The organism is Planococcus sp. TJ-302, from assembly GCF_058268455.1.
The window spans coordinates 1-57,671 of the sequence record NZ_JBZDOI010000002.1; the positions used below are offsets into that span (position 1 = coordinate 1).

Below are 57,671 nucleotides of genomic sequence, written 5' to 3' on the forward strand. Positions count from 1 at the left end.
CGCCCCAGGAGGGGCAAAAAACTATTCGGTATTAGCACCGGTTTCCCGGAGTTATCCCGATCTGCAGGGCAGGTTGCCCACGTGTTACTCACCCGTCCGCCGCTAAACGTTGGGAGCAAGCTCCCAACGTTCCGCTCGACTTGCATGTATTAGGCATGCCGCCAGCGTTCGTCCTGAGCCAGGATCAAACTCTCCATTATAGAGTAGTGTTGATTGCTCAATACTGCTGGCGATCGCCGTCCAAAGACGCACGATTCGCTTTTGATCTGCATGATGCTGATCAGTAGTTTGTGCGCGGGCCGTTTTGCGCGGCCGTTGCGTGTTGTTGACGTTTTGCTGTTCAGTTTTCAAGGTTCATTGTGTGCCGTTCTTAACAGCAACTTTATTAATATACCTCATCGCATTTCAGATGTCAACACTCTTCTTAATTGCTTTATCTGTTTGTTTGAGGACAGTTACTAATATATCAAGTTACTCGTATTAAGTCAATACATTTCGAGAAAAAAATAGAACAGAATAAAATACTATTAAATTATCCACATTTTTATTATAACCGAATTTTCAATTAAATCAATAGCAAAGTTTGTTACATTTTTGAAAGGAAAGTTTTCCTTTACATTCTAACATCTGGTTGACGGATCACCTCTCCCTTATCAGCTACCAGCACATCCAGTGGATAGCTTCCGAATTGACTTTCTTCTATATATAAAACGCATTCTTTCTAACACGCATTTTGATTGCTGTCATAGGAAGGTGAGCTCCCCGCTACGCGAGGCAGCCAACTGAACTCCCCCCTCCCCTTATTGAAATCCTTAATGCGCTAAACAGCAAAAAAATCCCACCAAAACCATTGGCGGGATTTTTCTATTTAAACCAAGAAGATGAAATACAATATGAAGATCACGAATAATCCGTACATGATTGGATGAACTTGCTTTCCTTTGCCCGCAGCAATCATTGTAATCGGATAGAAGATAAAGCCGATCGCGATTCCTGTTGCGATGCTGTAGCCAAGAGGCATAGCAATCATCGTCAGAAATGCTGGAACTGCAATTTCGAAATTCGTCCAATCAATTTTGCCAAGTGCGGAAACCATCAGCACGCCGACAATGATCAAAGCCGGCGCCGTCACCGCACTTGTGATGACTTCCAATAAAGGATAGAACAAAATTGAAACCAGGAACAATATTCCTGTCACTACAGAAGCGAAGCCAGACCGTGCGCCTGCTGCTACCCCTGAAGTGGATTCAATGTAAGAAGTCGTTGTAGAAGTACCGAAAATTGCTCCAGCTACAGTTGCCACCGCATCAGCCAAAAGCGCTTTTCCTGCGCGCGGTAATTTATTGTCTTTCGTCATCAATCCCGCTTGGTTAGCTACCGCTACCAAAGTACCCGCTGTATCGAAGAAATCCACGAACAAGAACGTCAGGACGACAACCAGGAATTGAATTGTCATCAATGAGCCCGGATCATTGATGATCGGCTCCAAAGCTACACCGAATGTCGGCGCCATGCTTGGCACCTGGCCAATGATTGCAGACGGCAGTTCGACGATGCTGAAGATCATGCCAACTACTGCTGCAATCAGCATGCCGAAAAAGATTCCGCCTTTAATGCCTCGGACCATGAAGATTACTGTGACCACCAAACCGAAAATCGCCAGCAGTGTCGAGGAGTTCGTCAAGTCGCCAAGCCCGACCATCGTATCCGGATCGCCGACGATGATGCCGGCATTTTGAAGACCGATGAACGTGATGTACAACCCGATCCCCGCTCCAACCGCAAATTTTAGTTCAGCGGGGATCGCGTTGATGATGCGTTCACGCAAACCAGACAACGAAAGGATGATAAAGAATAATCCAGAAAATAATACGCCGGTCAAAGCTGTCTGCCAAGGAATGCCGTAAGTCAAGATGACTGTGTAAGCGAAGAATGCATTCAGCCCCATGCCCGGAGCAAGCGCAATCGGATACCTCGCTACAAACCCCATCATCAAGCTTCCTACTGCCGCAGCTAATGCGGTAGCCATGAATACCGCGCCATAATCCATACGCAATGCATCTGGCAGATCTGTTACCGAGCTGAGTGTCAGCGTCAGCGGGTTTACCACTAAAATATAGGCCATCGCTAAAAATGTCGTTAAACCGCCAATGATTTCCCGGCGATAATTCGTGCCCAATTCTTCAAACTGAAAATACTTCTTCAATGTAATTTCCTCCGCGTGTCGCCGCAATAATGCTGGAAAACAGAAAAACGCATACAGCAATGTGCCGTATGCGTTCGATTTACCCCTCCAAAGTAAATAAATCCAGAGAGGGTCCGGCTTCCTGCAGCCGGACAAAAATCGTAGTCGAGTCATTTACGGTAACTCGGTAGAAACTTTCGGGCCATATCCCCGACATTATACGACAACGTTATTTAATTTCTATCGTAGAATAACACGTTTCTTTTTAATTAACAAGCCTAAACACGAACATTAATCGTTTTTTTTATTTTATAGTTCGTGAAATATTCAAAAAGCTGGAACACCTTTTAAAGGTGCTCCAGCTTATGCTTTATTCCCACTCGATCGTTGCAGGTGGCTTGCTCGTAATGTCGTACAATACGCGGTTAATATGGTCTACTTCATTGACGAGGCGGACACTGATTTTCTCCAGTACGTCCCAAGGGATGCGCGCCCAGTCGGAAGTCATGCCATCAATTGATGTAACGGCTCGGATGCCGATTGCGTAATCGTACGTGCGGGCATCGCCCATCACGCCGACGCTGCGGATATCCGGAAGGACAGTAAAGTATTGCCAGATGTCCCGGTCCAATCCTGCTTTGCTGATTTCATCACGGAGAATCCAATCCGACTCCCGGACGATTTTAAGCTTCTCTTCTGTAACTGCTCCCATGATGCGGATTCCCAATCCCGGACCTGGGAATGGCTGGCGCCAAACGATTTCATCTGGCATGCCAAGCTCTGTGCCTAGCGCACGGACTTCGTCTTTGAACAATGTATTCAATGGCTCGATCAGTTTAAACTGCATGTCATCGGGCAAACCGCCTACATTATGATGCGATTTAATGGTTTGTGCCGTTGTCGTACCGCTTTCGATAATGTCTGTATAAAGCGTTCCTTGAGCAAGGAAATCCATGCCTTCAAGTTTCGACGCTTCATCGTCGAATACGTAGATGAACTCGTTGCCGATGATTTTGCGTTTTGTTTCAGGGTCTGACACGCCTGCCAGTTTGTTCATGAAACGATCTTGTGCATCGATTTTGATGACATTCATATTAAAGCCGTCCGCGAAAGTCTTCATAACGCTTTCCGCTTCACCTTTGCGAAGCAAGCCGTGGTCGACAAACATGCATGTCAACTGGTCGCCGATCGCTCTATGGATCAATACCGCCACTACAGAAGAATCAACACCGCCGCTGAGTGCACAAAGCACTTTCTTGTCGCCGACTTCTTCGCGAATTTTTTCGATTTCAAGCTCAATAAAGTTTTCCATTGACCATTCATCTGCCATGCCGCAAACGTCATAGACGAACTGGCGCAGAACTTCATTTCCATAAATGGAATGGCGCACTTCAGGGTGGAATTGCACACCGTAGAATCCGCGCGACTCATCCGACATTGCAGCAATTGGGCATCCTGCGCTTGTGCCTGTCACTTCGAATCCAGGTGGCGCTGCAGTTACCAGGTCCCCGTGGCTCATCCAAACAATCTGTTCTTTTGGAAGATCTTTAAAAATAGTGCTTTCTTTTACAAGTTGAAGTTCAGCTTTGCCGTATTCACGGTTTTGGGCTTTTTCAACATTGCCTTTCAAATGCAGAGCCATCAGTTGCATGCCGTAGCAAATTCCCAAAATCGGAAGTCCCATTTCAAAAATAGCAGGATCGATTGAAAACGCATTTTTATCATAAACCGAATTCGGTCCGCCTGAGAAAATGATGCCGGAAGCATTCATTTCTTTAATTTCTTCTGCAGTAATCGTATGCGGATGCAACTCGCTATAAACTCCGATTTCACGAATACGCCGTGTAATCAATTGGTTGTACTGGCTTCCAAAATCCAAAACCACTACTTTCTTCTGTTCTTTCAACATTGGGCTGACTGGCACACTCTTCACCTCTTCTATTCAATTCAAGGCCTCAAAATAGCAAAAGAACGCGAAATATAGTCCTCGCGTTCTTCTGCTCTACATCAAAAAGGCGAATGCACATGTCTAAACGCATGCGTCATCCGCCTTCATAGTCAAGTCATTTCCGGGGACTTGGTAGAGACATCCGGTCCATATCACCAGACATATATGAGGGCACCTGTAACTTATAATTTTCTCAATTGTACAAGGTCGCACTCCCAAAATCAACCGCTTGTCTGTTTGATTAAATTTTCCCAACTTTCTTTCAGCTTTTGCCATTGGACGGTTTCATCTTTGCCGCCATAGACAGACCTTTCATACGCCTGCGTCAATTTCGTCATATCATGGGTCCCGAAGAACGAATCGATATACGAAGCGTACGACTTCAACGTCTGCCCTTCTCGCCTTTTAATACCGTATAAATCCAATTGCTTCAACAAGCGCAAATACGCTTTTTCGAAAGTTGATGCATTATTCCTGCGTGTACGATAATACGGAATGAGCACTGCAGGCAGCCATTTTTGCCGCATTTTGAACAGTATCAAAGCTGCTGCTGTAATCCCCGCCAAAGACCAAAGGATCGCTTTTCTATGTGCATCTGTATACTGTTCGAATCGGCTCCATAGCGATGGGCCACTGTCTGCAGCATCAGCTGCTACTTCTTCATCTTCAGCTGCCAGCGGGTCAGGGCGCTCTGGCATGACGGGATCTTCTAATTCTTCCGTTTCTGTTTCAACGTCGAAATCGACTGCCGATGCGCCTGTAAAACCGATTGTCGGTTCAAAAAGCATCCACCCGACTCCAGGCATGTAAGCTTCAACCCATGAATGGGCATTGTTATTGGTGACCTGGTAAGTTTCCTCTTCACCATTCTGATCTACTAATTCACCTTCATTGAAACCCTTAACCCAGCGCGCAGGGATATCAAGTGAACGGAGCATGACGACCATTGATGTCGAAAAATTATCGCAATAACCCGTCTTTGTGTCGAATAAAAATTGATCAACATAATCTTGATCTCCCTCAGGAACCGGAATATCCTCTTGGCTGTATTCAAAGCCTGCTGTGCTGAAATAGCGTTCAATAGCACGCGTTTTTGCATACACATTGTCACCATCCGCCGTTATTTCAGCCGCGAGGTCCCGCACGCGCTGGGGCAATTCCGCCGGCAACTGTTTAAAGCGGTCAAACTCGGCAGGAAGCTCAGCCAAATCTTCAACGCTAGCTGCCTGCAGCGCGGTCAAGCTATATAATGGTTCACTATAGGCAACCTCATATACTTCAGGTTCAATTTCAGTGCCATCGATATACGTTTCAATGCGCTGGTCTGCCGAATCGTATTGATAATCGACGTTTTGATCCATTAAAATTGATTCAGTGCCGTAAGGATAAAGCACGAATGGGAAAGATTGTTCCATTGACACCAAGGCATCGTCCCGCAAAGCAGGTTCACCCGGTTCGAAATCTGTGGAAATAAACTCTCCATTGCCGTATAAGAAGGAATCGCCGACGTTTTCGGTCAACTCCCACCCTTTTGTTGTATAGATATCTTTGGATTCAACTTTCCAATACTGGCCATTCGCGACAGTTGCTCTGAAAACAGGCGTATCGTCACCTATAAAAGAACCGCCGAGTTGGGAATCATCCACGCCATAACCGATGCGCCCGACTTCTCCTCCCGGGCCACTTCCGGCCTGCTCAGAAAAAGAAGTGATGTATGGCACGGGGTCCGGCCAAATCGGACCGGATTTCGGCAAATAAAGGGCAAATGCGGCTGCCGCCGAAACCATCAGCACCAACGGAATTATATACGCCGCGATTTTATTGCCGCTGAGTTCGATATGATGGCGCTCAAGCCATCGTGCTAAATGGAGCAGACCGGCCAATAGAAGGCCGATGACCATGATTCGGATGATGGCCGTATTTCCGGTGTAAGGGCTAAACGTATCCAATACCGCGATAAAGACCACCGTTAGCAAATAGAACAGGAAAATGCTAAGCCGGTAGCTGACCCAGTAATGAATAAGGTAGACTGCCATCCATAACAAAGCGAAAAAAAGTACGGTCCTGAAAATATCTGTTGTGCCGACCCAATCCTGAGCCAACACTGCCGAAAAGTCTTTTGTAAAATTATCCCACAAAAATCGAATTGCATCTCCTGTGAAAAAAACTTTGCCGGTATAGACGTAAACCGTGAACCACAGGACATACAGCGTTTTGACCGTACCTGAAATCCACCATGGCACTTGCAGCAAGGCCATAATCAGCGACATGCCGATAAAAATCAGGAACAGGTTTTTATGCCCTGTTTCGGTCAATGCAATTACAGGAGCCAGCCATTCTGCCAACAGGAAAAAGACCAAAATATACAAGCCTGCCATGAACCATTTGTTTTTTCGGATTGAAGTCATTTATCCTTCACCTCCATAAAGACTGAGGAAAAGTTTTCAGGCGCCACCCATTTGACAGCGAAGCCTTTAGAGCGCGCGAATTGAAATGCTTGTTCATCTTCGCGCGATGGCCGCTCCCCTTTTTTCATGACCACCAGGCACATACAGGCATTCAAGTTTTTAACGTTGCGTTGGATGACTTTAACCATATCCATCGTCAGCTTGCTTGTTACATACAGTAAACTTGATGATTGGATTTTCAGGAGATCACGCCCAACTGCTTCTTCTGCGGGATTTTCAAGGTCCGGCTGCACTTTCGCCAGGAAATACATGACCCGGTGAAGATGTTCTTCTGTCTGGATGATTGGAAACGAATTGCGGGTCGCGCCTACAGACAAATAGGCGACGCTCGATTTCGAATCTACAATCGATTGAAGTATAGACGCCACCAATTCTACTTGGAGTTCGAATTTATCCGTCTTCCGCCGGTCATCCAACAAGAACAAATCTTGTGACTGGCGGTCTTCGAATTCTTTCGTCTGCATTGTCTGGGTCCGCGCGAATGATTTCCAGTGGATCCATGAAACGCGGTCGCCCGGACGGTAGTCGCGGACACCTGTCGCCATTGTTGTATCTTTCACGAGCGTGAAAGGCGCGGCCATGGCTCCTTGGTCGTACCTCGATTCCATCGGGCGGTAAACGATTTCAGTCGTATTTGGATATACCAGGACTTTCTGCTGAAGCGGTATCAGTTTCGACTTCCGCACCCATCCGAAGAAATCCGAAACTTCCACCTGCACCCCTTCCAGCACATGCTCACCGCGAGGCATATCCTGGATTTCATAACTCCAAGACATGCCGGTAGAAAAACCGGGTACCAGCATTTTCTGATTGCCGCCCGCGGTTCTGGCATTCAGTGCAGGGGAATGCGTTTGTTCCATCAGTACGGTATACAGCAGCGGAAACCGCATATTCCGCTGTACTTTGATAGTTGCTAAGAATGGCGAACCTTTGCGCACCTGCGGGGTGTGGATTTCCCGGCTCAACTCCATATCCTGGAGCGGATAGACGGCGAGCAGCAGGGAATAAAGCGCAAATGGCAGTGCCATATAAAAAATGAACCAGCTGACAAAGCCGCCTTGGAACATGGCGAAAGCGAAAGTGAAAATCAGGATAAACAGCACAAACAGGAGCCGCCCCCATAGATTCACGAATGAGGCCGTTTTTTTCATTGGCCTACAAGCCTTTGGACTGGCACCCGCGTTTTCGCCAAAATACGATCCGTGATTTCATCAGTAGTGATTCCGTCATAGCGCGCTTCCGAGCGCAGCATGATGCGGTGCCCGAACACGAATTTCGCCAAATATTGCACATCGTCCGGCGTTACATAATCGCGCCCCTTCAACATGGCGTATGCCTGGGATGCTTTCATCAAAGCGATTGAACCGCGAGGGCTTACTCCCAAATAGACATATGGGTCGTTCCGCGTCTGCCTGGTCAGTTCGACGATATAACTCCTGATCGTTTCATCAACATTGATCTTTTTCACTTCTTCTTGCAGCGCCAAGACTTCTTGGAGTGAAATAACTTCTTCTAAATCTTCGATTGGTGCAGAAAGCTGCGCGCGGCTGAGCACTTCCATTTCTTCTTTCGGCGATGGATAGCCCATTTTAACTTTCAATAGAAACCGGTCTAGCTGTGCTTCTGGAAGCGGATAAGTGCCTTCATATTCAATCGGGTTCTGGGTGGCCATAACAAAGAAAGGCTTTGGAATAGGCATGGTTACACCATCAATGGTCACAGAAGCTTCTTCCATCGCTTCAAGAAGTGAGGATTGCGTTTTTGGGGATGTTCGGTTGATTTCATCGGCCAAAATGATATTGCCCATGATCGGGCCTGGCCTAAAATGAAATTCCATATCTTTCGGATTGTAGATGGAAACGCCAATCACATCGGACGGGAGCAAGTCAGGAGTAAATTGGATCCTTTTAAATTCGGCGCCTACTGATTTTGCGAGTGCTCTTACCAGCATCGTCTTACCTACGCCCGGCACATCTTCGAGCAGGACATGGCCATGGGATAGCATTGCCACCATGCTCAATTCAGCAATATCGCGCTTTCCGATAATCACTTTTTCTATATTATCAATTACTGCATTTAAACGATCTTTTGACTTCATCCTGATTCCCCCAATATAAAGTGCGTGAAATTTTTTAAATTGTCCAAAACTTATTTCAAGCATAACGAATTCACCGGAATTTCTCAACTTTCCGTAACTTTAGCATTGTTATTATCCATAGAAATGAACGTCCCATGGCAAGCCACTGCTTACGGACTCTTTCCGTCGAATCAAAAACAGGACAAGGAGCGGAATCCGCATCTTGTCCTGTCTCTGTCCAGTTCATTTCCAAAAATCATCAAAGACCGTAATCGGCAAATGGCGTTTATGCTGTGTACGCAGGTAATAGCCTTCCAGTTTTTCTTGCGCATCCCCTGGAATTTTCTTGCCTTCAAGGTAGTCGTCAATCATGTCGTAGGTGATGCCTAATGCCACTTCATCCGGAATCGCCGGACGATCTTCTTCCAGGTCAGCAGTAGGAATCTTCATATACAGGTGCTCCGGACTGCCAAGTTCTTTCAGCATGGCGCGGCCTTGGCGCTTGTTCAATCGGAACAAGGGCGTGAGATCGGCTGCCCCATCTCCGAATTTCGTATAAAATCCCGTAATCGCCTCAGCTGCATGGTCAGTGCCGAGCACGACCGCTTGATTGGACCCCGCAATTGCAAATTGCACTTTCATCCGCTCACGCGCCTTCTCATTGCCTTTGATAAAGTCAGTCAATTCGATGCCCACTTTTTCCAACGCGTTATCGCTCGCATCCACCGCTTCCTTGATGTTCACCGTATAAGTCTTCGTCGGCTTGATAAAATCAATCGCGTCTTGGGCGTCATGTTCATCAAATTGCGTACCATACGGCAGCCGTACGGCATTGAATGCATAGTTGCCGGCTTCTTCCGCGTTCAATTCATCAACGGCCATTTGAGCAAGCTTACCCGCAAGTGTCGAATCCTGCCCGCCGGAAATTCCCAGCACAAAGCCGGTCAGGAACGGATGCTTGATCAAGTATTGCTTTAAGAAATCAATTGTCCGGCGCACTTCTTCCTGCGGATCGATGGTCGGCTTCACTTTCATTTCTCTAATGATCTGCTGCTGCAAATTTGACATGAATCTTCCTCCTTATTATTTCCCAGCCATTTGCTGGATGGCATCTTTCACTTCTTGGATATTGCGTATTTTATTGTCCCAACACTTCTGGCTCAAATCGACCGGATATTCTTCCGGATTCAGTGAACGTTTGTATTCATCCCATAAAAGATTAAGGCTACTGGAAGCGTATGCCTGAATTTGCGGCAAAGAGGGATTTTCATAAACCACTTCCCCAGCCTTAATCACTTGCTGATGAAGATTGACAGCCTCAAAATTCGACACGAACTTCGAGACATATGTATGGACCGGATGGAACATTTTCAAATGGTCTTCTTTAGCCGGATCCTCATCAGACATAGTGATATAATCACCTTCTGATTTCCCATTTTCCCTATCTATAATGCGGTAAACGTTTTTAAGGCCCGGCGTCGTCACTTTTTCAGCATTGCCCGAAATCTTGATAGTGTCTTCCATTTTTCCCTCGTCGTTTTCAATCGCTACAAGTTTATAGACTGCACCAAGAGCCGGCTGGTCATATGCGGTGATCAGCTTTGTGCCGATACCCCATGAATCCACACGAGCTCCCTGTGCTTTCAAGTTGAGGATGGTGTATTCATCCAAATCGTTAGATACAACGATTTCAGTGTCCGGGAATCCGGCCTCATCCAGCATTTTCCGCGCTTCTTTCGACAGAAATGCGATATCACCACTGTCCAGCCGGATACCGATAAAATTGATTTTATCTCCTAATTCTTTCGCGACTCGAATGGCCGTTGGCACGCCTGATTTAATCGTGTCATAAGTATCAACCAGGAAGACGCAGTCTTTATGGCGTTTTGCGTAGGAATGAAACGCTTCGTACTCATCTTTATATGCCTGTACCATCGAATGGGCATGCGTTCCGGCAACCGGAATCCCGAATTTCTTGCCGGCTCTAACATTGCTGGTCGCTTCTAAACCGCCAATATAAGCTGCGCGGGTCCCCCAGATTGCCGCATCCATTTCCTGCGCGCGTCTGCTGCCGAATTCCATTACCCGTTCCTTTTTCACGATCTGCTTGATGCGGCTCGCTTTAGTGGCTATCAAGGTTTGAAAATTGACGATATTCAAAAGCGCCGTTTCAATAAGCTGCGCTTCCACCAATGGTGCTTCGATCCGCAACAGCGGTTCATTTTGAAAAACGGTCTCTCCTTCGACGACTGAATAGACATCTCCCGTAAAACGCACCGTTCTCAAGTAATCAAGAAAATCATCCTTGAAGCCGACTTCTTCTTTCAAATAAGCCAAGTCACTTTCCGAAAACTTGAACTCCCTTAAATAATCAAGCACTCGCTCCAGTCCCGCGAAAACCGCGTAGCCATTGCCAAATGGCAATTTTCTAAAAAACAACTCGAATACTGCTTTCCGTTCATGCATGCCATCCGCCCAATAGGCTTCTGTCATATTAATCTGGTACAAATCCGTATGTAAGGCCAAGCTGTCGTCTGCATATGTATTGCGCATTATAAAATCTCCTTCTTCCACATTAAATAATTTCTCTAATTATACCCTAAAGAAAACAATTCAAAAACGAAATGCCCAGGAAAGAAAGAAGTTGACATGAAATGCGTTTTATGCAATAATAATCTAGTTAACATATAGGTAACTGGTAATTTTGATAATCTGGCATTCTACGATAATGTTTTTGAGAATACTTATTCACACTGGCGCGATTAAAGGATCGCAAGGACGTAAAAGAAGGTAGGGTTTACGTTGCTTAAGTTAGAAAGCCCCAGTGGAACAATGACCGCGGCACAGAAAGTTAAACCTTTCAATGGAAATGATTCCCCGTTTTTAACGGGTTGAAAAATTGAGTCAAAACTTATAGATGTTACCTTAAACAAACAAAGGGCAGCCCTCACATCGAGGGCTGCCCTTTTCCAATTGTTTCAGCTTTTTAAAGCGAGTGTTTCTTCCGGCGCTGTCTGTTCACGGTTCAAATAATCAGTTACCGCCCCTTTTGAAGAGCAGGAAACATTGTGTGCGTATTTGCCGAGCACCCCTTTTTTATAAAGCGGCGGTGCTGTCCATTCCTTGCGTCGCTGTTCCAGTTCTTCCGCCGGTACAGCCATAGAGATTTCCTGCAATACTGAATCGATCGTGACGATGTCGCCTTCTTTAAGAAGCGCAATCGGTCCGCCGGTCTGTGCTTCAGGCGCAATATGCCCCACCACTAAACCATGTGTGCCTCCGGAGAAGCGGCCATCTGTCAGCAATGCCACTTTTTCATCCATTCCTTTGCCGACCAAAATTGCCGAAATGGACAGCATTTCTGGCATCCCTGGACCGCCTTTTGGCCCTACGTAGCGGATGACCAGTACATCGCCATCGTTTATTTCGTTGGCCATGACGGCAGCTGTCGCCTCTTTCTCTGTGTTATAGACTCGTGCAGGGCCGCTGTGGCGCGTAACTTTGACGCCAGACATTTTCGCAACAGCGCCGCTCGGCGATAAATTCCCTTTCAGAACGATTAATGGCCCGTCTTTGCGTTTCGGGTTGTCGAAAGGCATGATAACCACTTGCCCTTCCAGCAAATCCGGTGCCTCTTCCAAATTCTCTGCCAAGGTTTTCCCGGTAACCGTCATACAGCCGCCGTGAAGATAGCCTGCTTTCCATAGTACCTTCATCACCGCCTGCACTCCGCCTACGCGGTGCAGATCCTGCATGACGTATTTTCCACTTGGCTTCAAGTCCGCAATATGCGGAACTGTTTTCTGGATGCGGTCAAAATCATCCATCGTCAAATCGATTTCCGCTGCATGAGCGATTGCCAACAAATGCAAAATCGCATTGGTTGAACCGCCAAGTGCCTGCACGACGGTTATAGCATTTTCAAACGCTTCTTTCGTCATGATGTCTTTTGGATAAATTCCTTTTTCGAGCAGATTATAGACGGCTGCCCCTGCCGCTTTGCAATCCGCTTGTTTGACGCTTGATTCTGCGGGGTTCGAAGAACTGCCTGGCAAACTCATCCCCATTGCTTCTGCAGCAGAAGCCATCGTGTTCGCCGTGTACATGCCTCCGCAAGAACCTGCTCCGGGACATGCCCCACATTCGATTTTGCGCAATGACTCGTCGGTGATGTCGCCGTTATTATGCTGGCCGACTCCTTCAAATACAGAAACGATATCGATATCCTGGCCGTTGTAATTACCCGGAGCAATCGTTCCCCCGTATGCGAAAACAGCTGGCACAGCAGAATTTGCAATCGCAATCAAGCAGCCTGGTATGTTTTTGTCACAGCCGCCGATTGCCACTAGCCCATCCAAACTTTCAGCCCCGACAACCGTCTCAATAGAATCCGCGATCAAATCCCGGCTCGGCAATGAATAGCGCATGCCTTCCGTTCCCATCGAAATCCCATCCGACACCGTAATCGTATTGAATACTAGCGGAACTCCTCCTGCTTCTCTCGCTCCACTTTTCGCGCTCACCGCCAATTCGTGGATATGTATATTGCAGGGCGTCACTTCGCTCCATGTGCTGGCTACTCCGATCATCGGTTTCTTGAAATCTTCATCCGTCACACCGACTGCTCTGAGCATTGCGCGGTTCGGCGCTTTCATCGCTCCGTCGAATACTTTACTGTTTATGCGCAAATCTTTTTTCATCAGGCATCTTTCCTTTCTTTTGTATCATTATAGAGAAATATTTACTCAATTCAATGAATTTTAAATATTTTATCTAATATTTTTTTAAATAATTCGAAAACTGGTCACATATTTGGGTTGTGAGAAAGCTTTGATTTTCTTCTCATTCCGCTTCAGCGCACTTTCATCTCTCTAAGCTAGCGCAGCGATGCAACGGTCTTTCATGTCCCGAAGCTAGCGCAGCGATGCAACGCACCTTCATGTCTCGAAGCTAGCGCAGCGATGCAGAGACAGAGACAGGGACAGGAGCATATGTCTTAACAGGGCTGTTTTACGGAATATCGGATAAAAAGGAGTATATTTTTCTTACCCTTCCATTTATCTCACTTGCTTTACACTTAATATTTTTGTCTTTAATAGTCGGATGTTATACTTGCAGTACATCAAATTTCCTCCTTTTCTAGTGATGTTTAGTGAGAAGAAAACGGATTACAGAGCTGAATAAATTTCGAAGGAATCGGAGATGGTTTGGATGCAGATCCGGGAAGCGCACGAAGATGAATACGAATTCATAAAATGGCAGAGGCTGGCTTCTTATAGCCCCTTTGAACAGATGATTCCTGCTCCGCATTGGGAGTTGCTAAAAAAAACCTTATTGTCGGATACTTTTAAAGGTCCTGGAGTGCGCGTTTTTATTGCGGAAGTCAACGGCGCTATCGCCGGCAGCATCGTGCTGTTCCCTGCCGAATCGAAAGCTTATGAATGGGATGAAAGAGCGCTGCAGCATCCTGAAATCCGCATGCTTGCAGTAGGCCCAGCCCAGCGTTCCCAAGGCGTGGGCAAGGCACTCGTCAGCCATTGCATCCAGCAAGCGAAAGCGGACGGTGCTCCTTTTGTCGGGCTGCATACGGCAGACTTTATGGCAAACGCCATGCACCTATACACAAGCTTCGGTTTCGAGCGGGTTCAGGCATTGGACTTCATGCCGCTTGATGATGGAATCATTATCAAAGCTTTTAAGCTGAACTTATAGAGAAAAGGGAAAAGGTTTCGGCTAAACGCCGAAACCTTTTCCCTTTTCTTATCGCTGTGTGCTCCACTCTTTTTCTTGCTGCCAGGTTTTTTCAAATTGCTCCGGCAAAGCGGGTTTGCTGAAATAATAGCCTTGTCCTGTCACATTGAATGACTTTAGCAATTCCATCTGTTCTTTGGTTTCGATGCCTTCCGCAATCACTTCAGTTTGGAGGTTTTTGCCTACCTGGATGATGGCGGTAAGGATAGCCAAGTTGCGATGGTTGCCAATGATGTCGTCAATCAGCGATTTATCGATTTTAAGTGTATCAATGCTGATGTTCTTGATGACAGTCAACGACGAGAAGCCTGCGCCAAAATCATCTATCGCTATTTTCACACCCAGTTTTCTGAGCTCTTCCATTAATTTTGACGCTTCTTCAACGTCAAACATGACGCTTTCGGTGATTTCAATTTCGAAGTAGCGTGTATCCACCTGATGCTTTTTCAAAATGCTGTCCACTTTCTGGCTGAAGTTCGGGTCCCGAAACTGGCGGGCGGATGCATTGACAGACACTTTAACTATAGGGAATCCGAGTCGCTCCCATTCTTTTAGCTGCCTGCACGCTTCATCAAGTACCCATTCGCCGATTGGCAGAATGAGCCCGGTCTCTTCAGCTATCGGAATGAACTCGTTCGGCTGGACCATGCCGAACGGCGATTGCCAGCGCAACAGCGCCTCCAGGCCGACCAGACGATTTGATTGCAAATCGATTTGCGGCTGGTAATACAATAAGAATTCCCCGTTGTCGATCGCTTTTCTCAAAGCATTTTCAATTTGGAATTTCCTTGTCGCTTTTTCATTCAAATCATCTGTGTAGAATTGGTAATTGTTCTTGCCCTTTTCTTTCGCTGAATACAGCGCAAAGTCCGCTTGGCGGATTAGCGTCCCAGCATCCCAGCTGGAGCTTGAATGGAGGCTGATGCCAATACTGATGGTAACCACCAAGTCATGATCCATGAGCAAGACCGGCCGGTTCATCTCTTTAATGATTTTTCGGCTGAGGCGCTCCAAGTAATCCTCATCTGCGTCTTCGAGCACAACGATGAATTCGTCCCCTCCATGCCGTGATAGGCGATCTGAAGGGCGCAAACAATTTTTGATGCGCTCTGACACGTGTTGCAAAAAGAGGTCGCCGCCGTGATGGCCTAATAAATCATTGACGCCTTTAAAATCATCAAAATCAATAATTACTACGGCAATCGAGCGATGATGCTGCTTGGCGCGCTCGGCTACCTTAGCCAGATTGGCGTAGAACCAGTGCCTGTTTGGCAAGCCGGTTAATTGATCTGTAAATGCCAAATCGTTCACTTTTTTCTCAATTCGTTTCTTTTCTGTAACATCTCTCGCAATCGAAAACGCTCCTTCAACTTTTCCTTGGCGCTTTATGGGCACGACGTTGACATCTACTTCAATTTCCTTGCCGAATTTATCAATCATCTTTTGCTCTGATCGGAGAGACTTGCCGTGTTTCGCCAATGTGAACGTGCGCTGTACTTCCTGAAGGTCTTCAGCAATGAGCGCAGGAAAAGCCATCGCGTGCAATTCTTGTTTATTATAGCCGGTGAGTTCTTCCGCATTGTGGTTGACGTTTGTAAAATTCCCGTCCATGTCCAGTTCAAATACGGCATCCAGATTCTGCTCAAACAACGAACGGTATTTCTCTTCGTTTTCTTCCAAAAGCCGGATCGCTTTCTTTTCTTTCGAGATGTTTTTCGCGATTCCGAAAACGCCGATGATTTCATTGTCGACGATTATCGGCAGGTTTGTAATATGGAACGGCACGCCAGCTCCAGTGCGGTGAATCCCAACAAGCTCGTAATTTCGCGGCGTGCCTTTTAAAGCAAGCTCGAAGTTTCGGATCGTATCCGGCAGGAACTCAGCCTCCACAATTTTATGGAAAGTCATGCTGCCGAACTCAGCTCTCGAGTAGCCGAGCATTTCCATCAACGCCTGATTGACATCCAGCATCTTCCCTTGGGCATCCATTGAATAGACGCCTTCGGGGTTATGCAAGAAAAGCGATTGGTAGCGCTGTTCGCTTTCTTCCAATTTACGCCGTACTCTTTTCTGTTCTGTGATATCACGCAAAATTAGCTGGATAGAGGGGTTCCCTTCAAATTCCATCCGCGCTCCCTTTATTTCAACTTCCAGCGTTTTGCCTCCAGAAATGACAAGTTCCTGTTCAATCGGCGCCTCATCCTCACCTGACACCATCCTGATAACGCGCTGTTTAACCGCTTCGTGGTGTTCGGGCGCCACAAAACTGAGAACGCTTTTCCCGACCAGTTCATGCTCTGCCCGCGCATTTACCATGTTTAAGCAGGCTTGATTGACAAAAGTAATGTCGCCACCGCTCTGGACAACAATCGGTTCGGGTGATAACTCTACCAATCTACGGAATCGTGCCTCATTTTCTTTCAGCGTCTCCTGCAATTGTTTTTCATTGGCAAGTGACCGATAGTCCAGCACGGCAAAAAACACGGCTAAAAAGATCATGAATAAAATCATTGTCAGGACGAACAATAATAGGGAATAATCCGCGTAATTCAATGCCCTGCCCTCAGGATGAAGCTCCATTGATCCACTAGCGGAACTATAATGCATCACCGCGACTGAAAGTCCCAGAATCACTGCACTGATCGATTTTCGCGCAATCGATTTTTTACCGTAAGCTGCCATGGTGAAAAGCCTTGTGGCCAATGATGAAAAAACGAAAGCCATCAGCAAGGAAAACGCTGAATTAAAAAGGCTGAACTGGAAATCCATCTGTACTTTGACAGCAAGCACTGCAATATAATGGCCAAGAAAAATACCGGCGCCCAGCAGCAGGCTGCTGAAAACACTTTTCCATTTACCGTCATTTTTAAAATAAAGAATGTGGAAGGCACCGTAAGAGCCAAAAATTGAAGCCGCCAGCGACCCAGCTAATATGAGCGGATTATAGCTTATTCTGACATCTGAATGGGAAGCTGCCATTCCAGTGAAATGCATGGTGAAAATCCCTGTTCCGACCGCACATGCCGCAAAGGTGGCCAACGTCCTTTTTTGCATGCGACTTGCACTACTAATTTTTTCTGTTAAAACTAAGGCTATATAAGATGAAATGATGGCAGTAAAAACAGATAAAATCACTAAAAATGGACTGAAAAATTCAAACAATACTGATTTCATCTCCTACTTTGTATTTATTAATATAGATTATTATACCTTAAACTCAATGCCGAAGAACAAAGTATTATTGTACAGGCAGAATTAGTGCTGCATGAATAGAGAAATACAACTTTTACAGCATTTCCGGCTTGAAAGGATTTTTCCATTCCATCAATGCCGCATAATTCAAAGAGTTTGCGTCTTCCAAGTAATCACTGATAACGCAAACAGGCGTCCTGCCGCAGCGCAGCAAAAAGGACACGACCGGGTCTTTGAGTTTACCTAATACTACACCTTCTAAGTACGCTTCAGGTGAAAGTTCAGATGAATGCTTGAAATACCCTGGCATCCTGCCGCCGCCAAGGACGCGTTCGAGCCCGGCATGGACGGCTCGCTCATAATATGATTGCATCAACAATCTTCCAAGATCCATTTTCCGGAAAGCAGGGCTGACGCAGATATCAGCGATGTATAGCGTCTTGCCATTCGGATTGTGATTCGTTATAAAGCCGTCAGCTGTTGCCTCGCTCCAGCTATGGTGCGGAGAGTCGCCATCAAAATCTGTCAGCAGACCTGTAATAGATCCAGCCATTTTCCCTTCCACCTCTACACATAATGCACCTTCAGGATAATACTTTACGTGGTTCGCCAATTGATCTTTGCCCCACCACAATTCTTCAGGAAATGGCGGCGGGAAACTTGCGCGCTGGATGCCGATTAACTCATCAAAGTCTCGCTCTGTATAAGGGCGCACTGTCGCCTTAAACGGTTTACCGTTTTTAATAACGTATTGCTCTTTGCGGTACATATTCATTCCTCCCAGCTATTCTGCCTTCCTCTATTATATAGAAACCAATAAAAAACCTCCCGGCTGATTTCACTGGGAGGTTTTTTATTGGTTTCCTTATAAAGGAGGCAAGATGACCGGTACTGCCATTGGCTTAGCTTCAGCCTGGGATGCAGTTGCCACTTTAACTTCTGGTTCTTCCAATTGCCCGATCGCGCCTGCCAAAACTGCAGTGAAGACTGCAACGGCAGCAATTTTTTTGCCCATTTTCATAAAAGTTCTCCTCCATTGCGGTTATAGTATGAGCGGTAGAAATTCGCTTTTTCCCACTCTTTTTGCTGCTGGTAATTGTTTACTAAATCAGCAGCAATTTTCTTGCTTTCTTTTATATAACCATTTTTTCTGAAAAATGGAAACATAATCGTTTCACAATAGGACATTAGGTCTGGTTGGGAAAAGTTTCGTTTTTCGAAGTAGTTGCTGTATATCTCTACTTGTTCGTCGGGGCTTTGCTGCAGCAAGGTCCGAACTTCCCCGATCAAATGGGAGGCATCGATCCCTAATTCAATAGCCGCTTCAATCTTGCTCAATAACACAGCTTTATAAAAATACGAATCCTCTGGCAGGCTGTTCTTCAAGTCGCGCAGAAAGTCGTAGGCTTTTCCATATTCGCCTGTTTCTTTCAACAATTCAATATAATTATAAGAAGTTTGGTGGAATAGCTCTGTCTGTCCGGTAAGGCGCGCATTGCGCTTCAACACTTCGTAAAGGCCATTTGCCTGGACATGCAGATTGCGCCGCGTGTAATTGATGGCCAATAGCAGCTGTGCATGCATGAGCCGGATGTAATTATGGTGGAGCTGATAAAACTGGACGGCCAGTTCTGCGTAATAAGCCGACACTTCGAAACGATCCAGCACGATCATCAGCCGCGCTTTCTGGTAATAATACTCCCCTTCGAATTTTTGCGGGATGCTTTGGATGCCTTGGTCAAGCATCTCGAGGCAGTCCAGAGATTGTTCCGTTTTATTGAGCATTGAGTAATAGACCGATAAGAAGAATTTATACAGCCATTTTTCCGGTGCCGAAAAAGAACCCGTCAGCCGCTCCAGCATGTTCTTCTGCCGCTCTGCTTGCGGCTGGTCGATTTCATAAATATAATAACGGAATTTATACAGCTCATATTGGTTGACCAATTCAGTGGATTGGATATAATCGTTCTCCAATTTCAATTGATGATAAAGTTTTCGCATATTCTCCAAGTCGTAATGCAGCGACGAATCGATAAATTCGCCAAGCTGCCTTTGAAGCCTCTTATGCCGCTCCACTTCTTTTTGCCAGTGCACGCCCATCTTCGCCAACAATGCTTCGATCGTCGATTCATGCGGCACGTACGCATTCGATTCAATTTTACTCAAATGGGAAATTGAACAGATCCCATCCGCTAACTTCAATTGCGTCATGCTATTTTTCGTGCGGTAATACTTGATGACGGATCCGATATTCATACGCTCACCCTTTTAATCCGAATAGTTAAAATTTTACCATAAAAAAACAGTTCCAGCATAATACTGGAACTGTTCAGGGCGTTCTATTCCTTAGCGCAAACGTGCAAAACCGAATCCTGAAGCATAGTCATCGCCGTATCCTGCGCCTGATCCTGAAAGGATGTCGTAATTATAAGCGCGATTCTGCAAATCATTGCGGATAGTCGTGTGGCTGACTGTCGGGTTTGCTGCCCAAACTTTCGCCGCTAGTCCTGCGATATGCGGTGAAGCCATGGATGTTCCGCTGATGGTCGAGTAACCGCCTGTGTACCAAGTTGAGTAGATGGCAGCGCCTGGTGCAGAAACTTCCACATCGCCTTTTTGGATAACGTAGTCGCCGTCTGTCGAGCTATAGCCGCGTGAAGAGAAATCCGCTACGCGGTACGTGCCATTTTGGATGACATTTTCAAGAGCTGCTACAGCGACTGCATTCTGCAATGCGCCAGGATAGCCGATTGATCCTTGATAAGGGCCTGAATTGCCGGCAGCTGCAATGATCAACACGCCTTTGCCATATGCGTAGTTCACTGCATTCGTGATTAAGCTGCTTTCAGCTGATGAACCTAATGACATATTGATGACAACTTTTGTATTTAAAGAAGTTGCCTGATCGGCAACGTGGCGGATGGCATTCGCGATATCATCCGAATAGCCTGAGCCGTCATCGCCCAACACTTTATACGCCCACAGGTCAGCAGCTGGTGCTACGCCGTATACGCCTGAACCTGAACCGCCATCAGCCAACGCTGAACCGGCAACGTGTGTCCCGTGCCCTTGTCTGTCTACGCAAGATCCATTGACGATGCTAGTTCCGACAGTGAAATCTTTACATTGTTCAACGTTGTTCACTAGATCCGCATGAGTTTTGTTGACGCCTGTATCAAGCACGGCAATGTTGATGCCTGCTCCACCTGAAGTCTTGGTCAATGCGCTGTCGTTATAGATTGCTTTGATGCCCCATGGGGTGGATTGCGATGCTGCCATTGCTGCGTAAGCCGCTTCCGGTTTTGAAGAAGTTTCTTCAATAGAGAATTCCGGCACTTTTTCAACAGTCAGGTTTTTATTTTTTTGCAAAGCTTCGAATTGCTTAGCATTCATATTAGTAGTAAATCCTTCAGCCTGGAAATCCCAGTGGACGCCGTAATGCTCTTTAGCGTTCTTCAACTCTGTTTGGTTTGCAGAATCGACCAATACCCGGAATTTCTCATTCGTATTCTGTGTAGAGAAGTCCCCATTTGCACTAACGCCCATCGCCGGTACAAGCAATGTCGCCGCCAGCATAACTGATGTCACAAACTTTGCCGATCTTTTCATCGTCCAATCCCCTTTTCCATCAAATAGTCGGCAATCAAAGCCATGGCGGCGTCCCGCACAACGCTTCCGTATCTCCATCTATGGGAGAACCTTGCCTCACAACTAACATTATCAGATATGAATATTTTCCGTAATTGGGAAAATTCTGTATCATTTTTTAATAATGGCCGGACATTGAGACATTATAACCACTCCTCAAGACCTAAGTAAGATTTCATAGCTAAACTTCACTGAATATGCCATGTTTTATTATTATTTATACGCTTTTCTTACAAAGCGATTTTAAGCAATTAAAAATAATTAACAGAATAGTTCCTCAAATAGACATTTTAGTTTTATAATTGTATGGACTGGATTTAATGGTTTTGTTTCAGGGTGGATGGATAAATCGGAAGATAAGAAGAACGGAGGCTGGCTATGGAAAGTTTGCATTACACGCTGCTCGATGTATTTACGGCAAAGCGGTTCGGTGGAAACCAATTGGCGGTTTTTTACGGAGAAGAGAATTTAACCGCTGAAACGATGCAGCAAATCGCCCGTGAATTGAATTTGTCGGAAACGGTCTTTATCTGTCCCCCCAAAGATTTGGGACATGAAAAGAGCCTGCGCATTTTCACCCCGACAGTCGAATTGCCGATTGCAGGGCATCCAACTGTTGGGGCTGCATTTGTCATGGCCGATAGGCAACTCGTCAAAACCCATGAAGGCAAGAATGAGTGGGTGCTCGAAGAATTGGTCGGCGCAGTGCCGGTGACAGTTTTTGTTGAAGCCGGGAAAGCGGCAAAAGTGGAAATGACCCAGCCGCTCCCTGAGTTCGGCGAAAAATTCTCCAAAGCCGGTTTGGTCGCCGATCTGCTTTCCTTAACTTCAAAAGACCTCGACAGCCGTTTTCCGGCTCAAACGGTTTCTTCCGGCCTTCCTTTCCTTTTTATACCGGTACGCTCACTCGACGCCATTCGCAGGATCAATTTTAGGACGGACATCTGGGAACGGCATTTCAGCATGCATCCGGACACCCAAAATATTTTCGTTTTCACGACTGAAACACAGGAAAGACAATCTACGGTTCATAGCCGTATGTTCGCCCCAGCAATGGGCATCGCGGAAGATCCCGCCACTGGAGCGGCAGGCGGGCCTTTGGGCGCTTATTTGGTAGCCTACGGAGCAGTGCCACATAATTCCAGCGGCATTTATCAGATTCGCAATGAACAAGGCTTCGAGATGAAACGCCCGAGTTTCATTGACATTACGGTCACTGAATCGGCCGGAACATTCAAACAAGTGAAAATCGGTGGCATTTCCGTACTCATGGGCCAAGGCGAAATCCTTTTGCCGGATTAATGTACAATAAAAAAAAACGCCTCGCAGCGAATAACTGCGAGGCATTTTTTGCGTTTATTTACCTGGAATCGACTTCCAAGTATCTTCTAGCCAGCGGTCGAAGTCTTCACCTTTGTCACCTTTATAAGTGTCATAGATGTCGACGCGCATTTTCTGAAGCTTCACTTTAAAATCTTCATAGCTATGGTCGCGCGGCAAACTTTTCTTGATACGCACCAATACTTTCGACGTGTCTTTGATCAAATCGAATTTTCTGCGCGGCGGCAATTGGACATCTTCGCCAAGGTCGATCAATTTCTCGTATGCAGCTTCCTGCACGTGGTAAACTGGATCGTTTTCCAGACGGTGCAGCAAGACGTCGATTGTCTGCTTGTGCTTGTAATTGCCAAGCTCTTCGACTGCAGCCAAACGTTCTTTCCAGTTCGCTGTGCGGTTTGCGGCTCTTTTCAATTCGGCGTAGTTTTCAGGCAGTTTCGTGTTAAATTGTTGACTCAAAAAATTCAATCTCCTTTTGTTCATTTCCGTTGCGGAAAAGCTTATTAATGTATTGTACCACCATCTGGCCTAAAAAGAAGGCTCTGTTCGTGCTCGCAGCCGATTTTTCTTCAGGCTTCCAAGAGCGCCTTAAAGAGCCCTTGTCATTTCGCTCTAGGCTGACGCGTTCCGCAGGCCTTTCTTCAGTCTCCTTTCCGCTATCAAAAACAGCTGCTCCGGCATCGCTGCGCTAGCTTCGAGACATAAAAGTGCGTTGCAGTGCTTCGTCGCAAAGGTATTACCTCAATTCTTGGGTCAATACCTTTGCAGCTGTTTTGCGGAATACCGGCTTAGGTATGGAAAAGCCCAAAAAAGAAAAACTTCTGGATATCCAGAAGCTTTACATAACGATGGAATAATCATGGATCATGTGTTCAATCGCCTCAGCGGCTGTTTCTATGTCCGTGTAAATCGTGGCTTCCTGCGTCGCGATGCATGTGACTGCAATGGAAGTGGAATCGCCAGCAGATTTAGCGATTAAATAATCTTCCCCATCTTTTGCGAATGTCTGGGTGATACTGACGGTGTTATAAAAACTGATAGTCTTCAAAAGTTCCAGGATAGCGTCGAATTTCATAGGGAATCCCTGCTTTCTTTTGGAAATTGACTAAAGAAAGTCTCGTAGAATCCATTATTTCGATGTATACATATTATAACATGGCTGTTTAATCTTATCAAAAATCGGTTCCGAGGGCTAAAAGAATGATATTCCTGTTAAAGAGCCGCCACTGCGCTAATTAATCTGTTCACTTCTTCTTCGGTATTATAAGGTGCCAGCCCTGCTCGAATCCAGCCTCCGGATTTGTTGATGTCGAGTCGCTCCGCCAGCGTTGACGCGTAGAAATGGCCCGATGCCAAAAAGATGCTATGCTGTTCGGCCATAATTTTACACACATCCGCAGGATCAGTGCCCGTCACTTGAAATGCGATAGTCGGAGTTTTTGAAACTTCCGGCGCCGCCTCAAACAAAGTTACTTTATCCAATTCTCTCAAGCCATCGCGCAGACGCTTTGCCAAACTGTTTTCGTAGGCTTCGAGATGCGTCATGCCATTCACTATTCGGCTGCGGCGCGTTTCTCCTTCACCGAAGCTTGCAAAAAACTCGATGGCTGGACGGATGCCCGCAATCCCTTCGTGGTTTTGCGTGCCCGTTTCCAGGTTGTCCGGATAATAATCTGGTGACGGGACAAGTTTATACGGCTTCAAGCCTTTGAAAATGCTTTCGCGGATAACTGCAATGCCGACATGCGGCCCGAAGAATTTATAGGCCGAGCACAAAAGGATATCAATGCCCTGCTGCTCCCGGTCAAGCACCATATGGGGTGCTGCATGGACAGCATCCGCTGCCACCAAGGCACCAACTTCTTTTGCACGCTGGACTATGGGCTCAATGTCGACGATTGTTCCGACAGCGTTTGACGCCAGTCCGACTGCTACGAGTTTGGTCTTTTCGTTGATCAATTCGTCCAAGTCCTGCAGGTCAAGCGTTAAAGCATCGGTATCCACAGGGATCCAGCGGACATTCAATCCCCGGTCTTGCGCCATCATCAGCCATGGATCGACATTTGCGCGATGGTCCATTTCCGTGACGACAATCTCATCTCCCGCTTTAAATTGCTTGCCGAGCGCATTCGCGATGGCGATTGTCAACGTTGTCATGTTAGCGCCGAAAGCGACTTCATTGGGCTGCACATTCAAAAAGTCCGCAACTGCCCCTTTTGAACCAGCAATCATTTCTTCCGTTTCCCAGCTTGATGGGAAAGAGCCGTGGAGATTCGCACCTCCGCGCTCCATATAGCTGGCAATGGCATCGATAGCCGATTTGACGACCTGTGAGCCGCCAGGCCCATCGAAATACGCCACATTTTTTCCGTGGTATGTACGTTTCAGTGCTGGGAATTGCTCCCGCACAGCTTGGATTGGAAATTCAGTTTCAGTCATTTTCATTAGTTCGCTCCCCTTTGATTATCAATTTTCACATTAGCCATACCTTCTCTCTACTAAACCATTTTTGGGCAGCAAGTGTCTAATGGAAAGAGCTATTTTCAGAAAATTAATTCATTAAAGAAATTGGCGCATAAGCAAGAAACAGTGGTCCGCTCCCCCGTCTTCTGGATTAACCACTTCTATTAAGGGTAAAGACCTTTATCGACAACGAAAGGAAGAAGCCAAATGCCTTATTTCATCTCAGACGGCTTGGAGTTGTATTACGAAGATATCGGCGAAGGACCGCCATTGCTTCTTTTGCACGGCCTGACCAGCAACCACGCCATGTTCTACCGGGAAATGAATTTCTTTAAAAAGAAATTCCGTGTTATTGCATTGGATGCGCGCGGCCATGGCAAATCTGCCAAGCCGCCGCAGTATACACTCGACGACCACATCGACGATGCAGCTGCCCTTATCCGCTTTTTGAAACTCGAGTCGCTTTCTGTAATTGGCGTATCGATGGGCAGCTACATCGCTCAAGGCATTGCCATCGAATTGCCGGAACGGATTGAAAAGCTTGTACTCGTAGCCACTAAATCACACGGTGAACAATCTTCGATGGACGAGCTGTTCGAACGATATGAAGAGGAATTCAAAGGGCTCAACACGATTGAAAAGCTACAAAAATCTTCTGAATTCATGTTTCATGACCAGGAAAAAGTCAACCGCTGGCTTGAGAAAACGGCCGAAAACAGCGATGGGCTGACAGGACGTGAACAAAGCATCGCCTCAGCAGCGATTACCAGCTTCGATTTCCGCCCGAAACTTTCTGCTGTGCAAGCGGAAACGCTGGTCATCAGCGGTTCGTACGACGGATTGAATCCTCCGCCAAAAGGCCGCGAGACCGCTAAATTTATTCCAGACGCGCTCTTCATGGAATTCAAGCATTCGGGCCATGCGCCCAACGTCGAACAAGCACGGCTGTTCCTTGGTATCACAGATAATTTTCTTGACTAAAAAACCCGTCAGGCAATTGCCTGGCGGGTTCGTCTTTGTTTATTGAGCTGTGTAGCCGCCATCAAGAACGACAGCCTGCCCTGTGACGCCTGATGCTTTGTCGCTCGACAAGAACATCGTGTAATCTGAAATTTCCTGTACCGATAGGAGGCGTTTTTGCGGTACCAATGGATAGATGACTTCTTCAAGCACTTTATCCAGAGAGACATTGCGCGTTTTCGCCAAATCGCTTAACTGATTGCGCACAAGCGGTGTATCAACATAGCCTGGGCACATGGCATTAACTGTAATGCCATGCTCCGCACCTTCAAGAGCAGCAACTTTCGTCAAGCCGATGACACCATGCTTCGCGCTGTTATAAGCCGCTTTGCCTGCGAACCCGACAAGGCCGTTAATCGAAGCCATATTGATAATGCGGCCTTTCCCTTGTTTTTTCATGATCGGGAAAGCGTGTTTTGTTGCAACGAACGGTGCAACAAGCATGATTTTCACCAATAACTCGAATTTTTCAGTCGGAAATTCTTCAATCGGTGAAACGAATTGCATGCCTGCATTGTTGATCAGAACGTCCAACGACCCGTAAGTTTCAACCGTTTTCTTGATCGCCCCTTCAAGTTCTGTTTCGCTTGTGACGTCAACTTTCAGGCCAATCGCTTCAAACCCTTGGCTTTTCAACGTGTCTGCGGCTTGCTGCACCGCTTCTTCATTGATATCCGTCAACACAATTTTTGCGCCGGCTTTTGCAAAATCGGCACTGATTTCATAGCCGATGCCGCTGGCGGCACCAGTGATGAACACTACTTTGTTTTCAACCATCCGAATGACCTCCACTTATTATTAAATTCCCATGCCGAATGAGAACAGGACGATTGCAATGATGGTACCAAGAAGCGGCACAATAACCGTCACAGCTCCTACTGCACCGTAAGCCGCTTTATGCGTCTCGCCACAGATACCCTGGATCGTCGTTACGACATAACCGTTATGCGGCAATGAATCCAACGCCCCGGAAGAAATCGAAATTGTCCGGTGAAGTGCTTCTGTATTGACCCCTAAATCGATGTAATGAGGCGCAAGCAAAGGCAATGCGATTGCCTGGCCGCCTGAAGATGACCCGGTAATCCCGGCGATGACACTGACCGCGATCGCTCCGCCGATTAGCGGGCTTCCCGGGATATTCGTCATAGCGTCAACCGCAGTCTGGAACGCTGGCACTGCTTTTGCAACGCCGCCAAAGCCGACAACTGCTGCAGTATTTCCTATAGCGATCAATGCGCCGATTGTTCCATCGGTCAACGCTTTGCCAAGATCTTGGAAATGTGTTCTGTTTAGAATATATGTTGCAAGAACCCCGCCAAGCAATGCGATAACCAAAGCGGATGTTTTCAATGAATCATGGAAAATGAAAGAAACGACAAGAACCACTAGCAACGGAATCAAGCCCATGATCGGGTTTGGAAGATTGCGCTCTGGCACCACTGGATCTGTTTTGCGCGACTCAAAACGCTCGCCTTTGTTCACTGCTTTACTGATCATGCGCTTCAGCCACCAGTAGCCGAATACCGCCATGAAGACTGCGACAACGATACTGACTTCCCAGCCAGCGTAAGGGCTTGTGCCTAAAAATTCAATCGGGATCCAGTTCTGGATTTCCGGAGAACCTGCTGAAGTCATCGTGAATGTTACTGAACCAAGTGCCAATGCCGCCGGAATGAAACGGCGAGGAAGATCCGCTTGTTTAAACAAGCTAAGCGCCATCGGATAAACCGAGAATGCTACAACGAACAAGCTCACTCCGCCGTAAGTTAAGACCGCACAAGCGATGACAATTGCAAGTACCGCACGCTTGATGCCGAATTTGCTAACCAGCCAGCGTGATACGCTGTCAGCAGCCCCGCTGTCTTCCATTAATTTACCGAAAATTGCTCCAAGCAGGAACATCGGGAACCAAGCTGTGATGAATCCGGAAAACCCGGTCATATAATTTCCTAAAAAGTTTACTTCCCCTTCTCCGACCATCTGTGGGAACAATGGCAAGCTGCTGAACAACGCAACGACCAATGCACTCAACGGCCCTGCAATCAGCAAGTTTGTGCCTCTCATTGTCAAGAAAATGAGCAACGCCAAACCTCCGATTAAACCAATCATACTGAACATCTTATTTCCCCCTTTGATTTTGCTTGCCGCTCCCATAGCCGACTATGATTACACCATCTCCACGCCCTTCGATGTGAAAGCGCTTACTAACTAGTTTAAGAAAAAATTCAAATATTTGTCACAATGCTAAGACGCGAGCGGCTTTTTTTAGTGTACACTGCGGCATAGGATAGGTAAAATGAATAAAAACTATATATTCTATAACAAATAGTTATATGTCAGGAGCAGTCAAATGGACATCCGCCAACTCAAATACTTTATAGAAGTCGCTAAATACAAAAGCTTTACAAAAGCTGCCCTCGCGCTCCATGTTACACAGCCGACCTTGAGCAAAATGGTCAAAAACCTGGAAGATGAAATGGACGTCGTACTTTTTGACCGGTCATCCCGCCAGATCACCTTAACAGATGCCGGCGAAGTCGTTTACGAACAGGCCACTAAAATCGTCAATAGCTTGGATGATTTATCTGCTTCTTTATACGATGTTATGCATTTAAAAAAAGGGAAAATAAAAATCGGCTTACCGCCTGTCATCAGCACCTTGTTTTTCCCGACGATAATCGCCGAATTTCAACACGCCTATCCGGATGTCACTGTGGAAATCGCTGAATACGGCGCCCGCAAAGTGGAACAAAAAGTATTGGAAGGCGTCGTGGACCTCGGATTTGTCATGCTGCCGGTCGACGCTGAAAAATTTGATGTCGAGCCTTTTGTGGAACAGGAAATCAAATTGCTGGTCCATGAATCACATCCTTTAGCAGATCGTGAGGTCGTCGACTTGATTGATTTCAAAGACGACCCTTTCCTTCTATTAAGTAAAGAATTTACATTGAACAGCAAAACCATCGAATTCTGCCTAAGCGAGGGCTTTAGCCCGAGAGTCGCGTATGAGAGCTCGCAATGGGATTTTATTGTCGGCATGGTCGAAAAGAATCTCGGCGTCACTTTGATGCCTAAACTGATCTGCGACCGCGTCAAAGACGGCCCGTTCAAAACTTTGTCGCTGTCCCACACATTTCCTTGGCGCTTAGGAATCATCATGGCGAAAAATCGCTATGTCCCCTACATTTCGCGCTCGTTCATCACACTCGTCAACGACTTGCCGAAATTCTGAATCTGCTGCTTTTGCTTCAAAAAGGTCTGCGTTGGCTAATGAGCTTTCTCATTCTCGCAGAGCTTTCAAGCGCCGGCACATCAACGATCAATGCGGAATAATGAGAAGCATGTACTTCCCGACATATTACGTGAGCGGCATCCAATAAATTTCCTTCTTTAAATGGACTTATAAATTTTAATTGATGCTGTTGACAAACGTTCTCATTACCTTATAATCGATATTGAGAATCATTTTCATTTGGATTCCTACAACAATCAAAGGGAGAGACAGACATGAAAAAAATGCTATGCGCTGCACTGGTTTTGATGCTTCTTTTATTATCAGCTTGCGGAAACCAGGAAGCTGGCAACGAATCGTCAGAAGGCGATGCACCTAAAGATACGGAAAGCAAAGAAGTAAACTTATATACAGCACGCCATTACGATGTAGATGATGAGCTTTACAAGAAATTCGAAGAAGAAACGGGCATTAAAGTCAACTTGATCAAAGGCGAAGCGGATGAATTGCTTGAGCGCATCAAGCGTGAAGGCGATGCTACTGAAGCCGACCTATTTCTAACTGCGGATGCTGGGCGTTTGTTCCGTGCTAAAGACGACGGCTTGTTCCAGGCTGTTTCAAGCGACTTGCTAGACGAACAGATTCCTGAAAACTTCCAGGATACGGACCAAATGTGGTATGGCCTGACCAAACGTGCACGTGTAATCGTTTATAACAAAGAAACTGTGACTCCTGAAGAACTATCGACTTACGAAGCGTTGACGGAAGACAAATGGAATGGCCGCGTATTGATCCGCGGATCTGAGAATGTTTATAACCAGTCATTGCTGGCTTCATTCATCGAAATTGATGGTGAAGAAAAAGCGAAAGACTGGGCAGCGGGAATGGTTAAGAACTTTGCACGCGATCCTGAAGGCGGAGACCGCGACCAAGCGAAAGCCATCGCAGCTGGTGTTGGCGACATCGCCATCATGAACACGTATTACTTGGGGCAAATGCTTAACTCGGAAGACCCTGAAGAAGTGAAAGTTGCTGAAAACCTTGGCATCTTCTTCCCGAACCAGGAAACTACAGGCACGCATGTGAACGTCAGCGGCGCGGGTGTGGTAAAATCGTCTAAGAACAAAGACAACGCACTCAAATTGCTTGAGTTCTTGTCTGCTCCTGAAGCACAAGGAATATTTGCAGAAGCGAATTATGAATATCCTGTAAACGAAGCTGTCGAAGAAACTGAATTGCTGAAATCATGGGGCGAGTTTAAAGAGCAGGACATTCCATTGTCAGCTCTTGGAACGAACAACTCAAAAGCGATTCTGATCTTCAACGAAGTCGGCTGGAAATAATAAAACGAAATCCCCGTGTTGCGTTCCTTCGCAGCACGGGATTTCTTGCGATTGGAATAGAGAGGTGTTTAGAAGATGCAAAGAAGTTTTAAAAATATCAATGTGTGGACATTTTCGGCAGTGGCCATCATGGCGCTTCTGTTTTTGCCGAATTTGACCATTGTCGGCGGAATCTTCACTCCGACAAACGAAAACTGGGCGCACATGAAGGAACATGTTCTTTGGTCCTTCGTATCCACCTCTCTGATTCTGGTTGTGGCTACTGCCGTCTTGACCATTTCCATCGGGTTGAGCCTGGCGTGGCTGATCGCCCAATATCAATTTCCTATGCGGAATTTTTTGAAATGGGCTTTGATCTTGCCTCTCTCCATCCCGCCTTTTATCGGCGCTTACACGTATCATGGAATCGTCAATTATACCGGCGTCATCCAGACGACGCTGCGCGACCGATTCGGGATGGAAGTGAACCCCTCTTATTTTGACATCATGAATCTGCCGGGTGCAATCTTCATCTATACGATCTTTTTGTATCCATACGTCTACACAATCACACGAATTTTTCTGTCCCAACAATCCGCGTCGTTGATCGAAACGTCACGGGTGCTTGGAAAAGGCCCATGGGGCACTTTCTTCCGTGTCGTGGTGCCCATCTCCCGGGTCTCCATCATAGGTGGTGCAAGTTTAGTCGTGCTGGAAGTACTTAACGATTATGGCGTTGTGAAGTATTACGGCATCCAGACGTTTACCACAGCAATATTTCAAACCTGGTTCGGATTGGGAGACATTGAAACATCCATCAAACTGGCTGCTTCACTCATGGGCTTTGTCATTCTGGTCCTGATGATTGAGAAATTGCTGCGTGGGCGTCGCCAATACAGCTATTCAACGACTAAAGTTCGCCCATTGCCGCTGATTCAGCTGACCGGCTGGAAAGCCGCAGGAGCTACGGGCTTTGGACTAGTGATTATGAGCCTTGGATTCTTCATCCCAGTCATCCAATTGATTGACTGGACGATTTTGACTTTCGGTACGATACCAATGGCAGAATTCATGTCCTACGTAAAAAATTCGGTGACGGTCGCCGGAATCGCAGCCACCGCCATCATTGCATTTGCATTAATAGTCGGGAATTTCGGGCGGCTCGTCCACGGCAAGATGGCTAAACTGCTGCCGCGCTTGAGCATACTGGGCTATTCCATTCCAGGTGCAGTCATTGCCGTAGCCGTGGTAACGGCATTTATCGGCCTTGACCGCACACTCGCCCCTGTGTATCAAGCTCTTGGATTTGACACGACTTTAGTATTGAGTGTAAGTTTAATCATGTTAATATCCGCTTACATCATTCGTTTTTTTGCCATCGGCTATAATTCGATCGAGTCCGGATATGACAAAATTGGCACCAACTTCCGCGACGCTTCAAGGCTTCTCGGAATGGGCATTACAAAGACATTCTTTAAAGTCGATGTCCCGATGCTCAAAGGCGCAATCATCAGCGGGTTCATCATCGTCTTCATCGACATCTTGAAAGAAATACCGCTGACATTGATTTTACGGCCATTCAATTTTGATACCTTATCAACGAAAGTATTCCAATACGCCAGTGACGAAAAGATCATGGAAGCTTCCCAAGCTTCATTGCTTATTATAGGGATCAGCGCACTTTCCATTATCGTCTTTTATAAATTTATCGAAAAGGAGCCAAAATAGTATGTTTATTTCCATCGATAACGTGTGTTTCTCCTATTCCAATACAAAAACTGCAGCTTTGAACCAATTTTCCATGACGATCGAAAAAGGTGAAGTCATTTCGATCCTCGGACCGAGCGGCAGCGGCAAAAGCACGGTGCTGCGCCTCTTGGCCGGCTTGGAAAAACCGGAAGACGGTTCTTTCAACATTCAAGACACCGTCATTTTCAATGAAAAGAAATTCCTGCAGCCGGAAAAACGGGGAATTGGCATGGTATTCCAGGATTACGCATTGTTCCCGCACATGACGGTCGCTGAAAACATCATGTTCGGCTTGTTCCGCTTCAAGAAAGCGGCGAAGCAGGAACGCTTGCAGGAAGTCCTGGAGTTGGTGGAACTAGAAGGCTTCGCAGACCGCTATCCTTACCAGTTGAGCGGCGGACAGCAGCAGCGCGTGGCGATTGCCCGTGCAATTGCCCCGAAACCGCATCTTATCCTGCTGGATGAACCTTTCAGCAATTTGGATGCTGAACTGCAAGGGAAAATTCGCAAAGAGCTGCGTGATATCCTTAAAAGAGCCGATATTACATCCGTCTTCGTGACACATGATGAAAATGATGCCCACGCAATTGCAGACCGCATCGTAAAGCTGAAAGACGGCAAAATCGAAGTTATCGGACGCCCGTGTGACATCTTGAACATCAACCGCCAAGCGGTCGTTGAAGCGGTCGCATTAGTTGAACAGCGCGACATGATTTCGGTTTAAAGCACAAGCACTCTTGGCTATCTCTTCTGTAAAAGGATTAACTTTCAGTTAATCGGGAATTTAATAGCAATACGTCTATTAAACGGAGGAACAGCAAATGGATAAAAAAAATGCTTTTCTTGTATGCGCATCGTGCGCCAGTGCTTTCGTGTTGGTGAATTACTTGAAAAAACGAGGGAAAAGATTCTGGGTCTATCCGGATCATTACAACACCCAAAGCTCAGACCAGAAAGAAAGTCCGAACGCCGACTTGGATCCCGCCGAAAAAGGACTGACAGAATTGGATGCAGCCCATCGCTCGGAATGGGTATCAATGGGCTATCCGTTGACCTACCATGACCTTGACGAGGACCGTAAACCTTATAAGAATTGAAAAAAGCAGGCTATCGAGATACTCTCGATAGCCTTTTTATTGCCCTTCAGGAGGACAAGTTCCGAGGCGGCGGAATCCCTCCATCTACAGTTTCACTAAAAGATATCTCTTTAATATGCATTAAATTGAAGTTAAGATGACGAACTGGTGCGTTATCAAGCACTAGCAGGAAGTCAACGTGAACTATTTGAAATTTAATAGGCAAAAGCCAAAAAAGGTGACGCCACGATCTAATTTCAAAAGCTCAATATAAGGAGCCCTTTGCTTTTGCAAAGGGCTCCTCTAAGTGTAAAAGCGCTGACGTTTTTAAGAATATTATTGAGCATTTCTCCTATTCCTTCACAATTTCGATTGTGCCTGCGATATCTATGCCGTTCAATGCCTGGGTCGCCAGCTGGTCCGCTTCTGCGTTGTTTTTCCTAGGCACCAGTTCGTAATTAGGCTGGATGCCGAGTTTCTTTATCTTGCCGTCGATGCGGTCTGCCCATTTTGCCAGGTTGATTTCAATGACTGGCCAGTCCCCATCCATCTGGTTGATGACCACTTTGGAATCGCCAATAAAGCTCACCGGCATGTCATGAACATTCAGCAGTTCCAGTTCCTGCAGGCTTAAATACAGCGCTGCATATTCCGCTTCATTATTCGACAGGTGCTCTGCTGCAGCGGCATTGCGCCGCATCCTGTAGGATTTCCCGCTTTGTTCGTAATAGATGACGCAGCCGAGCCCTGATGCGTTTGTGCCCAGGTTAAAGCCGCCATCAAAATAGACCGTGATGTTATGCGGTTCTGTTTCGATGCCTTTCAAATATTTTTTCAGTTCTTTTAATGACCAATTGCTGTCATAGCGGTCAATGAACGCCAAGTTTTTGACTCTGCCGGTGCGCTCTAGATCTTCAGCCAAAAGCAGCGCTTTGGCGGCTGGCATTTCTTCGGAATGGAAAACTGTCTCGGTCCCTTTAGGCGTTTTATAACCCCAATTGATGCGGAATTCCATTGCTCCGTCCCCCTAACCTTCTATACCCTACCTATTTCCTTTTACAGGGGTTATAAACGTCTCCCTGATTTAATGAAAAACCCGATTTCTTTTATTCACACATAAAAAAGGCGATTTCACTTTCTTCAGTGAAGAAGTGTGAAATCGCCTTTGCTGTTATTCTCCAGCGTAGCTCGCATAGACCACGAGCCTTTCCTCCCGTGTCCCCCTTGAAAAGTCGTACGTGCCAGAACAAGTGATCAACACCAGTTCCGGAGAAGAGGAATAGCCAAAGATTTTTGGAACGTCCGCCTGATCAAGCGGAACGGATTCCATCGTATGGACTTTATATATCAATTGGCGCCCTTCTCCTTCTACTGTGATCTCATCTCCCGGCTGCAGCTCTGACAGGTCCCAAAATACAGCAGGCCCGTCAATGCCGTCGACATGCCCTGCTATGACAGCTCTGCCGTTTTGGCCAGGCTTATAGCCCGGAGAAAACCAGCTGACTTCATCTATATCATCCGGCACAGCCATTTCACCGGTCTTCGTAGTTCCCAGATGCTGCACTGACGTGTCGACTCCGATAGCGGGAATTTTCAACGACTCGGGTTTAATACCTGTCCGTGCGCTTGCATTGATTGGATTGCCCGCAGGCGCTGCCGCTTTCACATTCACTTCTACTTCCACTTTCTCTGTTGGTTCAGCGGCAAATCCGACGTTCTCGCTGCGCACGCTCACTTCATCCTCCGCTTCTTGGCAGCCGGCAAGGACGCCAAGGAGGCCGAGCATCAGCAGTAACTTATTCTTGAAATCGTCTTTTCCATACCAGTCCACTGGCTGCAAACAATGCCAGCGTGCCAGCGATCAATAACCATGGTGTTTGTTGTTGGCTAGGTGTTCCCAATCCTGTTGTCGGCATGCCGTCTGGCGATCCTGCCGCTTCGTAATCCACTAATGCCAATACTTCTAATGAATCAGCTGTGTTGACAGCAAATACGCTGTACACTGTATCAGCTGCTAGTTCTGTTCCTTCCAATGGCAGAACCTGAGTGCCATCCGGCAAACGGATTTCCAAGTCGTAAGTGCCTGCATCCAATTCAGCGTAATCAGTGATTCCTGGGAATTCCGCTCCACTGAATACTGCATCTCCACCGATCAATCCTACATCAACTGCTGGAGCATCCGGCGACAAATGGCCGACGCGGATTTTCGTTTTGCCTGCTGTTACTTCCATAGAATCTTCCGCTACTACAAATTCAAGTGCATCCACTGTATTGGCAGCTGCAACTGTATAGGCTTTCCCTGCTTCAATCGCGAGGTCTGCACGCAGCACCCCTGCACCTTCCTCATACGCTGTGCCTGTTGCAAAAACTTCTACATCATGTGTTCCAGCTGGCAGATCCAAATAGCCAGAATCCGCTTTGAATGGAACATTCTCTAATGCCGCATCCCCATTTACATATACATCTACCGCTGGAGCGTCTGGTGAAGCGTGGACAATCCGAACCTTGGCCGTGTGTGAATCTGCAGATACTCCTGTCACTAACGTCATGGCGAGCAGCAAAGCGAGTGAAATTAAAGCGAAAATTTTCTTCATTTTTTCCTCTCCTCTTCCTGTATAGTATTTGTATAACATTTGTACACCTTATTTATAATACATTCAAAACAATTGTGCAAGTGATAAAGTCAGAATTTTTTATTAATTTCTTTTATTTTAATAATAAAACCTTTAATTTTGATAAAAACAGTCCATCTCACCCTTTAAAATACTAATTTTTTCTTTTAACATCCTCCTTTCGTTTTTATAAAGCTTATTTGAAGACATTAAAAAAAGCGGCAGCCTAAGCTGCCGCCGCTCATCTTTATGTGGTTACAGTTCCTGAAGAAGCCGCTTGATCATCTTGAAGCTGAAGCGCTTCTTTGCGCTTGAGTTCTGTGATTTCTTCATCGCTGAGGTATTCGATCTTGATGCCGAAAAAAGCCATGATGATCGCAATGATCGGTACCGTGTAGTTTAAAATGGCATATGGCGCATAAGCGAATGGATGCACTGCCAATGTTGCAAGAATGAAGACGCCGCACGTATTCCATGGAACCAGCGGTGATGTAACGGTTCCGCCGTCTTCCAAAGCGCGCGACAGATTTTTCGAATGCAGTTTTTTGTCCCGGAAAGCTTTAGCGTACATGCGCCCCGGAAGCAAGATTGAGATGTATTGTTCAGAAGCAGTTACGTTGGTGAAAAATGCGGAAATGACCGTTGCGGCGATAAGGCTGCCAGCAGAACGCGCCACTTTTAAAATCTGGTTGACGATTGATTGCAGCATCCCAACCTGTTCCATGATGCCGCCGAAGACCATAGCGACAATGGTAAGCGACACAGTGAACATCATTGATTCGATGCCTCCGCGGTTGAAGAGATCGTCAACCATTGTGTTGCCGGTTGAAATGGTGAAACCGTCATGGAGTGTATTGACCGCGTCGCCGATATTGCCGCCTTGCACGGCTACGTGGCAAACCCAGCCCAAAAATACACCAATCGCCAAAGCCGGAATAGCCGGAACCTTTTTTGCGACCATCACGATGACTGCAAGCGGTACGAGCAGAAGCCATGGTGAAATGGTGAAATTGCTTTCAAGGGTTGACAGGATTGCGCTGATTTCACCTGTATCTACAGCAGAACCGCCGAATTTGCGCCCCAAGAAGAAATAGGCGATGAGGGCAATCAGCAAGCCAGGTATCGTTGTATAAACCATGTGCTTGATGTGGTCGAACAGGTCAGTTCCCGTAATGCCGGCTGCCAAATTCGTCGTGTCGGAAAGCGGAGACATTTTGTCGCCGAAATACGATCCTGAAATAACAGCACCAGCGACCATAGCGGCCGGAATTCCCATGCTCATGCCAATGCCCATGCCCGCAACGCCAATCGTGCCCATTGTTGACCACGAACTGCCGATCGCCAATGTGACAATCGCGCAAATCATGCAGATCGTTACGAGGAACAAGGACGGCGTAATCAGTTTCAAGCCGTAGAAGATCATCGTTGCGACTACTCCCCCGCCAATCCACGAACCGATGATCATGCCAACAAGGATGATAATTAAAATAGCTGGCAGCGCCATACGGATGCCTTTATAGGCTCCTTCTTCAATATCATCCCATTTGTATCCGAGGCGCCAAGCGATAAAAGCTGCAACAGCGGTTCCGATCAATAGCGGAACATGCGGGCTGCCTCCGAATTTAATGATTGTAACTGCCATGGCAGCAATCATTGCCACTAAAGGAACAATGGCCAGAAAGAAAGGTGTATGTATTTCCTGATGTTGATTCATGCTTTCTCTCCTCACTTGATAATCTATTAGTTATTTTGCCACGATAATAATGTAAGCGCAATCAAAATTTATGAAAACAAAAAAATTTCAAAAATTACTTTTTATAATTATTATGTTATTTTATTAAATATACGATACTTCGTTCAGGCGTGAAGGACCCGCCATAAACTTGAAAAGGAAAGGAGGGTTCTGGATGGGCAAAAAAATATTGGTGATCGGCGCTGGAATCGGTGGTCTGACAGCAGCATCCCTGCTTGCGAAAAATGGCGATGCTGTCACCCTCCTGGAAGCATCTTCAGAACTCGGCGGCTGTGCCGGAAAATTCAAGCGCCATAAATTCCTGTTTCCCGCTGGCGCAACGCTCGGGATGGGGCTGGAGGCAGGCGGCATCCATGAGCGGGTATTCCGCTTTCTGGATGCGCCGCTGCCGATGGAACCGCTCGACCATGTCATGGAAATGGTTCATCCCGAAGCCACTTACCAGTTTTTGAAGGACAGAAAGCTCCATGTTGACGGCATTGTGTCGCATTTTCCGGAATACGATAAACAGATTCGTTCTTTCTATCGGGAAATCCAGCAAACCGCGGCGGTTGTCCGGACTTTGATGGATCCGCTCCCTGCTCTTCCCCCTTCAACCCCAAAAGAATGGGCTTATCTCGCTGCCGCTGTCAGGCCGGTTCATGTCAAACTCTTGCCCTTTCTTCACCAGACACTGGGGCAGCGATTGGAACGCCACGGCCTGGCACAGCTCCATCCCTTTCGCCACATGTTGGACGGGCTTTTGATCGACAGTATGCAGACCGGCAGCGAAGACGTTTCCTATCTCCTGGCTGCTACAGCGCTTGATATTTACCACGAAGGCGCTTTTTACGTACCGGGCGGCCTTTACCGTTTCGCCGAAATCATGGCGGACAGCTTGATCGCAAATAACGGTGTCCTGAAGAAAAGGCGGACAGTCCTTAAACTCGAAAAAAGCGAAAGCGGTTGGCACGCAATCGACCACCGCGGCAACGGCTACGAAGCGGATGCGGTTATCGTTAATGCGCCGATTCATTTACTGCCGCAAATGCTATCGCCGGAACTCATCAAGCAATTGAAAAAGCCGCTCGCTGAAGGCATGCAAAGCGAAACTTGGACGACTCTGACGCTCTATATGGCCATTGATGAATCGAAACTGGCTGTTCCTCTGCCATTGTTCCGACAGATTTCAACCGGGGACGGCTTGGCAGAAGGTGGGCATTTCTTCATGTCTGCATCGCATGCAGAAGATCGGCTGCGGGCGCCGGATGGATTCCGGACTGTGACCGTTTCCACCCATTCAGAAGCCCGGCACTGGGATAACAAGGACAAATACAAATCCACCCGTAAAAGCCTTACTGAAAAGATGCTTGCTGCAATCGAAAGTCAGATTCCCGGTTTTCGAAATGCCATCGTCCATCTTGAAAAAGGAGCGCCGAAAGCTTGGGAACGTTTTACCGGCAGGCCGAACGGCTATGTCGGCGGCTTTCCGCAAACGCTCGATTCCGCTTTATTCAATTCCATTTCACACCGTTCCGGGATCCCTGGCCTTTACCTTTGCGGCGACCATATTTTCCCTGGCGGCGGCACAATCGGCGCAGCAGCAAGCGGCATCCATGCCGCCCGGTCAATTGCCGGATTACGGCTGGTTTAATGTTTCGGCTATTGAAAATCTATAAGTTCAATTACACAAAATAGAAAGGGGATAGCTATTTTGCGAAATTATGGAGTGGATTTTCACGACATCACAAACAGTGACTTGCCTCTTGTCGGCGGCAAAGGGTTGAACCTTGGGAAGCTGGCAAAGATTCCTGGAGTGACAGTGCCTGGAGGTTTTTGCGTAACAGCGGCGGCATTCAAAAAAATCACCGCCGAAAGCCCGGAAATCCAAAAGGCAATCGAAGACCTCTCCGCGTGCCCTGCCGATGATCTTGCTAGCATTAGCAGCGCAGCCGGGAAGATCCGTGGATTAATCGAAGCGGCGGAAATTCCGGAAGACATCAGACAAGAGATTGTGCGCCGCCACGCCGAATACGGCGAGCAAGGTGAATACGCTGTGCGATCAAGCGCGACCGCGGAAGATTTGCCTTCTGCCTCGTTTGCCGGCCAACAGGACACGTATCTAAACATCATAGGACCAAATGCGATTTTGCACGCGGTCCGACGCTGCTGGGCTTCCCTTTTCACCGAGCGCGCTGCTATTTACCGGAGCCAAAACGGTTTCGCGCATGGCAATGTTTTTCTTGCTGTCATCATCCAGCGCATGATATTCCCGCAAGTGTCCGGCATCCTGTTTACTGCGGATCCGGTTTCGTCCAATCGGAAAATGCTTTCAATCGACGCCAGCTATGGGCTTGGAGAAGCTTTGGTGTCTGGAGTCGTCTCTGCGGATAATTACAAAGTGCAGAACGGGGAAATCGTTCAAAAGACAGTATATTCGAAAAAAGTTGCTGTGTATCCGGTTCCGAGCGGCGGCACTGAAGAACGGGCAGTCGAATCCGAAAAACAGCAGCTCCAAGCTTTATCTGACACGGAGATTTTGATGTTGGAAAGACTGGGCAGGCAGATTGAAGCCCATTTCCGTAATCCACAGGATATCGAATGGTGCATCGATAAGGGCCGGATTTTCATTCTTCAGAGCCGCCCAATTACTACCCTCTTCCCGCTACCGCCCAAAAAGGATGATGCGCTTCGCGTCTACATGTCCATCGGCCATCGCCAAATGATGACAGCGCCCATCAATCCCTTGGGCATGTCGTTTTTCGGATTCATGCCGGAGATTCCGCTGGATTCAATCGGGGGGCGCTTATATGTCGATATATCCCACGACCTGGCTTCTTGGAGCGGCAAGATGATGCTTGTCAATGGTTTGCGCAAAAGCGATATCAAGATGCACCATGCCCTTGCTGATTTCGTGAAAAGAAAAGAGCCGCTGCCAACCGGGGATAGAATGTTCAAAATCGGTTCTGGTGCGCTATCCTGGAAATTTGTTTTTGAATTGTTCAATGTCTACTTCAAGAACGACCGGAATCTAGTCAAAAGAATCATTGCCAAAAATGAGGCTTCTCTCCAGCAGGCTGCCGAGCAAATCGGACTTTTCTCAGGGGATGAGCTGCTTGCTTTCCTATTACAGGATCAAAAGAATTTAAAGAAAAATGTTTATGATCCACAAGGCTTAGCAATCATCATGGTCAGCATTTACGCGATGATGTGGATCAACGGAAACATGGGAAAATGGCTTGGAGATAAAAATGCAGCCGATATTTTGTCCCAATCCGTTCCGGATAATGTTACTTCTGAAATGGGCTTGGATTTACTGGATGTCGCCGACGCTGCCCGCAACTCCCCCGATGTCATCCGTTTTTTGCAGAATCCAGATAAAAAGAACTTTTTCGAGTCGCTAGAAAAGCTCGAAGGCGGAAAAACGTTCAGTGCGGCATATCGAAATTTCCTAGATAAATACGGCATGCGCTGCGCCGGCGAAATCGATATTACCCAGACACGCTGGATAGAACAGCCTTCCATTCTAGCTCCTACAATCGTCAGCAATATCCAGAATTTCCGGCCGAAGGAAAAAACGGCGCGGCTGCAAGAAGGCAAGTTCAAAGCGGAGATGAAAGAACAAGCACTGGTTAGGGGACTCCAACGCCAGCGTGGAGGCAGAAGAAAAATCAAAAAGTTGAAAAAGCGCATCCGCATTTTGGACAACTACCTTGGCTTTCGGGAATATCCGAAATTCTCTTTCATCAAGCGGTATGGCATCTACAAACAGTCATTGATGAAAGAAGCTGCGTTGTTGCGGGATCGCGGAACTATCCGTGAAAAAGAGGATATCTATTATTTATTCTTCAATGAATTGCAGGAGCTTTTCCATACAGGCCACGCGGATTATCAAATTATCGAAGAGCGGAAGGCAGCTTACCGGCAATACAGCAAAATGGTCCCACCCCTCTTGATCACTTCCGAGGGTGAAGTATTGACCGGGGAATATGATATTGGCAATATGCCCGCAGGCGCGTTGCCGGGCATCGCTGTTTCAAGCGGCATTGTGGAAGGACGCGCGCGAGTGATTATGCGGATAGAAGACGCTTCTCTGGCAGAAGGCGATATTCTCGTCACTGCGTTTACCGATCCGAGCTGGACGCCATTGTTTGTTTCCGCCAAAGGACTCGTAACCGAAGTGGGCGGCCTCATGACCCACGGCGCGGTTATCGCACGGGAATACGGGCTGCCTGCTGTGGTAGGTGTTGAAAATGCCAGCCGCCTGATCAAAGACGGCCAGCGCATCCGCATCAACGGTTCGGAAGGTTACGTCGAAATCCTTCCATAAACTTGTGCCCGGCAAAAATAACCTAACCTGGATGCATTAAATTCCAGGTTAGGTTATTTTCTTCAAATTTTTAAATAGCCCACTTGCTATCCGCTTCAAAAATCGGCGGCTCTTTTTCTTCATAGGGCACTACGCGGACCTTCAGTTCAGCATTTCCTTTCACCGCTTTTGAAAGGGGGCATCGCTCATATGCCCCGTCCGCCAAAGACTGTACTTGCCTTAGGTCCAATCCCCTCACCGATACGTCCATTGCTATCGCAAACTTAGAGTCCCCATCTGCGCCATCCGGCATCATAGACACTTTGCAACTTATGCGGGTCCTGCCCGCAACCCCCACTTCTTCCATGACAGTTGCCAAAGTGAAACTGAAACTGCTGCTGCAGCCTAGTGCCAGAAACTTGGCCGGGCTGAAGCCTTCTCCGCTGCCTCCCATTTCTAGCGGCAAGGACACAAGCGTCGAAAACGAACCGTCTTCCATGTAACTTTCCCCGCCTGGACCGTCAATTGTGATGGCCGCGGCTGTTGTAAGCAGAGCGTCAGAACGATTATCCATTTCTGCCATCCCCTTTCTGAATCTTTCTTTAGCGACAGTATACTCCCATTTCTTCAAGCGTTCCATCAGCAATTACCACGGGAATTTTAACTGGTGTTCCGCTGGCGGGAGTTGTAAAATTAGGCAATGTACCGTTTTTTCACTAGCTCGAAACCCACCGAATCCCTCAAAAGGAGCCTGATAACCATGAACAAGCAACAGCTCACAGCACGCATCCAAGCCTCCAATAAAACCAAAAAGGCGGATGTGGTCATCCGCAATGCCCGCATTGTCAACGTCTTCACAAAAGGGCTGTCATCGGGCGATGTCGCCATCGTCGACGGTGTCATTGTCGGAATTGGCGACTATGAAGGAATCGTAGAAATCGATGCCTCCGGACGCTTCCTTTCCCCTGGCCTGATTGATGCTCATGTCCACATCGAATCATCGATGGTCACGCCGCATCAATTTTCCCAAGTCGTCTTGCCTCATGGCGTAACGACCGTTATCACTGACCCGCATGAAATCGCGAACGTCCGCGGGGCAGCGGGCATCGACTTTATGCTCGATGATTCGGCGGACACGATGCTCGAAGTTTTGTTCATGCTGCCTTCATGCGTACCGGCGACTCCTTTTGAAAATAGTGGTGCCGCATTAAGTGCCGAAGACTTGCGCCCATTTCTTTCAAACAACCGTGTCCTGGGGCTCGCGGAAGTTATGGATTTCCCGGCTGTCCTCGGCGCTGACAGCGCCATGCTCGATAAATTGCTGCTCAGCAGCCAAATCGACGGCCATGCCGCCGGACTTTCTGCAAATGACATCAATGTCTACCGGTCTGCGGGCATTCTAACTGACCATGAATGCACGACAAAAGAAGAAGCATTGGCACGCATCGAACGAGGGATGTATGTCATGCTGCGCGAAGGCTCGGTTGCTAAAGACTTGAGCGCTTTGCTCGGGGCAGTCACTGAACAAAATGCCTCCCGCTGCCTGTTCTGCACAGATGATAAGCACCTCGATGACTTGATTGAAGAAGGCAGCATAGACTTCAATGTCCGCGTCGCCATCGCCTCGGGACTCGATCCGATTACCGCCATTTCAATGGGCAGCTTTAATGCCGCGCAATGCTACGGGCTTTCTTCAAAAGGCGCCATCGCACCCGGCTATGACGCTGATTTCATTTTATTGGACAGTTTAGAGGATTTCACGATTTCCGAAGTTTATAAAGGGGGCAAGCTAGCCGCCAAAAACGGCCGCTATGCAGGAACTACTTCAGAACGGGCAAGCTCACACCAAGTTCGGGATACCGTCCATATGTCTGCATTAACGGCCGATGATATACGCATCCCGCTCCAACTAGGCGCCAAAGCACATATTATCGGCATCCATCCAAACAGCCTTCTTACTTCACATTTAATAGAAGAAGTTCCACAAGGCACAGGCTTTTTCACGGCAGATCCGGAACAGGACCTCTTGAAGATTGCCGTCATCGAACGCCATAAAGCGAGCGGCAATGTCGGGCTCGGAATCGCCAAAGGGCTCGGCTTGCAGCGCGGAGCCATTGCTACGACAGTTGCCCATGATTCGCATAACATCATTGCAGCCGGCACGAACGACGCCGATATCCTGTTGGCGGCGGAAACATTGCACCAAATTGGCGGCGGCCTAGCAGTTGTTGAAAACGGCAAAGTCCTTTCAACGCTCCCGCTTTCCATTGCCGGTCTAATGTCCGAAGCACCTTTTGAAGAGGTCTATACGCAGCTTAAAGAACTTGATAAAAGTCTTCTGGTAATCGGAGCTTCCACCCATTTCAACGCATTCCTCACCTTGTCGTTCCTGTCACTGCCAGTCATTCCCGACTTGAAGCTAACAGACCTTGGGCTTTTCGATGTCAAAGCGTTCAAGCATATCCCGGTATCCGCAGCAGCTGAATGACACAGTCAGTAAGCTTTCTCCCTTGGTGGCTGTTGCTTTTTTAGATTAGAATAGATGATGGATGCATATAGAATCTTAGGAATGAAAGGTTGTTACGCATGAAACCCTTTAACAGCATTACAGACTTGATCGGCGATACGCCGGTTGTTAAATTGAATAGACTTGTCCCAGCAGGCGCTGCGGATGTTTATGTAAAGCTTGAAATGTTCAACCCGACTAAAAGCGTGAAGGACCGTGCGGCTTATAATATGATCAAAATGGCGGAAGAACAAGGCGTCCTGAAACCTGGCGCGACAATCATCGAGCCGACAAGCGGCAATACCGGCATCGGCCTTGCAATGGTGGCAGCGGCGAGAGGCTATCGCGCGATTCTTGTGTTGCCCGACAACGCCACCAAAGAACGCATCAATTTGCTGAAAGCTTTTGGGGCCGAAGTGGAATTGACTCCTGCCGATGACAAAATGCCGGGTGCCATCAGCAAAGCGCTCGCGCTGAAAGAGGAAATTCCGAATAGCTTTATCCCGCAGCAATTTGAAAACGCGGCAAACCCAGACGCACACCGCCATACGACGGCTACTGAAATATTAGAGCAGATGGACGGCAAGCTTGACGCTTTCGTCGCTTCCGCTGGAACTGGCGGCACCATCACAGGGACAGGCGAAACCTTGAAAGATCATTTGCCGGATCTGCATATCGTCGTTGTGGAACCGAAAGGCTCTCCGGTATTATCCGGCGGCAAACCCGGCAAGCATAAATTGGTCGGCACAAGCCCGGGCTTCGTACCGGATATTCTGAACACTAAAATTTACGATGAAATCATGCAAATCAATGATGATGACGCCATCGATATGTTCAAAAGAATGGCGCGTGAGGAAGGCATCTTCGTCGGCCCTTCAGCCGGAGCCACTGTTTTTGCGGCAATCGAAACCGCTAAGCGCCTAGGTGCTGGCAAAAAAGTGCTGTGCATCGCACCGGACACCGGCGAACGTTATTTAAGCATGAATCTTTTTGACTGATTGAAATACCCCTTGTTGCCGCGGCAACAAGGGGTATTTTCATACATGCGTTTATTTGATTTCAAAGTCGAGCGCATCGCCTTTTTGCAGCTTGCGGATGTTTGACACCGATAGCTTGCTGATTCTGGCAACAGCCTCGTACGTTGCTCCCCCGATATGGGGAGTTGCGACTACGTTTTCAAGTTGCGGCAAGCCATTCGCGGGCGGTTCCTGTTCGAAAACATCTAAAGCTGCTCCGGCAATCTCCCCTTTTTGGAGCGCATCCGCTAAGGCTTTCTCGTCCACCAGCGGTCCGCGTGAAATATTGATTAGAAACGCTGTCGGCTTCATTTGGCCAAGCGTCTCTGCATTGACCAGATGCTTGTTTTTCGCGGTGAGTGATGTTGCAACTACGATGAAATCTGCTTCCCGGAACAAAATATCCTTATCGACAAAATGCGCATTCAACTGCTCGGCAAGTACATAATCCTTGTGGTTCCCGTAGACGAGTGTCTTCATGCTGAATCCCGTCGCGCGCTTAGCGAGTTCTTTTCCGATGGCGCCAAATCCAATGATGCCCAATGTTTTGCCGGACACTTCATAGCCCATTTCCGTTTGCCAGACCCCGCTTTTCACTTCCTTGTCTTTTTTGGGGATGCGCCGTGCCGCTGACAGCATCAAGCCGAACGCATGATCCGCCACCGCCGCGGCATTCACTCCCGGGGCGCTCGTAACGCGGATGCCTTTTTGCCTTGCGAAATCCACGTCAATATTGTCGATCCCCGCTCCGTACTTGATGATGCATTTTAAATTCGGCGCGGCATCAATCACTTCTTTATCAAGTTTGACGATGTTCACCAAAATGATTTCTGCATCTTTCACTTCTGCTTTTAATTGTTCTTTACCAATGCCGTTATCCGTATGCAGCACCTTCACTTCCCCGATTTCTTCAAGTTCGGATATCAGGTTTTTATCTGCTTCATAAAATGCTTCCTTCAGTAACAACACAATGTTCATCGAATCCCTCCAGCAATTAGTTTTCTTCCATCTTACCTTTCAGCTTCTCTTACTGCCGCAGTTTTTGCAAATTTACAAATATAAAAGGTGATCGCCATCACCTCTTCCCACTAGTTCTTCTACTGCTATATCCAAATCCTCAAAAGACAGATTGAAAAAGGTCAGCACGCGGGCAGGTTTCGCACAGATTCGCTTGCCGACTCGCTTTCTTTTCAATGGGTAAAAGCGATGCGCGACAATTTCTATGATGGGTGCGCCCATGAGAGCTTCAATGTCGAAGAAGAGCTAAAGCTGCTGATGAGCATCTTTTTGGCCGGGATTAAAACGTAAAAACCACCTTCAAAGAAGATGGTTCGTTTCCTGATTTCAGTTCGAGCCTATGGCCTTGTTGTTATTATTGCCAAGCGACCAAACGACAATCGGTATGAGCAGCAAAGCTAAGAAGCCTCCGCCGAGCGACAGCACCGCGTAGCTGTAACCTGCGACAACCATCCCAGACAACATGCCGCCAGCCGCGCCGGACAGCGCGACAAGCACATCGACTGTCCCTTGGGTTTTGGCCCTCGCCTCCGGCAGTGTCGAATCGACGATAAGCGCCGTACCGCTGATCAATCCGAAATTCCAGCCCAGGCCGAGCAAAGCAAGCGCAAGGATTAGCATAGGAAGCGAGCCACCCGGTGCAATTGCCGCCACAATTCCAGCGGAAAGTAGGGTTGCTCCCGCCGCGATGACCATTGCCGTCCGTCCAATTTTATCGACCAATACCCCCGTCAACAATGACGGCAGGTACATTGCGGTGATATGGATGCTGATGACCATGCCCACTGCGCTGAGGTCATGTCCGTAATGGCCCATATGGACAGGCGTCATCGTCATAATCGCCACCATGACAATCATCGTAACGACCATCACCGAGGCGCCAAGAAACACACCGCGGCTGTGGATTGCCGGCGTGTCATCAGCCGTTTTATTCAACGCTTTGTCGTCCTGCTCTTTTTTATCCGCGACTGCCTGTGCCACAAGCAAAGGATCTGGACGCAGGAAAAGGAACAGCACAATGGCCGCTGTAAAATAGACAGACGCCGATAAGATGAACGGACCAGCAAGCGCCGGAATGCTGATGGACTCGGCGAAGCGGCCCATGACGCCGACAAGGTTCGGTCCCGCAAATGCGCCAAATGTCGTTGACACCATGACGATGCTGATTGCCTTTCCGCGCTGTTCCGAGCTTGCAAGATCCGTCCCGGCATAGCGGGCCAGCAAATTAGTTGCCGTCCCTACTCCATAAACCAACAGCGAAATCAGCAACATCACTATATTATCTGCAATAGCAGACATTATTACGCCGATTGCCCCGATTCCGCCGACAAAGAATCCTGTGGCGAGCCCCGGACGCCGGCCGTATTTCTGCGACAGCTTTCCGACAAGGTACGCCCCGCCCGCTGAGCCTAAAGTGAACAGAGCGGTCGGAATGCCTGCAAAGCTCTCATCCCCGAACATATCTTGCGCCAACAATGCACCGACCGTAACGCCTGCTGCAAGTCCTGCGCCGCCTAGAATCTGCGAAAAGACCACAATCCACAGTGTTTTCCGATACAGCTGCTGCAACATTTCCGGCGATTCAGCATATTGCCTCATCAACTTGGAATTTCCCTGACCAGAATCGGGGGTTCTATTTTTCTGTGCCATAAAGCTTCCTTCTTTCTATATCCCTATTTTGTTTCAGTATGCGCTTGAACCCTGGATTCAACAATACCTTAAATTAAATAGAGGGATAGCTCTGGAGGGAGCGAATTTATATACTATCGGTTTGGCGGGTGAAGGAATGTTCTCGCTTGCGGCTTCGACTTCTCTGGCCATGGCGTACAATAGCTGCACAAAATCTTTATCAAATTATTTAAAAGGAGTGAAGAACATGGAGGGAAAAGATTTTATACCGTTCAAATCGTCCCCAGTGCTTCCGATTTTCGAAAAGTTTTCAACAGTCCGCGATGTTTCGCTCGTCTATGGGGATCCGATCGAGATGCATGGCAGGACCATTATTCCTGTAGCTAAAATCAAATACAGTGTTGGCGCAGGTGCCGGCGGCGGTTATGAACGTGAAGACAAAGATCCCGAGTCATCCGGCTTCGAAGAAGTGGAAGGCGGCCATGGCGAAGGGGCTGGCGGCTCTTTCCAAGTGAAGCCGTTGGGCATATATGATATCACAGCAGAGAAAACCGTCTACCGGCCGATTGTTCCGGTGGAACTTATTATCCTTCTGCCGCTCATGATGGCCGGCCTCGCATTTTTGATGGGGGCAAGCCAGGGCAAACCCGGCCGCATGGATCACAAAAATAGAGGCCGTATACGCATGGGCTCCCGCTGCAAAACCAAAGGACAAGGCACGAAGATGAAAGGCATGGGACATAGCGATTAAGGCTCATAGACCGTTTTGAAAGCGGCAAGAGCCCTCCGGAATCAACTGATTTCGGAGGGCTCCTTATTTCGTGGGGTTCCAGTTCGGCAACTATTCAATCTGTATTTGAGTGCCTTTGTTTGGCTTCTCTTCTTCTGTCGCCTTCGGAACTTGAAGCTGCAACATTCCGTCTTTAAATGCTCCGGAAATTTTGCTTTCGTCAATTTCCCCTACGAAGAAGCTTCGTTTAAAGGAGCCATAAGACCGCTCTTTGCGGATAAAATGACCGTTTTCTTCTTTCGTTTCCTTATTTTCCTCGTGGGTCCCTTTCACTTCCAGGTAGCCGTCCTTATATTCGACTTTGACGTCTTCTTTAGAAAATCCTGGCACGTCCATCTTCATTTCGTAATGATCTTCGACTTCTTTGATATCCACTTTTGGATAATGAGACTCCTTGAAAAACCGATCGATTAAGTCGGTTTCGAACCCGCTTTCAAATAGGCTCGGGAAAAAATCATCACGTTTGCTCGGCAAAAATTTTCGCATTGCTGTCTCTCCTCTTTTCATTTTATTTTTGAAGGCCGCAAGATGCCCACTTGCATTGAGTGCCATTCAAATCCTTTTTTCCAAACGTTCGGCATCCGCCTCCTTGCATGGATTTTTCGTTTTCACGTAATCCATATAAAGTTATTAGAATATTTAGTTTTCTATAAAAATTATAATCCTAATCAAATTAATGTCAACCGTTTTTCGTTTTGCATAGACTGATTTATCGTATAAGTTCTGAAAATAAAAACTGGTAAGACTATCTAATATTCAATAAAAAGGGTATATAAAATTATCACATGACGTAACTTATTAAGGAGGGATCGGATGTTCATACCGAGCGTGCTCGTAATCATCGGCTTTATCATTGTCCATATCTTCACCGACGCCATCAAATTCCTGGATGAACGCCCCACTAACCGGCTGATTTCATTGGTTTCGGGCGGCTCAATCGCTTACGTCCTTCTACATCTCGTCCCGGAACTGACCCATTACCGGGAAGTAGTTGAAGAGGCAACGCTGCCCAGCTGGCTTGAAAAAATCGATTACGTAACTTATGTAGCCGCATTGCTGGGAATTGCAGTTTTTTATGGCATCAATCAATTGAGCGAGAAATCGGAAAGGGAAAACAAAGAAGAAAAGAACCTCACCCGGCCGGATAAATCCATATTCGCTTTGGAAATCGGCGCGTTCGCTCTGTACAACGGCTTGATCGGCTATCTCCTCGCTGAATTGAGCGGGGATAGTATTGCCGCTTATGTCATTTACTTTATCGTCTTTTCTTTCCATTTCATCGCCAATAACCGTATTCTCCACTTGACCCATGAAGACCTTTATACGAAAATCGGGCGCTGGGTTTTGGCTTTTTCCGTTTTGGTAGGATGGATCCTGTACGAGACAACTCATGCCAGTGACTTGACCCTCGCATTCCTGTCCTCTTTCCTGACAGGCGGTGTCGTGCTGAACATCCTGAATGATGAATTGCCGGATGAAAAGAAAAGCAGCTATCCTGCCTTTCTAATTGGAATGGTATTTATCGCAGTTTTGCTGCAGGTGCTTATTAAATAAGGCAACATAAAAAGGGCCCGAAAGCCCTTTTTATATTGCCTTATTATTTTTCCAGTGCTCCGGTCATTTTCTCCAGCATATTTTCTACTGGTGAAATCCGGCCATTGCTGTCTTTGAAGAGGATATGCTTGCGCTCCAGTTTCGTGGGCGAATCGACGCCCGCAGCAGCAGCAATATTGTATAACCCTGCGCGCAGCGACGTGAGGTAATTTGTCGTCCGGAAAAGCTTTTCTTCAACTACAAGCCCTTCCTGCAACTCTCTGTCCGTTGTGGCCACCCCGGCCGGGCACGTATTCGTATGGCAGACCTCCGCCATGATGCAGCCTACACTGATCATGAAGCCCCGCGCAATCTGCACAAGGTCAGCCCCCATAGCCAGTGCAATCGCTATTTTATCCGGTGTAATCAATTTACCGGAAGCAATCAGTTTGACCTGTCCCCGGACGCCGTATTCACGAAGCACTTCATCCACAATCGGCAAAGCGGTCATAATCGGCAGCCCGACTGAATCCGCCAATTCCTGATACGTCGCTCCGGTGCCGCCTTCACCACCGTCAATGGAGATGAAGTCGGGTCCGCTTTGGCTTCCACGCTCTTTCATGATTTGCGCCATTTCCCGCAATCCTTCGATATCCCCGACCACGATTTTTATACCCACCGGCTTGCCGCCTACTTCGCGCAGCTCGTCAACAAAGTCGAAAAGCTTTGGAAAAGTATCGTACTTTACAAACCGGTTCGGGCTATTGACCGTTTTGCCCGGTTCAATCAAGCGGATCCGTGCAATCTCTTCCGTGACTTTCTTGCCCTCCAAATGCCCGCCGCGTGTTTTGGCGCCTTGTGCAAGTTTCACTTCAAAAGCTTTGACTTGGCCAAGCGCTGCCTTCTCTTTGAATGCCTCCATCGAGAATTCACCGTCTGGCGTCCGTACGCCAAACAGGCCGGGACCGATTTGCATCATGATGTCGGCTCCGCCTTTCAAATGGTAGTCGGACAACCCACCTTCGCCAGTGTTCATCCAGGTTCCTCCAGCGAGCGCTAGGCCGCTTGATAAAGCAGTAATTGCATGATCTCCAAGCGCACCATAGCTCATGCCTGCTTGTCCAATCAGCCCTCTCAAACGGAAAGGTTCGCGCACCCTGTTTTCACCGATAACGACCGCATCGTCATCGCGTAAATAATATGGATCAATCTGCACGCCTTCGCGATGCTCTTTGCGCGTCATCAACCCTTCTTTATCGATGACGTATTTATACGTATCAATTTTTTCTGTGTTGTCGACACGAAGTTCCGTGTCGAGGCGCGGGAACAGGCTATTCCTTATATAATAGCCTTCTTCTTCAAAATTCCGGTTGGAACCGAAACCGATCAGACGCTGATTGTATTTCGCAGACCGTGTAACGTCCTCAAACTGCAGGCGCGAAAACGGCTTTCCTTCATTATCATCCGAAAACAGGTATTGCCGCAGTTCCGGCCCAACCGCTTCCGTCATATAACGGACACGCCCGAGCAGCGGAAAGTTTCGCAAAATCGCATGCTGCTTTTGATTGTCATCCTTTTGATAAAGGTAAGCTACATAAGCCAGCGGCGCTAAAATCATCGATCCTGTCAATGCCGTCGGCAAGTGTTTCGATATTTTCCCCATCAATAACCCACCTTTTTTAAATTTGTCTTCCTTCATTTCAGTGCTTGCAGTGCTTCTGGGATTGCTGTTGTCCCCGGCGCAATTTCAAATGACCGGTTAGCTGCCGCCTCGCTGCCGATCGATTCCACGAGCACCGCCGCCACATCTTCAAACGGAATCTCGCCTTCTGCATCGCCTAAAGAGGAGGCTGCAGCGATCGTGCCAGTCGCAGGCTTGCTGGCGGACTTGGCCGGACGGATTACAGTGTACACCAGCCCAGACTGTATAATCATTTCCTCTGGCTCATCTTTTGCGCCAGTTTCTTTTGATTCTTCCGATTCGTCGGGGCGCACCGGACTTAAATAGATAAAGCGTTTAACTCCCTGCTGCTTTGCTTCTTCGACCACGCGAATTGCCGCTTGATGGTCTACCAGCATGTTCTTGTTTTCGCCGGCAATCGGATTGTCGCGGGCGATGTAGACGACTGCGTCGCAGCCGGCCAATACTCCACTGAAGTCTTTTTCCGTTGCCACAATGACCTTGGATGCGCCCAACATTTGGAGCTCCTCCGCCCGGATTTCCGTTTCCGCCATCGCCATCGCTTCATGCCCACGGCCAGCCAGCTGTTTCAGCACATGTTCGCCGATATCTCCACCGCTGCCAAAAACAAACACTTTCATGCAATCCCTCCTCTATATCTAAGCTCTTATCCTATTTCCCTTCTACGCAGCGAATAAAACAATCGTTCGTACTCCTTTATAATTCCGCCCGCCGGTATCCGGCGTAATGCCGCTCCAGCCATTCACCCAATTCGAACAACGCGTCTTCATTGCCATTTTTGCTGATCAGCTGCACGGCAATGGGCATGCCATTTTCATCGATGCCGACCGGTACGGTCAAGGCGGGCAAGCCCCAGACATTCGCGTAAGCCACATATGGCAAGTATTGCAGGAACGTTTTCTTTAAGGAAAAGATTTCATTATAAACGGCGCCGTGCTTTGCTGCGCCTGTATGGTAAACCGGCAGCACCAGAAGATGGCCGTGGAAATAACCTTCCAGGATATGGTCGCCGTGTTCGATGAACTTGGTGATTTTTTTTACACGGTTCGCTGTTGGTTTGAACAGCGACGCGCCGATGAGGGCCCACGACAGATAGCGGTGGATATCGGCTGTTCCTGTCACCCGTTCTTTCACATATTCCTGTAGTGGCTGGGATGGCTGAGCACCGAACGCTTCCCGCTTCGGCCCCTCTGCTCCCCCGATAGACATGATTTCCTGCCACAGCCCGGCGGAATCTTCAAAATACGGCGGCACTTCCCGCTCGGTATTAAACTCCCGCGACAGATCGGCGTAAATCGAGTCAAGCAGATGCGCGATGGCCAGCGATAATGGGTACCCCGTCTTTGGCAGCACGTTGACAGTGAATTGATGCAATTGCTTTTTCGCAGGCGGCGTTTTGGCCACAATGGAATAAACGAGCCGTGCATCCCTTACCGTTTTTGCTATCGGCCCAATGCCAAGCATGCGCTCTTGAAGTCTTTCTTCAACAGCCGGATAGCTGCCTTCGGAAGATACTTGGCCTTTTCCTGATTTGAAGCCGATGACGCCATTGAAGTGGCTTGGAAAGCGAATAGAGCCGCCAATGTCAGAACCCAGCCCGACAGCCGCCCCACCTGCCGCTATCAATGCCGCTTCACCTCCGCTAGAGCCCCCTGCAGTCCGCGAAAGATCATGCGGATTGTTCGTGCGGCCGTATAGTTTATTGTCGGTTTCCTGGCAAAAGCACAGCTCCGGTGTATTCGTTTTCCCCAGGATGATTGCGCCTTCCGCTTTCAATTTCCGAACGGCTTCTGCATCGGTATGCTGAAAGGAGCCCTTTCGGCGCAGCAAGCCTCCTGTTGTTTGCATGCCGGCCACATTGAACGCCTCTTTCATGCCGATTGGCACCCCAAACAATTTGCCTTTGGCTGTCCCCTCTGCAATTTGCTTATCTGCCCCTTCCGCTTCTTCGAGCGCTTCGTCAAACCTGTCTTCCACAAGGCAGTTGACGGCAGGGTTGATCTTCTTGATATGTGCGATGAAGATTTCCACTGCTTTTCTTGATGTAATTTCTTTTTGTGCAATGAGCCGTGCCAGTTGCGTCGCGTCCATGTCCAATATGCTTTGTGTCGTGCGTTCCATCGTTCCCATTATTTCGCCCCCTGAAAATTTCTATCTATTCTGATTATATAACAGCTAGCGAAAAACGAACTATTTATTTCCGAACATGAAAAAGCCTGAAGCGAAATCTCTTCAGGCTTTGCATAGTTTAATAGGCGTACCAGTTGATAAGCATGTGGATTCACTGACATTTCGATTCAATCGATCAGGATTTGTCTTCAGACTTCGTAATCATTTTGTGGGGGCCATGTGCCGATCAAACTGCGGGTCGTTATGACTTGGCCCGCGTGATAGCTATTGTGGTTGATTATCACCATCAGCAAATCGCCGCGCGTCCTTTCCGGACTGCTAAAGCCCGCTTCCGCCAAATCTTTTCCTGCTTCCTGTTCCGCTTCCTTCAAACCTTGCAGAAAACGCTCAACACCGTATTCCCACGACTTTCTGCTGTCCGGCATTGGGTCAGCCGGCCAGGATTCTTCCGGATGGTCCGGCGCCTTTACGACATCGCCACGCAAATAGCCCAGCATAAAGTCTTGCCAATAATTCATGTGGTATAGCAGTTCCCAAACCGAGTGAGGGCAATGTTCGGGTTTTTTCCCAGATGATTGCCAATCCAAACCATCAAATATCAGCGCAGTGTCCACGTGTGCGGAACGTCCATGCAAAGCTTTTTGAAACATTGATTCTGTCATCTTATTGCCTCCTTTATTTATCAATCCAAAGAGTATTTATAAGTAAGATTCAACGAAAAGCAATAAAATCCTTTTTCCGAGCGGATGTTTAGCTTGTGTGGAATCGGATTGATATAATACGGAAGACAAATTCATTACATACCAAAGGAGTGTTTGAGCATGCAAGAAGTAAAGGGCAAAAATGCGCTGATTACCGGAGCAGGTAAAGGCATTGGGCGCGCAGCCGCTATCGCTTTCGCCAAAGAAGGCATCAACGTCGGACTACTTGGCAGAACTGGCGCGCATCTAGAAGAAGTTTTAAAAGAGCTTGAACAATACGGAGTCAAAGCTGTCATGGCAGCCGCTGACGTGTCCGACAACGAAGCTGTGCTTTCAGCTGTCGAGCACATCAAATCCGAGCTTGGCCCAATCGATATCCTGGTCAACAACGCCGGCATCGGCAAATTCGGCAAATTCCTCGAATTGCCGCCGGAAGATTTCAAAAAAATCATTGATGTCAATCTGATGGGCGTCTATAATGTGACGCATGCCGTCCTCCCTGAAATGATCCAACGCGAAAGCGGAGACATCATCAACATCGCATCGACGGCCGGACAAAAAGGCGCGCCGGTAACAAGCGCGTACAGCGCTTCAAAATTCGGCTTGCTCGGGTTGACTGAGTCGCTTATGCTCGAAGTACGGAAGCATAACATCCGCGTCAGCGCGTTGCTTCCGAGTACCGTCGTAACTGACTTGGCCCATTCTGAGAACTTGATCCAAGGAGATCCGGAAAACGTTATGCATCCGGAAGATCTGGCGGAAGTGATGGTTGCCCAGCTGAAACTGCATCCACGCATCTTGCTGAAATCGGCTGCGCTTTGGTCGACAAATCCATAAACTGAAAAAAAGCGAAGCCTTTCATGATATCCATGAAGGGCTTTTTACTTGCGCACTTGCATTTATTTCCGAGGTGCAATCGGTTATACTTATCTATAATTAACTGAATTTTTAGATAAAAAGGAGGAATTTCAATGCGTAAATCTCTGCAGGCTGCCGCACTGGCAGCAAGCGTAGCCGTTCCGCTTCTATATGTCGCGGATATGCGCCGCGCCTATAAACGGCTTGATGAATATGGAGCGTTAAGTTTCAGATCAGAATTCGGTATGATGGCTTTCGTCGATGAGGGCTGGGGCGAAGTAGTTTTGATCAGCCATGGTATTTTTGGCGGCTATGACCAAGGCATGGCCTCGCTGAAAGGAATAATCGGCGAAAATCAACGCAAAATTGCATTGTCCCGCTTCGGCTATCCGGGCTCCAAGCTGCCGGCCCACCCGACGCCCCAAAATCAGGCGAGAGTGTTCGCGGAATTGCTTGATGAGCTGAATATCGAAAAAACCTTTGTATTGGCCACTTCGGCCGGCGGCGCAGCAGCATTGTCATTTGCCCTCACTTACCCGGAGCGGACGAAAGGACTCGTGCTCATTTCTTCCGATGTTCCATCAAGTAAAATGTCGCCCGAACAATTGAAACCGGCTGGTCCACCCATCCCTTTGCTAAGCGAATTTCCGATGTGGCTGTCCACCAAATCTCTGCGGCCGGTCTTTAATGTGTTCTTCGGTTCAGATATTGACAAAGTATTTTTCCAAACCTTGCTCCCGGTCAAACCACGCCGCAAAGGGATCGAAGCAGACGCAAACATCACTAAGCTCGATATGGACTTGAACTACGAAAAATATCCGGTAGAGGACATCAAAGCCCCAATTCTTGTCATTCACGCCAAAGATGACCCGATGGCGCTGTTCGACTTTACCGAAAAATTCATCACCCGCACCCATCCTGAAACCGTTATTTTCGAAAGCGGTGGCCATCTTCTGTCCGGCCATCAAACCGAAGTCACTGCTGCGATACAGCAATTCATTCAAAAAAACGCATAAAGCGCTACGGGCATGTGGACTAAATGAATTTTTCGGGCATTTTTAACCACAGCCAATAATTCAATATCCCTTTTACGATTAAAATTAACTAGTTAGTTAAGCATAAATAAAGTACAATATTTAGACAGTTAACCTTAAGCATCCAACATTCTAGTAAATTTCTCATTCGAAAGGCAAATTGAACGGGGGTACGTAAATTGAAGTCGCGTTGCAGAGTTTTCATCACCGCTTTGATGTTTTCCGGCTTGGCGCTCACCGGCTGTGCACCAGAACAAGCCGCGGTTTTAGAGGCAAATACCGGTGATTTCGGCACCCGTAATGCACCGTCGAACATCATTCCCGCGGAAATAAGCCGTACCCGCACAGCTTCAATTTCAGCAATCGGCGATGTTCTGATCCACGGCACTGTTTACAAAGACGCGCAAACAGCGAACGGCTATGATTTCAATCCAATGTTCGAAAAAGTGGCCCCGTTCCTCAGCCAATCCGATATCACCATCGCGAACTCGGAAAGCATCATCGGCGGCAGTGAAATTGGTGTATCCACCTATCCATCCTTCAACAGCCCCTATGAAGTGGGCGACGCAATGAAAAACGCCGGTATTGATGTCGTTTCAATGGCCAATAACCACACCCTTGATCGCGGCGTCA

General features: G+C 47.6%; 47 protein-coding genes, 1 rRNA gene and 2 riboswitches (1 of these 50 running past the window's edge). Of the genes, 17 read left to right on the forward strand and 31 right to left on the reverse strand.

Annotated features, from left to right (window positions below):
* From AC4EHB_RS10990 to ilvD, 9 genes are all read right to left on the reverse strand, one after another.
* Window positions 1-200, reverse strand: a 16S ribosomal RNA gene (locus AC4EHB_RS10990); the annotation flags it as partial.
* 668 nt (window positions 201-868) lie between these two features.
* On the reverse strand, window positions 869-2,206 hold the full coding sequence (locus tag AC4EHB_RS10995; RefSeq protein ID WP_490981518.1) for an NCS2 family permease: 1,338 nt from the start codon (window positions 2,204-2,206) through the stop codon (window positions 869-871).
* Between the two features lie 121 nt (window positions 2,207-2,327).
* Window positions 2,328-2,429, reverse strand: a riboswitch (purine riboswitch).
* A gap of 126 nt (window positions 2,430-2,555) precedes the next feature.
* Window positions 2,556-4,094 carry a glutamine-hydrolyzing GMP synthase gene (guaA, locus tag AC4EHB_RS11000; protein WP_490976026.1) on the reverse strand — a complete coding sequence of 513 codons (1,539 nt, stop codon included), beginning with the start codon at window positions 4,092-4,094 and terminating at the stop codon, window positions 2,556-2,558.
* 126 nt (window positions 4,095-4,220) lie between these two features.
* A riboswitch (purine riboswitch) is annotated at window positions 4,221-4,322 on the reverse strand.
* 32 nt (window positions 4,323-4,354) lie between these two features.
* A complete protein-coding gene (locus tag AC4EHB_RS11005; RefSeq protein WP_490976014.1) occupies window positions 4,355-6,541 on the reverse strand; it encodes a transglutaminase TgpA family protein in 2,187 nt (728 codons plus the stop codon).
* On the reverse strand, window positions 6,538-7,752 hold the full coding sequence (locus AC4EHB_RS11010; RefSeq protein WP_490976013.1) for a DUF58 domain-containing protein: 1,215 nt from the start codon (window positions 7,750-7,752) through the stop codon (window positions 6,538-6,540). The genes AC4EHB_RS11005 and AC4EHB_RS11010 overlap by 4 nt, the downstream gene beginning before the upstream one ends.
* Window positions 7,749-8,699 (reverse strand): AAA family ATPase, encoded by a 951-nt coding sequence (locus tag AC4EHB_RS11015; protein ID WP_490976012.1) that lies wholly within the window; start codon window positions 8,697-8,699, stop codon window positions 7,749-7,751. The genes AC4EHB_RS11010 and AC4EHB_RS11015 overlap by 4 nt, the downstream gene beginning before the upstream one ends.
* A gap of 222 nt (window positions 8,700-8,921) precedes the next feature.
* Window positions 8,922-9,746: an NAD(+) synthase gene (gene nadE, locus AC4EHB_RS11020; RefSeq protein ID WP_490976011.1), complete on the reverse strand. Its 825-nt coding sequence runs from the start codon at window positions 9,744-9,746 to the stop codon at window positions 8,922-8,924.
* 15 nt (window positions 9,747-9,761) lie between these two features.
* Complete coding sequence (locus AC4EHB_RS11025; RefSeq protein WP_490976010.1) at window positions 9,762-11,231, reverse strand: nicotinate phosphoribosyltransferase; 1,470 nt, start codon at window positions 11,229-11,231, stop codon at window positions 9,762-9,764.
* Window positions 11,232-11,656: 425 nt separating this feature from the next.
* Window positions 11,657-13,378: a dihydroxy-acid dehydratase gene (gene ilvD, locus AC4EHB_RS11030; RefSeq protein ID WP_490981519.1), complete on the reverse strand. Its 1,722-nt coding sequence runs from the start codon at window positions 13,376-13,378 to the stop codon at window positions 11,657-11,659.
* Window positions 13,379-13,880: 502 nt separating this feature from the next.
* Between ilvD and AC4EHB_RS11035 the strand changes: the two genes are divergently transcribed.
* The gene (locus AC4EHB_RS11035; protein WP_490976008.1) at window positions 13,881-14,390 is read left to right on the forward strand and encodes a GNAT family N-acetyltransferase; all 510 of its coding nucleotides are present in this window, start codon (window positions 13,881-13,883) and stop codon (window positions 14,388-14,390) included.
* A gap of 48 nt (window positions 14,391-14,438) precedes the next feature.
* Here the strand turns inward: AC4EHB_RS11035 and AC4EHB_RS11040 are convergent, their stop codons facing one another.
* The 5 genes from AC4EHB_RS11040 to AC4EHB_RS11060 all read right to left on the reverse strand — a co-directional run bounded on the left by AC4EHB_RS11040 (window position 14,439) and on the right by AC4EHB_RS11060 (window position 21,230).
* Complete coding sequence (locus AC4EHB_RS11040) at window positions 14,439-17,483, reverse strand: EAL domain-containing protein (protein WP_490976007.1); 3,045 nt, start codon at window positions 17,481-17,483, stop codon at window positions 14,439-14,441.
* A 232-nt stretch (window positions 17,484-17,715) separates the two neighbouring features.
* On the reverse strand, window positions 17,716-18,390 hold the full coding sequence (locus AC4EHB_RS11045) for a GNAT family N-acetyltransferase (RefSeq protein WP_490981520.1): 675 nt from the start codon (window positions 18,388-18,390) through the stop codon (window positions 17,716-17,718).
* Window positions 18,391-18,486: 96 nt separating this feature from the next.
* Window positions 18,487-18,642 carry a hypothetical protein gene (locus tag AC4EHB_RS11050; RefSeq protein ID WP_490976005.1) on the reverse strand — a complete coding sequence of 52 codons (156 nt, stop codon included), beginning with the start codon at window positions 18,640-18,642 and terminating at the stop codon, window positions 18,487-18,489.
* Window positions 18,639-19,877, reverse strand: a complete 1,239-nt coding sequence (locus AC4EHB_RS11055; RefSeq protein WP_490981521.1) for a helix-turn-helix domain-containing protein — start codon at window positions 19,875-19,877, stop codon at window positions 18,639-18,641. The genes AC4EHB_RS11050 and AC4EHB_RS11055 overlap by 4 nt, the downstream gene beginning before the upstream one ends.
* A 90-nt stretch (window positions 19,878-19,967) precedes the next feature.
* Complete coding sequence (locus tag AC4EHB_RS11060) at window positions 19,968-21,230, reverse strand: S8 family peptidase (RefSeq protein ID WP_490981522.1); 1,263 nt, start codon at window positions 21,228-21,230, stop codon at window positions 19,968-19,970.
* Between the two features lie 417 nt (window positions 21,231-21,647).
* On the opposite strand from AC4EHB_RS11060, the gene AC4EHB_RS11065 reads away from it, so the two are divergent.
* On the forward strand, window positions 21,648-22,571 hold the full coding sequence (locus AC4EHB_RS11065; RefSeq protein WP_490981523.1) for a PhzF family phenazine biosynthesis protein: 924 nt from the start codon (window positions 21,648-21,650) through the stop codon (window positions 22,569-22,571).
* Window positions 22,572-22,625: 54 nt separating this feature from the next.
* On the opposite strand, the gene AC4EHB_RS11070 is transcribed toward AC4EHB_RS11065, so the two are convergent.
* The 3 genes from AC4EHB_RS11070 to AC4EHB_RS11080 form a co-directional block, all read right to left on the reverse strand.
* Window positions 22,626-23,066, reverse strand: a complete 441-nt coding sequence (locus tag AC4EHB_RS11070; RefSeq protein WP_490976001.1) for a HEAT repeat domain-containing protein — start codon at window positions 23,064-23,066, stop codon at window positions 22,626-22,628.
* Window positions 23,067-23,445: 379 nt separating this feature from the next.
* Window positions 23,446-23,682, reverse strand: a complete 237-nt coding sequence (locus AC4EHB_RS11075; RefSeq protein ID WP_490976000.1) for a hypothetical protein — start codon at window positions 23,680-23,682, stop codon at window positions 23,446-23,448.
* A gap of 137 nt (window positions 23,683-23,819) precedes the next feature.
* Complete coding sequence (locus tag AC4EHB_RS11080) at window positions 23,820-25,052, reverse strand: cysteine desulfurase-like protein (RefSeq protein WP_490981524.1); 1,233 nt, start codon at window positions 25,050-25,052, stop codon at window positions 23,820-23,822.
* A gap of 225 nt (window positions 25,053-25,277) precedes the next feature.
* On the opposite strand from AC4EHB_RS11080, the gene AC4EHB_RS11085 reads away from it, so the two are divergent.
* Window positions 25,278-26,051, forward strand: a complete 774-nt coding sequence (locus AC4EHB_RS11085) for an alpha/beta fold hydrolase (RefSeq protein WP_490981525.1) — start codon at window positions 25,278-25,280, stop codon at window positions 26,049-26,051.
* 39 nt (window positions 26,052-26,090) lie between these two features.
* Here AC4EHB_RS11085 and AC4EHB_RS11090 read toward each other — a convergent pair whose 3' ends face one another.
* Together AC4EHB_RS11090 and AC4EHB_RS11095 are read right to left on the reverse strand one after the other, a co-directional pair.
* Window positions 26,091-26,867, reverse strand: coding sequence for a 3-hydroxybutyrate dehydrogenase (locus AC4EHB_RS11090; RefSeq protein WP_490981526.1), 777 nt, complete (start codon window positions 26,865-26,867; stop codon window positions 26,091-26,093).
* Window positions 26,868-26,888: 21 nt separating this feature from the next.
* The gene (locus tag AC4EHB_RS11095) at window positions 26,889-28,208 is read right to left on the reverse strand and encodes a GntP family permease (protein WP_490981527.1); all 1,320 of its coding nucleotides are present in this window, start codon (window positions 28,206-28,208) and stop codon (window positions 26,889-26,891) included.
* 232 nt (window positions 28,209-28,440) lie between these two features.
* Between AC4EHB_RS11095 and AC4EHB_RS11100 the strand changes: the two genes are divergently transcribed.
* From AC4EHB_RS11100 to AC4EHB_RS11120, 5 genes are all read left to right on the forward strand, one after another.
* Complete coding sequence (locus AC4EHB_RS11100; RefSeq protein WP_490975995.1) at window positions 28,441-29,322, forward strand: LysR family transcriptional regulator; 882 nt, start codon at window positions 28,441-28,443, stop codon at window positions 29,320-29,322.
* A 275-nt stretch (window positions 29,323-29,597) separates the two neighbouring features.
* Window positions 29,598-30,665, forward strand: a complete 1,068-nt coding sequence (locus AC4EHB_RS11105; RefSeq protein ID WP_490981528.1) for a Fe(3+) ABC transporter substrate-binding protein — start codon at window positions 29,598-29,600, stop codon at window positions 30,663-30,665.
* Window positions 30,666-30,740: 75 nt separating this feature from the next.
* Window positions 30,741-32,372 carry an ABC transporter permease gene (locus tag AC4EHB_RS11110; protein ID WP_490981529.1) on the forward strand — a complete coding sequence of 544 codons (1,632 nt, stop codon included), beginning with the start codon at window positions 30,741-30,743 and terminating at the stop codon, window positions 32,370-32,372.
* A 1-nt stretch (window position 32,373) separates the two neighbouring features.
* The gene (locus AC4EHB_RS11115) at window positions 32,374-33,117 is read left to right on the forward strand and encodes an ABC transporter ATP-binding protein (RefSeq protein WP_490975992.1); all 744 of its coding nucleotides are present in this window, start codon (window positions 32,374-32,376) and stop codon (window positions 33,115-33,117) included.
* Between the two features lie 97 nt (window positions 33,118-33,214).
* Window positions 33,215-33,490: a hypothetical protein gene (locus AC4EHB_RS11120; protein WP_490975991.1), complete on the forward strand. Its 276-nt coding sequence runs from the start codon at window positions 33,215-33,217 to the stop codon at window positions 33,488-33,490.
* Between the two features lie 331 nt (window positions 33,491-33,821).
* On the opposite strand, the gene AC4EHB_RS11125 is transcribed toward AC4EHB_RS11120, so the two are convergent.
* The 4 genes from AC4EHB_RS11125 to nhaC all read right to left on the reverse strand — a co-directional run bounded on the left by AC4EHB_RS11125 (window position 33,822) and on the right by nhaC (window position 37,795).
* The gene (locus AC4EHB_RS11125) at window positions 33,822-34,484 is read right to left on the reverse strand and encodes a ribonuclease H family protein (protein WP_490981530.1); all 663 of its coding nucleotides are present in this window, start codon (window positions 34,482-34,484) and stop codon (window positions 33,822-33,824) included.
* A gap of 156 nt (window positions 34,485-34,640) precedes the next feature.
* Window positions 34,641-35,300 carry a class F sortase gene (locus AC4EHB_RS11130; protein ID WP_490981754.1) on the reverse strand — a complete coding sequence of 220 codons (660 nt, stop codon included), beginning with the start codon at window positions 35,298-35,300 and terminating at the stop codon, window positions 34,641-34,643.
* Window positions 35,266-36,063, reverse strand: coding sequence for a DUF4397 domain-containing protein (locus AC4EHB_RS11135; protein ID WP_490981531.1), 798 nt, complete (start codon window positions 36,061-36,063; stop codon window positions 35,266-35,268). Before AC4EHB_RS11135 ends, AC4EHB_RS11130 begins: the two co-directional genes overlap by 35 nt.
* Window positions 36,064-36,328: 265 nt before the next feature.
* A complete protein-coding gene (gene nhaC / locus AC4EHB_RS11140) occupies window positions 36,329-37,795 on the reverse strand; it encodes a Na+/H+ antiporter NhaC (protein WP_490981532.1) in 1,467 nt (488 codons plus the stop codon).
* A gap of 193 nt (window positions 37,796-37,988) precedes the next feature.
* Between nhaC and AC4EHB_RS11145 the strand changes: the two genes are divergently transcribed.
* Both AC4EHB_RS11145 and ppsA read left to right on the forward strand, forming a co-directional pair.
* Complete coding sequence (locus AC4EHB_RS11145) at window positions 37,989-39,467, forward strand: phytoene desaturase family protein (RefSeq protein WP_490981533.1); 1,479 nt, start codon at window positions 37,989-37,991, stop codon at window positions 39,465-39,467.
* A gap of 60 nt (window positions 39,468-39,527) precedes the next feature.
* A complete protein-coding gene (gene ppsA, locus AC4EHB_RS11150; RefSeq protein WP_490975986.1) occupies window positions 39,528-42,143 on the forward strand; it encodes a phosphoenolpyruvate synthase in 2,616 nt (871 codons plus the stop codon).
* Between the two features lie 70 nt (window positions 42,144-42,213).
* Here the strand turns inward: ppsA and AC4EHB_RS11155 are convergent, their stop codons facing one another.
* Window positions 42,214-42,696: an OsmC family protein gene (locus tag AC4EHB_RS11155; protein WP_490981534.1), complete on the reverse strand. Its 483-nt coding sequence runs from the start codon at window positions 42,694-42,696 to the stop codon at window positions 42,214-42,216.
* 186 nt (window positions 42,697-42,882) lie between these two features.
* Between AC4EHB_RS11155 and ade the strand changes: the two genes are divergently transcribed.
* Together ade and cysK are read left to right on the forward strand one after the other, a co-directional pair.
* Window positions 42,883-44,610 carry an adenine deaminase gene (gene ade / locus AC4EHB_RS11160; RefSeq protein ID WP_490975984.1) on the forward strand — a complete coding sequence of 576 codons (1,728 nt, stop codon included), beginning with the start codon at window positions 42,883-42,885 and terminating at the stop codon, window positions 44,608-44,610.
* 98 nt (window positions 44,611-44,708) lie between these two features.
* Window positions 44,709-45,626, forward strand: coding sequence for a cysteine synthase A (cysK, locus tag AC4EHB_RS11165; protein ID WP_490975983.1), 918 nt, complete (start codon window positions 44,709-44,711; stop codon window positions 45,624-45,626).
* Between the two features lie 51 nt (window positions 45,627-45,677).
* Here cysK and AC4EHB_RS11170 read toward each other — a convergent pair whose 3' ends face one another.
* Together AC4EHB_RS11170 and AC4EHB_RS11175 are read right to left on the reverse strand one after the other, a co-directional pair.
* Window positions 45,678-46,622: a phosphoglycerate dehydrogenase gene (locus AC4EHB_RS11170; protein ID WP_490975982.1), complete on the reverse strand. Its 945-nt coding sequence runs from the start codon at window positions 46,620-46,622 to the stop codon at window positions 45,678-45,680.
* 366 nt (window positions 46,623-46,988) lie between these two features.
* Window positions 46,989-48,311, reverse strand: a complete 1,323-nt coding sequence (locus tag AC4EHB_RS11175) for an MFS transporter (RefSeq protein WP_490975981.1) — start codon at window positions 48,309-48,311, stop codon at window positions 46,989-46,991.
* 226 nt (window positions 48,312-48,537) lie between these two features.
* On the opposite strand from AC4EHB_RS11175, the gene AC4EHB_RS11180 reads away from it, so the two are divergent.
* On the forward strand, window positions 48,538-49,041 hold the full coding sequence (locus AC4EHB_RS11180) for a spore germination protein GerW family protein (RefSeq protein ID WP_490981535.1): 504 nt from the start codon (window positions 48,538-48,540) through the stop codon (window positions 49,039-49,041).
* Between the two features lie 90 nt (window positions 49,042-49,131).
* Here the strand turns inward: AC4EHB_RS11180 and AC4EHB_RS11185 are convergent, their stop codons facing one another.
* Window positions 49,132-49,566 (reverse strand): Hsp20/alpha crystallin family protein, encoded by a 435-nt coding sequence (locus AC4EHB_RS11185; protein WP_490975979.1) that lies wholly within the window; start codon window positions 49,564-49,566, stop codon window positions 49,132-49,134.
* 327 nt (window positions 49,567-49,893) lie between these two features.
* Here AC4EHB_RS11185 and AC4EHB_RS11190 point away from each other — a divergent pair, with 327 nt between their 5' ends.
* Window positions 49,894-50,634, forward strand: a complete 741-nt coding sequence (locus AC4EHB_RS11190) for a hypothetical protein (protein WP_490975978.1) — start codon at window positions 49,894-49,896, stop codon at window positions 50,632-50,634.
* A 43-nt stretch (window positions 50,635-50,677) separates the two neighbouring features.
* On the opposite strand, the gene AC4EHB_RS11195 is transcribed toward AC4EHB_RS11190, so the two are convergent.
* The 4 genes from AC4EHB_RS11195 to AC4EHB_RS11210 form a co-directional block, all read right to left on the reverse strand.
* A complete protein-coding gene (locus AC4EHB_RS11195; protein WP_490975977.1) occupies window positions 50,678-52,276 on the reverse strand; it encodes an FMN-binding glutamate synthase family protein in 1,599 nt (532 codons plus the stop codon).
* Window positions 52,277-52,308: 32 nt separating this feature from the next.
* Window positions 52,309-52,935, reverse strand: coding sequence for an NAD(P)H-binding protein (locus AC4EHB_RS11200; protein ID WP_490975976.1), 627 nt, complete (start codon window positions 52,933-52,935; stop codon window positions 52,309-52,311).
* A 76-nt stretch (window positions 52,936-53,011) separates the two neighbouring features.
* Window positions 53,012-54,445 carry an amidase gene (locus AC4EHB_RS11205; protein ID WP_490975975.1) on the reverse strand — a complete coding sequence of 478 codons (1,434 nt, stop codon included), beginning with the start codon at window positions 54,443-54,445 and terminating at the stop codon, window positions 53,012-53,014.
* 188 nt (window positions 54,446-54,633) lie between these two features.
* Window positions 54,634-55,107, reverse strand: a complete 474-nt coding sequence (locus tag AC4EHB_RS11210) for a DinB family protein (protein WP_490975974.1) — start codon at window positions 55,105-55,107, stop codon at window positions 54,634-54,636.
* A gap of 159 nt (window positions 55,108-55,266) precedes the next feature.
* Between AC4EHB_RS11210 and AC4EHB_RS11215 the strand changes: the two genes are divergently transcribed.
* The 3 genes from AC4EHB_RS11215 to AC4EHB_RS11225 form a co-directional block, all read left to right on the forward strand.
* Window positions 55,267-55,983 carry a 3-ketoacyl-ACP reductase gene (locus tag AC4EHB_RS11215; RefSeq protein ID WP_490975973.1) on the forward strand — a complete coding sequence of 239 codons (717 nt, stop codon included), beginning with the start codon at window positions 55,267-55,269 and terminating at the stop codon, window positions 55,981-55,983.
* Window positions 55,984-56,117: 134 nt separating this feature from the next.
* Window positions 56,118-57,020 carry an alpha/beta fold hydrolase gene (locus AC4EHB_RS11220; RefSeq protein ID WP_490981536.1) on the forward strand — a complete coding sequence of 301 codons (903 nt, stop codon included), beginning with the start codon at window positions 56,118-56,120 and terminating at the stop codon, window positions 57,018-57,020.
* Window positions 57,021-57,217: 197 nt separating this feature from the next.
* On the forward strand, window positions 57,218-57,671 hold the 5' portion of the coding sequence (locus AC4EHB_RS11225; protein WP_490981537.1) for a CapA family protein. 689 nt of this gene lie beyond the right edge of the window; the window shows 454 of its 1,143 coding nt (coding positions 1-454); the start codon lies at window positions 57,218-57,220; the stop codon falls past the right edge of the window.

Coding starts and splice junctions, on each gene's coding strand:
- guaA (WP_490976026.1), bottom strand. CDS start 4,094: ATGTTGAAAGAACAGAAGAAAGTAGTGGTTTTGGATTTTGGAAGCCAG.
- AC4EHB_RS11005 (WP_490976014.1), bottom strand. CDS start 6,541: ATGACTTCAATCCGAAAAAACAAATGGTTCATGGCAGGCTTGTATATT.
- AC4EHB_RS11010 (WP_490976013.1), bottom strand. CDS start 7,752: ATGAAAAAAACGGCCTCATTCGTGAATCTATGGGGGCGGCTCCTGTTT.
- AC4EHB_RS11015 (WP_490976012.1), bottom strand. CDS start 8,699: ATGAAGTCAAAAGATCGTTTAAATGCAGTAATTGATAATATAGAAAAA.
- nadE (WP_490976011.1), bottom strand. CDS start 9,746: ATGTCAAATTTGCAGCAGCAGATCATTAGAGAAATGAAAGTGAAGCCG.
- AC4EHB_RS11025 (WP_490976010.1), bottom strand. CDS start 11,231: ATGCGCAATACATATGCAGACGACAGCTTGGCCTTACATACGGATTTG.
- ilvD (WP_490981519.1), bottom strand. CDS start 13,378: ATGAAAAAAGATTTGCGCATAAACAGTAAAGTATTCGACGGAGCGATG.
- AC4EHB_RS11035 (WP_490976008.1), top strand. CDS start 13,881: ATGGTTTGGATGCAGATCCGGGAAGCGCACGAAGATGAATACGAATTC.
- AC4EHB_RS11040 (WP_490976007.1), bottom strand. CDS start 17,483: ATGCAAAAAAGGACGTTGGCCACCTTTGCGGCATGTGCGGTCGGAACA.
- AC4EHB_RS11045 (WP_490981520.1), bottom strand. CDS start 18,390: ATGTACCGCAAAGAGCAATACGTTATTAAAAACGGTAAACCGTTTAAG.
- AC4EHB_RS11050 (WP_490976005.1), bottom strand. CDS start 18,642: ATGAAAATGGGCAAAAAAATTGCTGCCGTTGCAGTCTTCACTGCAGTT.
- AC4EHB_RS11055 (WP_490981521.1), bottom strand. CDS start 19,877: ATGAATATCGGATCCGTCATCAAGTATTACCGCACGAAAAATAGCATG.
- AC4EHB_RS11060 (WP_490981522.1), bottom strand. CDS start 21,230: ATGAAAAGATCGGCAAAGTTTGTGACATCAGTTATGCTGGCGGCGACA.
- AC4EHB_RS11065 (WP_490981523.1), top strand. CDS start 21,648: ATGGAAAGTTTGCATTACACGCTGCTCGATGTATTTACGGCAAAGCGG.
- AC4EHB_RS11075 (WP_490976000.1), bottom strand. CDS start 23,682: ATGAAATTCGACGCTATCCTGGAACTTTTGAAGACTATCAGTTTTTAT.
- AC4EHB_RS11080 (WP_490981524.1), bottom strand. CDS start 25,052: ATGAAAATGACTGAAACTGAATTTCCAATCCAAGCTGTGCGGGAGCAA.
- AC4EHB_RS11085 (WP_490981525.1), top strand. CDS start 25,278: ATGCCTTATTTCATCTCAGACGGCTTGGAGTTGTATTACGAAGATATC.
- AC4EHB_RS11090 (WP_490981526.1), bottom strand. CDS start 26,867: ATGGTTGAAAACAAAGTAGTGTTCATCACTGGTGCCGCCAGCGGCATC.
- AC4EHB_RS11095 (WP_490981527.1), bottom strand. CDS start 28,208: ATGTTCAGTATGATTGGTTTAATCGGAGGTTTGGCGTTGCTCATTTTC.
- AC4EHB_RS11100 (WP_490975995.1), top strand. CDS start 28,441: ATGGACATCCGCCAACTCAAATACTTTATAGAAGTCGCTAAATACAAA.
- AC4EHB_RS11105 (WP_490981528.1), top strand. CDS start 29,598: ATGAAAAAAATGCTATGCGCTGCACTGGTTTTGATGCTTCTTTTATTA.
- AC4EHB_RS11110 (WP_490981529.1), top strand. CDS start 30,741: ATGCAAAGAAGTTTTAAAAATATCAATGTGTGGACATTTTCGGCAGTG.
- AC4EHB_RS11115 (WP_490975992.1), top strand. CDS start 32,374: ATGTTTATTTCCATCGATAACGTGTGTTTCTCCTATTCCAATACAAAA.
- AC4EHB_RS11120 (WP_490975991.1), top strand. CDS start 33,215: ATGGATAAAAAAAATGCTTTTCTTGTATGCGCATCGTGCGCCAGTGCT.
- AC4EHB_RS11125 (WP_490981530.1), bottom strand. CDS start 34,484: ATGGAATTCCGCATCAATTGGGGTTATAAAACGCCTAAAGGGACCGAG.
- AC4EHB_RS11135 (WP_490981531.1), bottom strand. CDS start 36,063: ATGAAGAAAATTTTCGCTTTAATTTCACTCGCTTTGCTGCTCGCCATG.
- nhaC (WP_490981532.1), bottom strand. CDS start 37,795: ATGAATCAACATCAGGAAATACATACACCTTTCTTTCTGGCCATTGTT.
- AC4EHB_RS11145 (WP_490981533.1), top strand. CDS start 37,989: ATGGGCAAAAAAATATTGGTGATCGGCGCTGGAATCGGTGGTCTGACA.
- AC4EHB_RS11155 (WP_490981534.1), bottom strand. CDS start 42,696: ATGGATAATCGTTCTGACGCTCTGCTTACAACAGCCGCGGCCATCACA.
- ade (WP_490975984.1), top strand. CDS start 42,883: ATGAACAAGCAACAGCTCACAGCACGCATCCAAGCCTCCAATAAAACC.
- cysK (WP_490975983.1), top strand. CDS start 44,709: ATGAAACCCTTTAACAGCATTACAGACTTGATCGGCGATACGCCGGTT.
- AC4EHB_RS11170 (WP_490975982.1), bottom strand. CDS start 46,622: ATGAACATTGTGTTGTTACTGAAGGAAGCATTTTATGAAGCAGATAAA.
- AC4EHB_RS11175 (WP_490975981.1), bottom strand. CDS start 48,311: ATGGCACAGAAAAATAGAACCCCCGATTCTGGTCAGGGAAATTCCAAG.
- AC4EHB_RS11180 (WP_490981535.1), top strand. CDS start 48,538: ATGGAGGGAAAAGATTTTATACCGTTCAAATCGTCCCCAGTGCTTCCG.
- AC4EHB_RS11185 (WP_490975979.1), bottom strand. CDS start 49,566: ATGCGAAAATTTTTGCCGAGCAAACGTGATGATTTTTTCCCGAGCCTA.
- AC4EHB_RS11190 (WP_490975978.1), top strand. CDS start 49,894: ATGTTCATACCGAGCGTGCTCGTAATCATCGGCTTTATCATTGTCCAT.
- AC4EHB_RS11195 (WP_490975977.1), bottom strand. CDS start 52,276: ATGGGGAAAATATCGAAACACTTGCCGACGGCATTGACAGGATCGATG.
- AC4EHB_RS11200 (WP_490975976.1), bottom strand. CDS start 52,935: ATGAAAGTGTTTGTTTTTGGCAGCGGTGGAGATATCGGCGAACATGTG.
- AC4EHB_RS11205 (WP_490975975.1), bottom strand. CDS start 54,445: ATGGGAACGATGGAACGCACGACACAAAGCATATTGGACATGGACGCG.
- AC4EHB_RS11210 (WP_490975974.1), bottom strand. CDS start 55,107: ATGACAGAATCAATGTTTCAAAAAGCTTTGCATGGACGTTCCGCACAC.
- AC4EHB_RS11215 (WP_490975973.1), top strand. CDS start 55,267: ATGCAAGAAGTAAAGGGCAAAAATGCGCTGATTACCGGAGCAGGTAAA.
- AC4EHB_RS11220 (WP_490981536.1), top strand. CDS start 56,118: ATGCGTAAATCTCTGCAGGCTGCCGCACTGGCAGCAAGCGTAGCCGTT.